A 56,753-nucleotide genomic window follows, 5' to 3' on the forward strand; every position below is an offset into this window, starting at 1 on the left:
AACTCGGCCTGGACGGCGACGATCAGGTCGGCCAGCACCTCGCGGGCGTCGCCGACGATCGGCACGTCGGCGGGGCGGTTCTTGCCGATCTCGGCGGGGTCGATGTCCGCGTGGACGACCTTGGCGTGCGGGGCGAAGCCGTCCAGTTTGCCGGTGACGCGGTCGTCGAAGCGGGCGCCGAGGGTGAACAGCAGGTCGGCCTTCTGGAGCGCGGTGACGGCCGGGACGGAGCCGTGCATGCCGGGCATGCCCAGGTGCTGCGGGTGGCTGTCGGGGAAGGCTCCGAGGGCCATCAGGGTGGTGACCACGGGGGCGCCGGTCAGTTCGGCGAGGATCCGCAGCTCGGTGGTGGCCTGTGCCTTGATCACGCCGCCGCCGACGTACAGCACCGGGCGCTTGGCGCCCACCAGCATCTTCGCGGCCTCGCGGATCTGCTTGGCGTGCGGCTTGGTGACCGGGCGGTAGCCGGGCAGCGAGGGCTCGACCTGCCGATGCCTTGTCAGGCCCTGGAGGGCGTCCTTGGTGATGTCGACGAGGACGGGGCCGGGGCGGCCGGTGGCGGCGATGTGGAAGGCCTCGGCGATCACCCGGGGGATCTCGTCGGGGTCGGTGACCAGGTAGTTGTGCTTGGTGATCGGCATGGTGATGCCGCAGATGTCCGCCTCCTGGAAGGCGTCCCTTCCGATCAGGGTCGAGGGGACCTGGCCGGTGATCGCGACGATCGGCACGGAGTCCATGTAGGCGTCGGCGATCGGGGTCACCAGGTTGGTCGCGCCCGGGCCGGAGGTGGCCATGCAGACCCCGACCCGGCCGGTGGCCTGGGCGTATCCGGTGGCGGCGTGGCCGGCGCCCTGCTCGTGCCGGACCAGGATGTGGCGCACCTTGGCCGAGTCCATCAGCGGGTCGTACGCGGGAAGGATGGCCCCGCCCGGGATGCCGAAGACGGTGTCCACTCCGACCTCTTCGAGTGCACGGATCAGTGCCTGGGCGCCGGTCGTCCCGGACTCCGCGGGCGTGGTCCGTGCGTCGGGGGTGAACGGCGCGGGGGTCGGTTCGGTGGTCTCGGCGCTGTGGGTGGTCACGGGGGACTCGCTCAACTGGGTCATCTGGCAATCTCTCGGTTTCGTCGACGTGGTGGTCCCGCGGGGAGTGCGGGGTGGTGTCCGTGGCCGGGGCCGCTGCGGTGCGCGGCGCCGTTGGGCGGCCAGGGACGTGTCGGGGAAACCGGGGCAGCAGGGTCTGTCTCCGCGCCGGTCGTCGGTCGTCGCGTGCTGAGGGGTGTTTCAGCGCTCGGTGCGACGCCGCACCGTCAGGAAGCGGTGGCCGGAAGGGAGTTGACCGGCCCGCAGGAGGTGTCTCGCGCCTCAGCCTTTGTTCGTGGGCGAGTGGCGGGTGAAGAGCAGGAAGATCAGGGCGATGGCGGCGATGGCCGCGCCAAGGCCGTACACGGTCGCGGCGCCGGCGCCGAGGGTGGAGCCGCCGATGATGGTGCCGAGGCCGATGCCGAGGTAGATGGAGGAGGAGTTGAGGGAGACCACCAGTGGGGCCTCCTGGGGGGCGACCTCGATCAGGCGGTGCTGCTGCGGGGGTGTCTGGCACCAACTGCTGGCGCCCCAGAGGAGGACCAGCAGGCCGACGACGGGCTTGAGGTCGGAGTCGGAGGCGGCGAGCCAGGCGAGGGCCCCGAGGGCGACGACCATGGCGGTGTAGCCGATGATCAGGACCTTGGTGGAGCCCCAGCGGTCGGTGGTGTAGCCCGCGGCGAGGTTGCCGATGACGGCGCCGAGGCCGTACAGGAAGAGCATCCACAGGATGGAACTCTCGGGCACCTTGACGGCTTCCAGCATGGGCACGCTGTAGGCGTACGCGGTGTAGCTGGCGCCCATGCCGAGGATGGTGAGCGGCAGGACGGCGAGGACGGCCGGTCGGCGCAGGACGGCGAGGCGGGTGCGTAGCGGCACCCGGACGTTGCCGGGGAGCCACGGCATGATCAGGCGCAGTATCACGGCGACGAGCAGGCAGAGTCCGGCGACGAGGCCGAGGGCGGTGCGCCAGCCCAGCCAGTGGCTGGCGGCGTTGCCGAGCGGCACGCCGAGTGCGGTGGCGATGGTGAGGCCGCCGATGACCACGGCGAGGGCTCGGGCCCGCAGTTCGGGGCGGACGAGGGAGGCGCTGACAGCTCCGGCGTTGGGGGTGTAGGCGGCGGCGCCGGCGGCGGCGATGATGCGGCTGATGATCAGCACGGCCATGTTGGGGGCCAGTGCCGAGCCGAGGTTGGCGATGCCGAGCGTGAACAGTGCGGTGATCAGCAGGGTTCGGCGGGGGAGCCGGGCGAGGAGGGTGGCCAGGATGGGGGAGAGGACGGCGTAGGCGGCGGCGAAGACGGTGATCGACTGGCCGGCCGTGGCCGAGGAGACGTGCAGGTCCTTGGCCATGGAGGGGAGGAAGCCGGCCACGACGAAGGCGTCCGTGCCGACGGCGAATGTGCCTAAGGCGAGGACGAGGGTGGAGGACAGGCCGCCCTGGGGTGGTGAGCCGGGTTCGGCCGGAGCTTTCCGGTCGGCCGGAATCGAGACACTGGACATCCAGATTCTCCTTGCGGGTCGGTGCGCGTGCTGTGGTGTCGCCGCGCGGTGAGGCGGCCGGACCGTCGGGCGTGCGGTCAGCCGGTCATGCGGGCGTAGTGGCGTCGGGTGCGGTCGGCGGCCCCGCCCGGCGCGGAGGCCATGAGGTCGGCCACCGTCTGCCCGGCGAGTTCGCGGCGCCAGGCCAGTTCGGCCTTGCGCATCGCGGTGGCGATCCCGCACGGCTGTCGGAACTCCCGTGCGATGGCGCCACCGCCGTCCGCACGCTGGCGGATCTCGGTGCAGCGGAACACGTCGTCGGGGCCCTCGATGGCGGCGACCACGTCCATCAGAGTGATCTTCTCCGGCCGTCGGCCCAGCCGGAAGCCGCCCTTGGAACCCGGCGTCGAGCTCAGGATGCCGGCCCGGACCAGCGCCTGTAGGCGCTTGGTCAGGTAGGCCGGCGGCAGGTCGAACCAGGCCGCCAGCCGTGCCGTCGGAACCGGTTGGTCACTGTCGAGCCATGCCAGGGTGAGGCAGCAGTGCAGGCCCCACTCGACTCCTTCACCCATTCGCATAACCAGGACAATACACGTCCAGGTTCTGTGTCGCAGGCCGGACGTGCCGGAGGCCCGGAATATGTCAAGTCGCAACCCGACGAGGGCGTTGCGGCCCTGCCGGACCTCCGGTACAACGGTTAGCGGACGTCCGGTCAGGCCTGCGAATCGGGCCTGAGGACCACCCTTCTGCCGTGCAGCTCGCCGCGTTCCATTCGGCCGTGGACCTCGGCGGCGGCGCTCAGCGGAAGGGTCTCGACCGCCAGGGGGCGCAGCCGTCCGGCCGCGAGCAGGCGGTTGATGGCGACGGCGGCCTCGGCCAGTTCGGTGCTGGTCGCATGCGAGATCACGAAGCCGGCGATCGAGCAGTCCTTCATGTAGAGCGGCCCGACCGGGAGGATCGGCCGCGAGCGGGCGCCGGCCAGCAGGACGATCCGTCCGCGCGGGGCGAGCAGGTCGACGGCGGTGGCCAGGTCGTTCTCCCCGGACGTGTCGAGGTGGAGGTCGACGCCGCCGGGGCAGGCCTGGGCGAGCCGTTCGGCGAGGTCCGGATCGCGGTAGTCCAGGGCCTCGGCCGCACCCAGGGCGAGGCACTGCTCCAGGTCGCGGGCGGAGGCGGTGGCGACGACCCGGGCCCCGGCGTCGACGGCGAGGGTGACCAGCGCGGAGCCGACGTTCCCGGCCGCGCCGGCCACCAGGACGGTCTCACCGGCCCGCAGGCGGCCGTGCGTGAACAGGCCGAGGTAGGCGGTCGCGGCCGGATGGACGACGGCGACGGCCTCCTCGGGGAGGACGCCCTCAGGGAGGTGGTAGAGGCGGTCGGCGGGGACGACGACCTGCTCGGAGGCGGCGCCCTGGCGCCCGCCGTGGCCGAGGCTGTTGGTCCACACCCGGTCGCCGACGGCGAAGCCGGGGGCGGCCGGCCCGGCCGCGGCCACGGTGCCGACCAGGTCGCGGCCGATCACGAACGGGAACTCGACCGGGGTGCGGAAGAGGCCGGAGCGGACGAAGGTGTCCACCGGGTTGACGGTGGTGGCCGTGACGTCGACCAGGATGTCGGTCGGCCCGGGACGGAGGGAGGGAAGTTCGCCGTAGCGGATGTTCTCGGGCGGCCCGAGGGCCTCGATGAAGGCTGCTCGCATGCTCGGAGAGTCTTCCACCGGTCGGCGCCGGGGTACCGCACGGAAGTCGTTTGTTCGTCAACTCGCGCGCGGTCGGCCCGCCCCTGATGGCCCCGGCACACCCCGCCGGGCGGCTCCGGGGGCGATCGCGCCTGCTCGCGCGCTCCGTCCGGTGGTCCGGCCATAGGCCGCGCGTGCAGCCGTGTGTCCGGTGCACCTGGGCCCGGCCCGAGCCCTCTGCATACCGTCGACTCATCTGAAGATGCGTCTGCCATGTAGAGGTTGGGGATCTCGATGAGCGACTTCGCCCTGCACATCAGGGACACGCGAACGCCCGGGCGCAAGCCGGGCGTCGGCAGTTCCCACGACATCGTCCTCTCGGAGCTGTGCCCGGCGCTGTTCGCGTCGCTGCCCCGGGCGGACCAGCGCCGCAAGGGCGTGGAGTACCTGCGCGGACTGCTGGGCGCGGAGGGTCGCAAGTCGGTGCGCAACATCGCGCGGCTGATCGGCGGGCAGGCCACGGAGCAGAACCTGCACCACTTCATCAGCAGCTCCACCTGGGAGTGGGACCCGGTGCGCGCCGCGCTGGCGCACTACGTGACGTCCGTCGTGCCGCCGCAGGCCTGGGTGGTGCAGCAGACGGTCATCCCGAAGGCCGGGGAGCATTCGGTGGGCGTGGATCGCCGGTTCATCTCCTCGCTCGGCCAGGTGCTCAACGCGCAGCAGGCGGTGGGCGTCTGGGCGGCGTCCGAGGAGGTGAGCATGCCGGTGAACTGGCGGCTGCACCTGTCCCGGGCGTGGCTGGACGACGTGCCGCGGCGCAGCCAGGCGTCCATCCCGGCGAGTGTGGACACCCGGACGCTGGGCGACTGCTCGGTCGAGGCGGTGCTGGAGCTGACCTCGGACTGGCGGCTGCCCACGCTGCCGGTGGTGATGGACGTCCGGGAGCTGGACGGGATGAAGGCGCTGCGGCGGCTGCGCGCGGCGGGGGTGCCGTTCCTCGTGCGGATCAACAGCACGCTGCCGCTCCGCCCGGCCGAGGGGGCCGGGCACGGCGTGGAGGCGATGCCGGCCCACCGGATCATCGGGGCGTGCCGGGACCGCAGGCGGATGGTGACCTGGACCGACCACGGCCAGGACGCCGGGCTGTGCACCGCGCTGGTCGGTGCCGTCCGGGTGCGGACGGTGACCGGGGCGGCCCGCCCCCTGGGAGTGAACCGCAGGCCGGACGGCCCGGACCGCGACCTGCTGCTGCTCGGCGCGGGCAGCTCCGGCCGGCGCTGGCCGCAGGAGCTGTGGCTGGCCGACATCCCGGACGCCACGCCGGCCCAGCTGTTCCGGCTGAGCCTGCGGATCGGCCGGGTCGAGCGGGACTTCGACGAGATCGCGGACCGCACCGGCATCCGCGACTACACCGGCCGTTCCTTCAACGGCTGGCACCGCCATGTCACCCTCGCCTCGGCCGCACACGCGGTCGTGGCCCTCTCCCACACCGGCGGCCGCTCGCTCCGCCGCGTGAGCTAGGGTCCGTCGTCGAACTCGCGCCCGCGCCCTAGGTTCCTTGGTCGACTCCTGCCGACGGGCCGTCCTTGATGAGGAGGTCGCGGACGCGCGAGAGCCGTAGGGCGAGCTGGACTTCGAGGGCTTGGCCGGGGTCCTGCCAGTCGGGGCCGAGCAGTTCCGCGATGCGTTCCAGGCGGCGGGCGACGGTGTTCGGGTGGACGTGCAGCTTCTGGGCGGCCCGGGTGGGGCTGGCTCCGGTCTCGAAGTAGGCGTCCAGGGTGCGGCCGAGGTCGGTGAACCGCTGCCGGTCGTACTCGAGCACCGGACCGATGACCGAGTCGACGAAGGAGCGGACGTCCCGGTTGTCGGCGAGCAGGACACCGAGGAAGCCCAGCTCGCGGGGGGAGGCCGAGCGGCCGGTGGTGTCGAGGGCGATCATCGCCTCCAGGCAGCGCAGCGCCTCCTGGTGGCAGTGGAAGACCGAGGCGGCGTCCGCGACCGGCCCGGCCGCCGCCACCGTGACCGGGTCGCTGAGCAGCGGGGCGAGTTCGTTCAGGACGGCCCGGGCCGTCGCGCCGGCGTCGGTGCCGGGCAGCAGCAGCACGGCGTTGCCGCCGTGTCCGACCCGCAGCCCGTTCAGTCGCTGGGCCAGGCCCGTGGCCAGGGCGCAGGCCCGGCCGACCGCTCGGGCCTCGGGGCGGACGACCACCACCACGTGCGGCGTGGCCAGGTTGATGCCGAGCCGGCGGGCGCGCTCCTCCAACTGCTGCGGCGGGCGCTGGGCGCTGGTGAGCAGGTCCTCCAACAGCTCGCCGTGGGCGCGGCCCTGCACGACGGCGGTGTCGCCGGTGCGCAGCAGCTGCACCGCCACCGCCTGGGCGGCCAGGTGCAGCAGTTCGTCGATGCCGGCCGCGGGGAGGTCCTCGGGGCGGAACACCAGGGTGCCGAGTATCTCGCCTCCGGCGGTGACCGGGGCCGCCCAGAGGCCGTCCGCGGTGTGGACCGGGCGTTTGGCGGCGTGCACCTCCGCGGCGGCGGGGCCGGTCTCGGGCATCCGGCCGGTGGTGGTCAGGACGGTGCCGTCCGCGGCGTGGATCCGCAGCGCGCCACCCAGGTTCCGGCTCACGGCTTCGGCGAGGCCGTGCAGTTCGCAGTCGGTCAGCGCCCGTTCGATCAGCTCGTGATGGATGCGCCGGTGCTCGCTGAGCTCCCGCAGCGACTCGGTGGTGCGTCCGTGCTCCTCGCGCAGGGTCTGCACGGTGGCCTTGGCGTCGTCGAGGACGAGGGTGCGCTGGACGGCCAGGCCGGCGAGCTCGCCGAGCAGGTTCGCGGTGGAGATCTCCTCCGGGGTGTAGTGCCGCACATTGCGGTCGGCGACGTAGAGCGCGCCGAAGGGGTGCGGGCCGTAGCTCAGCGGGACGGCCATGATCGCGCGCAGCCCCTCGGTCCGGACCACCTCGTCGATGTCGGTGCTGTGCTGGATCCGGTTGTCGTCGAGGTAGTCCGGGGTCCAGACCGGCGCGAGGTTGGCGACGGCGGCGTGGCCGAGTCCGGAGCCGCCGGTCAGCTGGAGGCCGACGTTGAGGGTGGAGGTGTGGCCGTCCGACGCCCGGATGTAGGACAGGCCGTCCTCCGGCCCGGGGAAGCTGACGTACGCCATGTCCGCGCCGAGGAGCAGACGCGAGCGCCGGGTGACGGCCTTGAGCACCTCGTCGAGGGTGTCGGGGACGAGGAGGTCCCGGGCGGTGTCGAGCAGCGCGGACAGGCCCGCTTCGCGTTGCTGGCGCCCGCGGCGCTGGGCGCAGATGTCCAGTCCGAGCCGGACGGCCCGCTCCAGTGCGGCCGTCTCGGCCTCGGGGGCGCCGCCGCAGGCGGCCTCGGCGAGCAGTGACTCGATGCGCGCCGGTGGTGCCTCCGCCACCAGCAAGGTCAGTACGGTCAGCGCGTCAGGCCGCTTCCGGACCCCCTGTTGGGCCATCTCTTATCCCCCACCCGTACATACCAGCCGTTTTGCCTGGCACATGCCAGGTGCTACAACGTGTTTATCATGTCACTTTGGGTGGGGCTCGGATGATTCCACGGTGTGGACGGTGGAGAGGGCACCGCCGAGTGGTCCCCGATGTGTTGCCGGGTCACCTTCCCGCCGCCCGTGCCGGTTGAGGAGGATGAAGTGGTGGCCACCAGGGAGGTGGTCCGGGCGACAACGCCCAGTTGGCGCGGTGGGGGCACAGGCGGACGGCATGAACGCGCTACAGGACTACCGCCATTCGCTGGAACGAAGCAGGGCCGCGCTGGAGCACGCGCACCGGCCCGCGACCTTCCGGCTCTGCGGCCGTGAATGGGACCTGCTGCCAGGGATTTTCGCCCCGGTCTACTCACCCACCACCGAGATCTCCATGCGCCTGCTCGGCCTGGACGACCCGCGGGTCGCCGGGCGCTCCGGCTCGCTGCTGGAGATCGGCTGCGGCACCGGCGTCATCGCGGTGGCCGCAGCACTGGCCGGGCATGCCCGGGTGGTGGCCGGCGACATCAACGAGGCCGCCGTCCGCAACACCGAGATGAATGCCCACCGGCACGGCGTCGCCGACCGCGTCCACAGCGTGCACAGCGACCTGTTCGCCGCGCTCGCGCCCGAGGAGCGCTTCGACACCGTCTTCTGGCACTCCAACTACGTGCTCGCGCCGGAGGACTACCGCTACCGGACGATGCACGAGCGCGGTTACGTCGACCCGGGCTACGCCGCCCACCGCCGCTTCCTCGTCGAGGCTCCGGGCCGGCTGGCTCCGGGCGGCTCGGTGCTGCTGCACTTCAGCGAGCGCGGCGACCTGACGGCGCTGCGCCGGATCGCCGAGGAATGCGGGCGCACCCTGCGGGTGGTGCGCGGCGGCGTCTTCCCGGAGGGCGAGCAGGAGGTCGAGCACATGCTGATCGAGGTGACCGTGGCGCGCGGCCGGTCCGGCCGCGAGACGGCACCCGGTACCGGCTTCTGACGTCCGGGTCCGGCGACCCGACCTGCCACGCCGGCTTCGGCCTGTGCCACGAGGCGCCGGCGCACGGTGGTCCGCCCACCCCCGGGGTAGGCCTGGGCCACCAGGGTCCGGCCGTGCCGTACGGCGTCCGGGCGGGTCGCGCGCGCGAGCCGTTCCATGGCCGGATCTCGCCGGTCCGCCACCTCGGGACGGACCTCTTCGAGGGTCTGCCGTCACCGTTCTTCGCCGTGCCCGGGCGAGATCTGACGGAGTGTGCCGCCACCTGATGGAGTATCCGCCACCTGACGAAGTGCGGGGGCGGGCGTTGGCGACACCTGGCGGCACGCCACAAGATCTGGAAGAGCCTCAGCCGTTCGGCGGCCGGCGGACCGCTGCCGGACCGGGACCCGGGCCGCGGGCCCGCCGGTCCTCCCCGACCCGTGCCATCCACAGCCTCGCCACGACGCCCTTCCGTGCGCGCCGCCGAGCCGGCGCACCTTCGCCCTGGGAGACACCCATGGTCACCGCCCTGTCCGCGCTCCTGTCCCGGCCCGCACTCCATCAGCCCGACTGGGCCGACCACGAGCACCTTCCCGACATCAAGGACCGGCTGGCCGGCCTGCCGCCGCTGGTCGGCCCGGCCGACGTCCGGCGGCTGCGCTCCGTGCTCGCCGAGGTCGCGGCCGGGCGGGCCCAGGTCGTACAGATCGGCGACTGCGCCGAGGACCCGGCGGAGTGCACCGCGGGCGACGTCGCCCGCAAGACCGGACTGCTGGACGTCCTGGCCGGCATCGTCACGATGGCCACCCACCGGCCGGTGGTCCGGGTCGGCCGGATGGCCGGCCAGTTCGCCAAGCCCCGCTCCAAGCCGACCGAGTTCGTCGGCGGCCTGGAGATCCCGGTCTTCCGAGGCCACCTGGTCAACAGCCCCGAACCCGACCCGGAGCTGCGCCGCCCCGACCCGCGGCGGCTGCTCGACTGCTACTGGGCGGCGGCCGAGGCGATGACCCACCTCGGCTGGCCGGATCCGGACCGCCGCTCGCCGCTCAGCCCGCCGGTGTGGACCAGCCACGAGGCGCTGCTGCTCGACTACGAAGTCCCGATGATCCGTCAGATCAGTTACACCGAAAGCCTCCTGACGTCCACGCACTGGCCGTGGATCGGCGAGCGGACCCGCGACGTGGCCGGCGCCCACGTCGCGATGCTCGCGTCCGTGGCCAACCCGGTCGCGTGCAAGGTGGGCCCCGGCATGGCGCCCGAGGAACTGCTGGAGCTGTGCGCGCGGCTCGACCCGCGCCGCGAGCCCGGACGGCTGACCCTGATCGCCCGGATGGGCGCCGAGGTCGTCGCCGACCGGCTGCCCGCGCTGGTCAGGGCCGTCCGGGAGGCCGGCCACCCGGTCATCTGGCTCACCGACCCGATGCACGGCAATACCGTCACCACGCCCGGTGGGCTGAAGACCCGCTTCGTGGAGACCGTCGTCCGGGAGATCCAGCACTTCCAGTACGCCGTCCGCTCCGAGGGCGGCGTGGCCGGCGGCCTGCACCTGGAGACCACGCCCGACGACGTCACCGAGTGCGCCCACGACGCCTCCGGGATGGCGCACGTCGGCGACAAGTACACCAGCTTCTGCGATCCCCGGCTCAACCCCGGCCAGGCCATCACCGTGGTCTCCGCCTGGGAGGGCTGACCCGCCGCGCCCGGAACGGCGCCACACACCGCCACACCGAGAGAGCAACCGAGAAAGCGACGGGCCGGCCACGCGTCGGCCCCGAGGGAGGTCCGGCAGTGACGAACACGATCGCCCTGGTCACCGGGGCAGCAGGCGGCATCGGCGCGGCCGTGGTCCGCGCCCTGGCCGAACAGGGCACCGCGGTGGCCGCGGCGGACCGCGACGAGGAGGGCCTGCGCAAGACCGTGGCCGCCCTCGCCGAGGAGGGCCTGCGGGTCGAGGCCTACCCGGTGGACGTCAGCGACCACCGCGCCGTCGACCTGCTCGTCGACCAGGTGGAGCGCGAACTCGGGCCGGTGGACCAACTGGTCAACGCCGCCGGGGTGCTGCGCCTCGGCGAGGTCCGGGACTTCTCCGTCGAGGACTGGGCGGCCACCTTCGCGGTCAACGTCAACGGCGTCTTCCACGTTTCCCGCGCGGTGGTCGACCGGATGATCCCGCGCGGGCGCGGCGCCATCGTCACCGTCGCCTCCAACGCCGCCCGCACCCCGCGCACCGAGATGGCCGCCTACGCCGCCTCCAAGGCCGCCGCGACGATGTTCACCAAGAGCCTCGGCCTGGAGGTCGCCAGGTACGGCATCCGCTGCAACCTCGTCGCCCCCGGATCCACCGACACCCCGATGCTCACCTCGATGTGGCACGACGAGTCCGGCCCGCAGGGCACCCTGCACGGTCGCGCGGACGCCTTCCGGGTCGGCATCCCGCTCAACAAGCTGGCCAGCCCCGCCGACATCGCCGCCGCCGTGCTCTTCCTGCTCTCCGACGCGGCCGGCCACATCACCCTGCACGACCTCACCGTCGACGGCGGCGCCGGCCTCGGCGCCTGACCGGCTCGCCCAACTCACCACTCCCCCAGGAGAGTCCACCGCATGGCAGGCATTCCGACCATCGAGCCCTATCCGATGCCGACCGCGGGCGAGCTGCCCGACAACACCGTGTCGTGGACCGTCCGCCCGGACCGCGCGGTGCTGCTCGTGCACGACATGCAGCGCTACTTCCTGCGCCCCTTCCCGGCGGACGAGGCACCCGGCCGGGAGCTGCTGCACAACGCCGCCCTGCTGCGCCGCCAGGCCGCCGAGCTCGGCGTGCCGGTCGCCTACACCGCCCAGCCGGGCGGCATGACCACCGAACAGCGCGGGCTGCTGCTGGACTTCTGGGGCCCCGGGATGCGGATGGACCCGGTCGACCGCGAGGTCGTCGAGTCGCTCGCCCCGGCCCCCGGCGACTGGCTGCTCACCAAGTGGCGCTACAGCGCCTTCTTCCGCTCCGACCTGCTCCAGCGGATGCGCGAGGAGGGCCGCGACCAGCTGATCCTGTGCGGCGTGTACGCCCACGTGGGCGTACTGATGACGGCCGTCGACGCCTTCACCAACGACATCCGGCCGTTCCTGGTCGCCGACGCCGTCGCGGACTTCTCCGCCGCCCACCACCGGCTCGCCCTGGAGTACGCCGCCGCGCGCTGCGCGATGCTGATCACCGCCAAGGAGACCTTCGCATGACCGACCGGACGACGGACCGGGCAAGCGAGCGGACGACGGACCGGACGAGCGACCGGACGACGGACCGGACGACCGAGGAACTGCTGCGCCGGGTGCTCGCGGAGCGGCCGCCCGCCTTCGCCCTCCTGCACCGGCCCGAGACCACCGGCCCGGGCACGCTGGACGTCCTGTTCGGCGAGGTCGCCACCGCGCACACGCTGGACGGTGTCCCGCTGGGCCCCGAGCCCGGCCGCCCGGGCCCGGAGGTCCTGGTCCTGGTCCCGTACCGGCAGATCGCCGAGCGCGGCTTCGAGGCCCAGGACGACGGCGCCCCGCTGCTCGCCATGACGGTGACCGAGCACGCCACCGTCGACCTCGACGAAGCGCTGGCGCTGATCCCGGACCGGCCCACCGAGCTGACCGGCGCCCGCTTCGACCTCGGCGACGAGGAGTACGCCGACATCGTCCGCCGGGTGGTCGCCGAGGAGATCGGGCAGGGCGTCGGCGCCAACTTCGTCGTCCGCCGCACCTTCCTGGCCGAGATCAGCGACTACACCCTGCACGCCGCGCTGGCCTTCTTCCGCCGGCTGACCGAGCGCGAGGCGGGCGCCTACTGGATCTTCGTCGTGCACACCGGGGAGCGGACCTTCGTCGGCGCCAGCCCCGAGCGGCACATCAGCCTGGCCGACGGCGTCGCCGTGATGAACCCGATCAGCGGCACCTACCGCTACCCGGCCTCCGGCCCCACCCTGGCCGGCGTGATGGACTTCCTCGCCGACCGCAAGGAGGCCGACGAGCTCTACATGGTGGTCGACGAGGAGCTCAAGATGATGGCCCGGATCTGCGAGGGCGGCGGCCGGGTGGTCGGCCCGTACCTCAAGGAGATGGCCCGGCTCGCGCACACCGAGTACCTCATCGAGGGCCGGACCGACCGCGACCCGCGCGAGATCCTTCGCGAGACGATGTTCGCCCCGACCGTCACCGGCAGCCCGCTGGAGAGCGCCGCCCGGGTCATCCGCCGTTACGAGCCCGCCGGGCGCGGCTACTACAGCGGCGTGGCCGCGCTGATCGGCCGGGACGAGCACGGCGGGCGCACGATGGACTCCGCGATCCTGATCCGCACCGCCGACATCGACACCGCCGGCCGGATCCGGATCGGAGTCGGCGCCACCCTGGTGCGCCACTCCGACCCGGCCTCCGAGGTCGCCGAGACCAGGGCCAAGGCGGCCGGGCTGCTGGCCGCGCTGGAAGCCGGAGGCCCGCGCACCTTCGCCGGCCACCCCCGGGTACGGGCCGCGCTGGAGCGGCGCAACACCGGCATCGCGGACTTCTGGCTGGCCGAGGACGCGGACCGCGGCCGGCGGCTCGCCGAATTCGCCGGGCGCCGGGTGCTCGTGATCGACGCCGAGGACACCTTCACCGCCATGATCGGACACCAACTCACGTCACTGGGGCTTGAGGTGACGATCCGTCGATTCGACGAGCAGTACGCCTTCGACGGCTTCGACCTGGTCGTGATGGGCCCGGGGCCGGGCGACCCGCGGCAGGCCGACGAGCCCAAGATCGCCTGTCTGCGCGCCGCGGTGGCCGAGTTGCTCGCCCGGCGGCGCCCGTTCGTCGCGGTCTGCCTCAGTCACCAGGTGCTGTCCACCCTGCTCGGCCTGCCGCTGCGCCGCCGGGACGTCCCCAACCAGGGCGTCCAGCGCGAGATCGACCTGTTCGGCGCTCGCGAGCGGGTGGGCTTCTACAACACCTTCGCCGCCGTCAGCCCGCACAACACGGTCGACGTGGACGGCGTCGGCACCGTCGAGGCCGCTCGCGACCGGGAGACCGGCGAGGTGCACGCCCTGCGCGGCCCGCACTTCGCGTCCATGCAGTTCCACGCCGAGTCGGTGCTCACCCAGGACGGCCCCCGGATCGTCGGTGGCCTGATCGCCGAGGTCCTCCGTGCCGGGGCGATCCTTGCCGGGTAGTCTCCGGGAGACCGCACGGGAGAGGGGCCGACAGGATGGGCGATGACCGCGCCACCGGCGAATGGGGAGCGGAACTGCTCGACGTCGGGGCCTACCTGGCCCGCACCGGCGTCCCCGGCCCGCTGCCCCCCGAACCCGGGACGCTGCGCCGGCTGCACCGCGCCCACCTGCTGGCCCTCCCGTTCGAGAACCTCGACATCCCGCTCGGCCGCGGCGTCCCGCTCGACCTGGACCGCGTCCAGGCCAAGCTGGTCGCCGGCGGCCGCGGCGGCTACTGCTTCGAACAGAACCTGCTCTTCGCCGCAGTGCTGGAACGCCTGGGCTTCCAGGTCACCAGGCTCGCCGCCCGAGCCCTGCTGAACGCCGGCCGACCGCTGCCACGCACCCACCTGGTGCTGCTGGTGACGGTCGGCCAGACGCGTTTCCTCGCCGACGTCGGCTTCGGCGACAAGGGGCCGCTGGAGCCGCTGCCGCTGACCGACGGCGCCCTGGCCGAGCCCGACGGCTGGACTCACCGGCTCCGTCGGGTCGGCTCGGAGCCGGACTGCTGGGTGCTCGAACTCCTTCGCCCCGACGGGTGGTTGCCGCTCTACCGGTTCGAGACGGGCCTGCCGCTGCACCAGGTCGACTGCGTGGTGATGAACCACTACACCTCCACCCACGAGCGCTCCCCGTTCACCGGCCGGGCCTATCTGTCCAGGATCACGGCGCAGCGCCGGCTCTCCCTCGACGGCCGGCGGCTGGTCGTCGGCCGCGCCGACGGCACGGCGGAGGCTGCGGACCTCACCGACGAGCGGTACGCCGCCGTCCTCGCGGAGGACTTCGGTGTCCGGCTCGGGCCCGGGGACCTGCGGTCCGTCCTGCGGAGCCTGCCGGCCGTCGACCCCTCCTGACACCGTCGGCCCCTCCTGACACACGTCGGCCCCGGCGGGTCTCACGACACCGCCGGGGCCGACGCTTTCCTCGGCTCAGGCCTCCTCGGCCGTGGCCAGCTCCCTGGCCAGCTCCAGCCGCTTCACCTTGGTCGTGGCGGTGTGCGGCAGCTCGTCCAGCCGGCGCTGCACCGGCGGGGCCAGTGTGGGCAGGCCGGCCACCGCGCGGTTCCAGCGGGCGAGGTCGAGCGGCTGGTCGTCCCGGGTGCAGACCACGGGCACCGGGGCCTTGTCCCCGCCGGGCACGATGATCACCTCCAGCAGCTCGGGCAGCCGGGTGAACAGCTTGTCCTCCAGGTCCAGGGTGCTGTTGATCCCCGGGATCTCGTCGACCTCGCGGTCCAGCAGGTGCAGGCAGCCCCACCGGGTGCGGTAGCCGAGGTCGCCCATCCGCCACCAGCCGTCCCGCGAGAACTGGCCCTTGAAGCGCTCCCGCTCGCCGAAGTAGGTGACGATCTGCCCGCCGCTGCGCACCTCGATCTGGCCGGGGGAGTCCTTGGTCACCGGCCGGCCGTCCCGGCTGACCACCCGGACCTCGGTCATCCCGGGGAAGGTCCGCCCGACGCAGCGGCCGTCGGCGCCGCTGCGGCGGTGCCGGGTGTAGGTGCGGGCGGCGATGGCGCCGGTCTCGCTCTGCCCGTACGTCTGGGCGAAGAACGGCAGGCTGCGCTCGGACGCGCCCAGCAGGGTGTCGACCGTGCGCGGGTGGATGGCGTCGAAGGTGTTGCTGAAGCAGCGGACCTTGGCCAGCGGCTTCGCCGGGTGGTCCGCCAGGACCTCCCAGCTCAGCAGGGTGTTGGGGTGGGACTCGATCACCCCCGGGGGGATCCGGGCGAACAGCTTCGCGACGTGCTCCGGCTCGTCGTCCCGCAGGATGATCATGGGGTGGCCGCGCAGCGCGAACAGCGCGGCCCCGCTGATCATCCGCGAGTGGGCGAAGGAGACGTGTACGGCGATCGGCTCGTGCCGCCCGACCGGGGCGAGCAGCACCGACTGCGGGCGGCAGCGGGCCTGGATCGTGATGCCGGTCTGGACGGCGAGCTTGGGCAGGCCGGTGGTGCCCGAGGTGTGGGTGATCAGGGCCGGCTGGTCCTGCGGCATGGTCACGGGTTTCACCCGCTCGACCCCGGCCAGCCCGGCCAGCGCGGTCGCGCCCGGGAACTCCCCGGTGGCCACCAGCACCCGCTCGGTCAGGTCGAACACCTCGGGCGGGAGTTCCTGCTCCAGTTTCGCCGCGTCGGTGAGCAGCGTCGGCCGGGACAGCCGCCCCAGCAGACGGGCGACGGTGGTGCCGTCCAGCTTCGGGGACAGCAGCACCGGGACCCCGCCGACCCGGGCGACGCTGTAGGCGAGCAGGGAGATGTCGAAGCTGTCCGACTTGTGGATCACCACGTGCGAGCCGGGGCGGACCTGGGAAGCCCACAGTCGGGCGGCGAAGTCGTCGACCAGATCGGCGAGTTCGGTCAGGGTGACCCGCCGGCCCAGCTCCGGGGCGATGTCGAGGTCGTGGTCGAGGTAGACCGGGCTCGCCGGGTGACGGGCGGCCGCGCGGTCGAAGACCGTGCCCAGTCGGATGCCTCGGTTGCCGACGCGTTGCAGGAACATGCTCCTCTTCCCCTTCGGTTGGTCGCAGATCGCTCGGGAGTCCGGCGCCGGGCCGGCCTCACGGCTCGCGCAGGGCCCGGTCGACGAGGGGGCCGGCCGCCCCGGTGTACGAGGTCGGATCGCACAGCCGAGAGAGCTCGGCCCTGCCGAACATGCCGTCGAGAGCAGGCAGTTCGGCGAGCACCTGCTCCAGTGGCCGACCGTCGCGGTCGGCCTCGCCGGAGGCCTCGGTGAGCAGCTGCTTGGCCGTCGCCTTGCCGAGCCGGGGCGCCAGGACGGCGACGATCCGTTCCGAGACGATCTGACTACCCGTCAGTTCCAGGTTGGTGCGCATCCGTTCGGGCCGGACCTCCAGCCCCTCGGCGAGCTCCACCGCAGTGTGCGCGGCGCCCCCGGTCAGCCGCAGCGCCTCGCGCAGCAGCTGCCACTCGGCGTGCCAGGCGCCCCCCGAGCGCTCGTCCTCGGCCAGCAGGCACTGGGTGAGCCCGGTGGCGATCACCGGCACCTGCAGCGCGGCGCTGCGGATCAGGGTGGCCAGCACCGGGTTGCGCTTGTGCGGCATCGCGGAGGAGCTGCCGCGCCCGGCCGCGGTGGGCTCGGCCACCTCGCCGACCTCCGTCCTGGTCAGCGACTGCACGTCGATCGCGATCTTGCCGAGGGCGCCGGCGGTGAAGGCCAGCGCGCCCGCGAGGTCGGCGATCGGGGTGCGCAGCGCGTGCCAGGGCAGCACCGGGCGGGCCAGCCCGGTCTCGGCGGCGAAGGCGGTGAGCAGCCGGTCCAGGTAGTCGCCCGGGTCCGGCGCCGCCCCGTTCGCGGCCGCGCCGTCGATCCGGGCGTATTCCAGGTACCCGGCGAGGGTGCCGGCGGCGCCGCCGAGCGAGACCGGCAGACCGTGCTCGGCGACGTGCCCGAGCCGCTGCTCGGCGTCCAGGACGAGCCGGCGCCAGCCGGCCGCCTTGAGGCCGAAGGTGGTCGGTACGGCTTGCAGGGCGAGCGTGCGGCCGGGGAGGACGGTGTCCCGGTGCCGTTCGGCGAGGACGGCCAGGGCCCGCGCGGTGCGGGCGAGGTCGGCGCGGATGATCCGCAGGGCCTGGGCGGCCACCAGCATCGCGCCGGTGTCCAGGACGTCCTGGCTGGTGGAGCCGCGGTGGACGTACTCGGCGGCGGCCCGGTCCTCGGCCGCCACCACCGCGGTCAGTGCCCGGACCAGCCCGACCACCGGGTTGGCGGTCTCCCGGGACTCGACCGCGAGGGACCGCAGGTCCAGCAGCTCGGCGCGGGCCAGGCGGGTGATGGTGTCGGCGGCGGTCTTCGGCAGGGTGCCCAGCCCGGCCTGGGCCCGGGCCAGCGCCGCCTCGGCGTCCAGCATGGCCTGCAGCCAGGCCCGGTCGCAGACGGCGGCCTCGACCGGCGTCCCGGCGCGGACCGGCGAGAGCAGCCCGGCGTCGGTCAGGATGCCGGCCGCGTCGTGCAGGTCGTGCGCGTCGTGCGGGCCGCCGGGTTCGTGCGGGGCGGCCGCCTCGTCGGGGTCGGTCATATCAGCACTCCGGTCAGGTCCGTGACGGCCGCGTCCGGCCGGACGCCGAAGGGCAGCTGGGTGGTGGGCGGCAGGGCGAGCAGCGAGCGGGCTATCGCGTCCGAGTCGCCGAGCGTCACCGAGTCCACGCCGGGCCGGATTCCGGCCGCCGTCACCCAGTGCACCGACTCGGTCGGCACCCCGTAGGCGTAGCGCCGCGGGTGCGCGCGGCCCCGGGTGTCCAGCAGCCGGTACGGCCGTTTGGTGACGGCCAGGCCGCCGGTCTCGTAGTCGGTGCCGCCCGTGCCCGGGATCCGGTACGCGGTGGCCTGCTCGGTGCTCAGCAGGTGCTGCAGCAGCGGGTCGGTGGTGCGGCGCAGGTCGGGTTCGGGCAGCCGGGCCTCGATCAGGACGGTGGCGCGCACCGGCGGCTGGGGCACCGCCCGGGAGGTGAGTACGTAGGCGGCCGCCTCGGTGTCGATCCGGATCTCGGTGCCTGGGCCGGTGAGTTCGACCACCCCGGCCTCGATCAGGGCGATCAGCTCCTCGATCCGGGAGACCGGCGGGCCGATCGACAGGAAGGCGTTGAGCGGGGTGTACCAGCCCTCCAGGTCGTCCCGGTGCGAGTTCCCCTCCAGCCCGCCGTGGTCCACCGCGAGGCGGATCTCGTTGCGCAGGTCGCGCAGGATGTCCAGGGCGGCCTTGAGCGGGCCGCTGAGGTTGCCGGCGCGGGCCGCCTCGACGTCCTCGGCCAGGTACCCGAGCAGCCAGTCGCGGAAGTCCTCCGGCCCGGTGAACTCCCGGTCCCCGTAAGGGCGGAAGAGTCGCTCCCAGTCCCAGCGCTCCGATTCGGGGATGCCGTGCTCGTCGAGCAGGGCCGCGAAGCCGCCGCCGTGGGCGACCGTCAGGTACCGCTGGACGAAGGGCTCCCGCTCGGCGCCGCGGCCCTTCGCGTCGAGCAGCGTGCCGTAGTAGACGCTCTCCACCTCGCGCGCGATCAGCGGCCACAGGTCGGTGCGGAACTGCACCGGCTCGCCGGCCGCGGACTGCTCGCGCAGCCCGGCGATGTACTCGGCGGTCAGCAACCGGGGGAAGTAACGGCCGTACGCGCCCTTCTCGTTCTCGCCGCGGGCGTGGTACGGGATGCCGCGGCGCGAAGTGGCGAACAGTTTCGGCTCCCGGCCCGACGGCCGGTACACCAGCCGTCCGTCCGCGCGGACGAAGGCGCCGCCCCGGCCGACCGTGAACAGGGCCATGTGGTCGAAGAAGTTCAGCCCGAGGCCGCGCAACAGGACGTGCTGGCCCGGCAGGATGCCGCTCAGGTCGAGGTCCGCCGGGTTGGCCGGGGTGATGTAGGTGAGGTGGTGGATCCGGGACAGGCTCGCCGTCCGCTCCTCGTGCGGGGTCGGCCGGGCCGCGACGTGGCCCTGGGCGAGCACGATGGCGTCCAGGTGGTTGAGCCGGCTGCCGTTCTCCAGGCGGATGCCCTGCGGGCCGCCGGGGACACCGTGGGTGTCCGCCATCGCCACCGCCCGCGAGCGGTGCACCTGGACGGTGACGTGCGCGGGCGCGCCGTCCACCACCCGGCGGAAGCTCGCGTTCAGGTAGCGTCCGTAGAACGCCCGGGTGGGGTAGCTGTCGGCTTGCAGGGTGCGGGCCTCGGCCGCGCACTCCTCGTCCTGCCCGGAGGCGGCGCCGGCCTTGGCGACCTCCACCGCCCACTCCCACAGGCTCGGACCGGGTTCGATCGGGCCGTCGATCCGGGAGCTGTCGTCGGTGTACACGGTGATCTGCGAGGCGACGGTGTTCATCAGCAGGTGCCGTGACTGGTCCTGGCGCCAGACGGCGCCGGCGCCGGGCGCGGCCGGGTCGACCATGTGCACCGTGATGGAGCCGTGCGAGGGCGCTGCGCGCTCGTTGGCGCAGAGCCGTTCCAGAACGGACAGGCCGCGCGGGCCGGCCCCGATGACGCAGACCTCCAGTGCCGCCTTGCTGCCCACTGTGCTCATGCGCCCGCCTCGCTTCGCTCGGCAGGGGCATGCGCCCACGCGCACCTCTCGATGACGAGCTCGGTTCGCTCACTCACGGCTTCACGTCCTCCACGTCTTCCACGTCCACCCGGGTGCCCTGCGGGGCTTCGGCGAGCAGCAGGCGGGCGAGCTCCAGGCGCTTGATCTTGGTGGTGGCGGTCCTCGGCAGCTCCTCCAGCCGCCGGTGGACCGGCTCGGCCATTGGCGGCAGCGACGCCGCGGCGCGCCGCCAGGCCGCCAGGTCCAGTGGTTCGTCGTCCTTGGTGCACACCACCGGCACGGCCCTGCCGTCCGGGCCGGGGATGATGATGACCTCGGCGAGGCCGGGCAGCTGGCCGAACAGGGTGTCCTCGGCCGCGAGGGTGCTGCCGAAGCCCTCGATCAGGTCGACCTCGCGGTCCAGCAGGTGCACGCAGCCCCACTTGGTGCGGTAGCCGACGTCGCCCATCCGCCACCAGCCGTCCGCCGACACCTGGGCGTCGTAGCGGTCCTGCTCGCCGAGATAGGTGACGATGCGCCCGTCGCTGCGCACCTCGATGAAGCCCGGGTTCCGCTCGGACGGCGGGTTGCCGTCCCGGCTGACGACCCGGACGTCGGTCATCCCGGGGAACGGCATGCCGACGCAGCGGCCGTCGTCGTCCAGGGTGCGGCGCCGGGTGAAGCCGCGGACGATGGCCGGGCCGACCTCGCTCTGCCCGTACAGCTGGCCGAAGAGCGGCGAGCGGCGCCGGGTGGCGCGCAGCAACCGGTGCACGGTCCGCGGGTGGATCGCGTCGAAGGTGCTGCTGAACAGCTTGACGTTGGACAGCGGGCCGCGCGGGTCCTGCGCCAACTCCTCCCACTCCATGAAGGAGTTGGGGTGCGCCTCCAGGATGCCCGGCTTCAGCCGCGCGAACAGGTCGCCGACGTGCTTCGGGTCCGACTCGCGCAGCACGACCAGCGGGAAGCCGCGGTAGAGCGAGATCGCCAGCGCGGTGATCAGCCGCGAGTGGACGAAGGAGACGTGGATGGCGATGGTCTCCCGGCCCGGGATCAGCGGGGCGATGACGGAGGCCTGCGGGCGGTAGCGGGACTGCAGGCTGAACCCGGTGTGCACGGCCAGCTTGGGCGTCCCGGTGGTGCCCGAGGTGTGGGTGATCAGCGTCGGGTGGTCGGCCGGCATGATGACGGGTTTGACCCTCTCCACCCCGGCCAGCGCCCGCAGTTCGACGGCGTCACGGTACGAGCCGGAGGTCAGCACCACCCGGTCGGCGAGGTCGAAGACCGTCTCGGGCAGCACGTTCTCCAGCTTCTCCTGGTCGGTCACCAGGAACGGCCGGTCGGTGCGGCGGACCAGCTCGGCGACCGTCGCGCCGTCCAGAGCCGGCGACAGCAGGACCGGGACCGCCCCGATCCGCGCCGCCGCGCACGCGAGCAGCGTGATGTCGAAGCCGTCGGCCTTGTACACCACCACCCGCCGGCTCGGCCGCACGCCCGCCGCCCAGAGCCGGGACGCCAGGTCGTCCACCAGGTCCGCCACCTCGGCGACAGTCGCCCTGCGGCCCAACTCCGGTGCCGCGTCGAGGTCGTGGTCGAGGATGAGGACGTTCGCGCCGTGTCTGGCCGCGGCGCGTTCGAAGAGCATCCCGAGCTGAATTCCCCGGTTTCCGATACGTTGAAGAAGCACCTGTACGCCTCCCGGGCCGCGGCTGTGCGCCGTCGGCGCCTGACGTGAATGGAATGGACACCACCCGCGGTGAAAGGGACACCGTCCGAGGTGAATTGGCGTGCCCGGGCGTCCGAATGGCCGCGTGCCCGGGTACGAGCCCGGGAATTCCGGGCGAATCGCGGAAAGGCCGGATACCGCCCGGCGTCACGCCTCTTCGATGACGGCCTTGATGCGCTGCAGGGAGGCGGCCAGATCGCCGGAGATCTTGTCGCCCCACTCCGCGAAGAAGCGCTGCTTCTCGGCCGCGTCCATCTCCGCGGTGATGCCCTTGATGCCCTGGGTGGCCGAGTCCATGCGGAAGTGGTGGGTCAGCAGGCTGCCGCCGCCCTCGGCGGCTTCGATGTCGAAGCCCCAGATGCTCTCCTGCTTCTGGCCGTCCGAGTTGTGTATCGCCCACCGGAAGGTCCGGCCCGGCTCCGCGGTGACCACCTCGGACTGGGTCGTCCACCGGCCGCGGACCACCGGCGCCCAGGCGACGATGTCGTCGCTGCGGAGGTTGTCGCCGCGGAACACGGACCCGACGGCGGCCGGCTCGCCGACCGTCCATTCACCGCCCAGGCATTCCGGGCTCCATTCGCCGCTGCGCGGCAGGTCGCTGATCACCGCGTAGACCTCGATCGGTGTCGCGGAAATGCGAATGTCGGCGTCGGCGGAGAATATCGGCTGCTTCTCGTTGATGGTTTCGCCCATGCCGGGGATCGTCCCAGCCCGGCCCCGGAGGGGGTCAAGGGCAGGCCGGCGGGTCCGTCAACTCCGTGATTCCGTGTCAACTCCGGCCCGGTGCCGCGGCGAACGGCCGCGAACCGGCCGGCACCGCGGGCCGCGAACCGGCCGTCCCCTCGAACCGTTACGAACCGCCCCGGATCTCGCGGGCGAAGTGCATGGCGACGATCGACATCCGGACCGTGTGATAAAAGCGGTGCGCGCCGTGGTTGGTCACCCCCGAGTCGAGCTCGATCCGGGCGCACCCCGCCCGCCGGGCCCGCTCCTCCAGCTCCGCCATCAGCCGCCCGCCGACCCCCGCCGACCGCACCGCGCGGTCGGTCACCAGGTCGTCGACGAACAGCAGCCGGCCGCGGCTGGTCGCCAGCACCCGGTGGGTCGCCACCCCGACGCACCGCCCGCGACCGTCGTACGCGGCGGTGAAGACCAGCCCCTGCGCGTGCGCCTCGGCGGCGAAGGCGGCGAACCCCTCGGCGGTCAGGGTCGACCGCAACTGCCGTATCAGCGGCCCGACATCGGTCGCCATGGCGGCGTTCCCCGGTATGACGTCAACCATCGTCAGTTCCATCCCCCGATCTTCGCAGGGAATCCCGGTCCTCGGTCCGGGCGGGACTGCGAGTCCTGGCCCGTGGTCAGCCCGCGCAGGTCGGGCAGAGGCCGCGGTAGGTGACGGCGGCGTCGGTGACGGTGAAGCCGAAGCGCTGGTCGGCGGGGAGGGCGGTGAGGGGGTCGTCGGTGGGGTGGACGTCGCGGATGGTGCCGCAGTGGGTGCAGACGAGGTGCTGGTGCGGGTGGTGGGCGTTGGGGTCGTAGCGCTTGGCCCGGCCGTCGGTGGAGACCTCGGTGACCTCGCCGAGGGTGACCAGTTCGCCGAGGGTGTTGTAGACGGTGGCCCGGGAGATCTCGGGCAGGCGTTCGGCGGCTCGGGCGTGGACCTCGTCGGCGGTGAGGTGAACGTGCTCGCCGTCCAGGACCTCCGCCACGACACGCCGCTGGGAGGTGAGGCGCCAGCCGCGTCCGCGCAGTCGCTCCAGCAGGTCACTCATATCGGTTCACCTATTCAGGTCAATGGGAGGTCAGGATTTTACCAAGTGATTTCGGCTTCGTTCCGGTTCCCGATCGGATATGCCTTTGGTGTCGTTCTTGACGTGGATCGTGTCCATCGTAGGATCGGCTCCGGCGATAGCCTGGGTAGCAGGAAGTAGCAGTCAAGACACCGTGATCCGCCTTGTAGGGAAGGATTTCCATGTCTGAGAACCACGATCCCATCGTTACCGAACCCGAGCCGCAGGCGGAGGGCACGGGGGGCTGCCCGGTGGCCCACGGGCGCGCGCCGCACCCCACCCAGGGCGGCGGAAACCGCCAGTGGTGGCCGGAGCGGCTCAATCTGAAGATCCTCGCGAAGAATCCGGCCGTGGCGAATCCGCTCGGCGCGGACTTCGACTACGCCGCGGCGTTCGGATCCCTCGACCTTCCGACCGTGAAGCGGGACATCGAGACGGCCCTCACCACCTCGCACGCGTGGTGGCCGGCCGACTACGGGCACTACGGCCCCTTCATCATCCGGATGGCGTGGCACAGCGCGGGCACCTACCGGATCAGCGACGGCCGCGGCGGCGCCGGCGCCGGGCAGCAGCGCTTCGCCCCGCTGAACAGCTGGCCCGACAATGCCAGCCTGGACAAGGCCCGCCGCCTGCTGTGGCCGGTGAAGAAGAAGTACGGCCGCAACCTCTCCTGGGCCGACCTGATGATCCTGGCCGGGAACGTCGCCCTGGAGTCGATGGGCTTCGAGACCTTCGGCTTCGGCGGCGGCCGCGTGGACGAGTGGGAGCCGGACGAGGACGTCTACTGGGGCCCGGAGACCACCTGGCTCGGCGACGAGCGCTACACCGGCGACCGCCAGCTGGAGCGCCCGCTCGCAGCCGTCCAGATGGGCCTGATCTACGTCAACCCCGAGGGCCCCAACGGCACCCCGGACCCGCTCGCCGCCGCCCGCGACATCCGCGAGACCTTCTACCGGATGGCGATGAACGACGAGGAGACCGTCGCGCTGATCGCCGGCGGCCACACCTTCGGCAAGACCCACGGCGCGGGCCCGGCGGACAACGTCGGCCCCGACCCCGAGGACGCCCCGATCGAGCAGCAGGGCCTCGGCTGGAAGAGCACCTTCCGCACCGGCAAGGGCGGGGACGCGATCACCAGCGGCCTGGAGGGCGCCTGGACGGCCACCCCGGTGACCTGGGACAACAGCTTCTTCGAGACGCTGTTCGGCTACGAGTGGGAGCTGGCCAAGAGCCCGGCCGGCGCCTTCCAGTGGAAGCCGAAGGGCGGCGCCGGAGCGGACACCGTCCCGGACGCCCACGACCCGTCCAAGCGGCACGCCCCGACGATGCTGACCACCGACCTGTCGCTGCGCCTGGACCCGGTCTACGAGCCGATCTCCCGGCGCTTCCTGGAGCACCCCGAGGAGCTCGCGGACGCCTTCGCCCGCGCCTGGTTCAAGCTGACCCACCGCGACATGGGCCCGCTCGCCCGCTACGTCGGCGCGGAGGTCCCGAGCGAGCAACTGGTGTGGCAGGACCCGCTGCCCGCGGTCGACTACCAGCAGATCGACGCCGCGGACGTCGCCGTCCTGCGGGAGCGGATCGCCGCCTCCGGACTGTCGGTGTCCGAGCTGGTGTCCACCGCGTGGGCGGCGGCCTCCTCGTTCCGCGGCAGCGACAAGCGCGGCGGCGCCAACGGCGGCCGGATCCGGCTCCAGCCGCAGATCGGCTGGGAGGTCAACGAGCCGGACCGGCTCGCCTCGGTGCTGCGCACCCTGGAGGGCGTGCAGCAGGAGTTCAACGCCCGGTCCGGCGCCAAGCAGGTCTCGCTGGCGGACGTGGTGGTGCTGGCCGGCGGCGTCGGCGTGGAGAAGGCCGCCCGGGCGGCCGGCCGCGACGTGGTGGTGCCGTTCACGCCCGGCCGGGCGGACGCGACGCAGGAGCTCACCGACGTCGACTCCTTCGCGGCGATGGAGCCGACCTCGGACGGCTTCCGCAACTACGTGGGCAAGGGCAGCCGGCTGGCCGCCGAGTACCTGCTGCTCGACAAGGCGAACCTGCTGACCCTGAGCGCGCCCGAACTGACCGTCCTGGTCGGCGGCCTGCGCGTGCTGGGCGCCAACTACCAGCAGTCCCCGCACGGCGTCCTCACCGGGACCCCCGAGGCCCTGACGAACGACTTCTTCGTCAACCTGCTCGACCTGGGTACGGAGTGGAAGGCCACCTCGGAGGACGGGCACACCTTCGAGGGCAGGGACGCGGCCACCGGCGCGCTCAAGTGGACCGGCACCCGGGCCGACCTGGTCTTCGGCTCCAACTCCGAACTGCGCGCCGTCGCCGAGGTCTACGCGAGCGACGACGCGAAGGAGAAGTTCGTGGCGGACTTCGTCGCGGCCTGGGTCAAGGTGATGAACCTGGACCGGTTCGACGTCGCCTGACCCCGCGCTCGCCTGAGCCCGCGACCGCCTGGTCCCGCGATCGTCCGGTCCCGGGTTCCCGGGCGGCCGACGGGGGTTGGCGTCAGCCCGCCATCGGCCCGGAGGTGCACGCCTCCGGGCCGATGGCGGACCGCTACCGGGGTTGCGCCGCAGTGCCGACGCTGACCAGCCCGGTCTCGTAGGCGGCGACCACCGCCTGGGCCCGGTCCCGCAGGTTCAGCTTGCCGAGGATCCGGGCCACGTGCGTCTTGACGGTCGCCTCGGAGAGCTGGAGCCGGGCGGCGAGTTCGGCGTTGCTGAGGCCGCGGGCGAGCAGGCCCATCACCTCCCGCTCGCGCGGGGTGAGCGCGGCCAGTTCGCGGTGCGGGGCGGCGGCGGGGGCGTCCGGGCGGGCGAAGCGTTCGACCAGGCGGCGGGTGATCGCCGGGGCCAGCAGCGCATCGCCGGTGCGGACCAGCCGGACGGCGGCGGCCAGGTGCTCCGGGGTGACGTCCTTGAGCAGGAAGCCGCTCGCCCCGGCCGCCATCGCGGCGTAGACGTACTGGTCGAGGTCGAAGGTGGTCAGCATGATCACCCGCGGCGGGTGGTCCGCCGGGCCGGTGTCGGCGAGGATCCGGCGGGTGGCCTCCAGCCCGTCCAGGCCGGGCATCCGGATGTCCATCAGGACGACGTCCGGGCGGGTGCGGCGGACGGCGGCGACGGCCTGCTCGCCGCCCTCGGCCTCGGCGACCACCTCGATCCCCTCCGATTCGAGGATCAGCCGGAACCCGGTGCGGACCAGGGCCTGGTCGTCGGCCACCACCACGCGCAGCGCCTGCTCGCTCATGAACTCTCCAGGGGGATCAGGGCCTTGACGCGGTAGCCGCCGCGCGGCCGGGGGCCGGTGTGCAGGGTGCCGCCGTAGACGGCGAGGCGTTCGCGCAGGCCGATCAGGCCGCGGCCGTTGCCGGTGGCGGCGGCGCCGGTGGTCCGGCCGCCGGTGTCGGTGACCTCCACCCGCAGGTGGCCGGGGGCGTACTCGACGGTCACCGCGGCATCCGCGCCGCCCGCGTGCTTGACGGTGTTGGTGAGCGCCTCCTGGACCACGCGGTAGGCGGCGAGTTCGACCCCGGGCGGGACGGCCCGGCGCTCCCCGGTGACGGTCAGCTCGACCGGCAGCCCGGCCCGCCGGACGCCGTCGACCAGCGCGTCCAGTCGGCCCAGGCCCGGCTGCGGGCTGAGGTCGGCGGTCGCGGCCGGGTCGTCGCCGGTCTCCGAGTCGATCGTCAACAGGCCCATGACCTGGCGCAGTTCGGTCATCGCGGCGCGTCCGCCGGCCTCCACCGCGGCCATCGCCTCGCGGGCCTTGTCCGGGGCGGTGTCCAGGATCTTGCGGGCGGCCCCGGCCTGGATCGTCATCATGCTCACGTTGTGCGTCACCACGTCGTGCAACTCCCGGGCGATCCGCGCCCGTTCGAGCTCCACGGCGTGCTCCGCCGCGTGCTCCAGCGCGGCCAGCCGCCCGCGCTCCAGGGCGGACAGCCGTTCGCGCTCCTCGTCCACCCGGCGGCGCCACATCCGCAGTTCGTAGGCGACCGCGAACACCGGCACCAGGACCAGCAGCGCGATCACCGCGTTGGGGAAGTGCGGCAGCTTGGCGTCGTCGAAGAGCACCACCAGCGTCGCGGCGGCCGCCGGCAGGCTCGGCAGCAGCGCCGCAGGGCGGCGCCCGTACGCGGCGGCGCTGTAGGCGGCGACGATGACGGCCACGCCGGCCGCGTACGCGATGTCCTCCGACTGGTGGCGCACCAGCAGCGCGGCCGGCAGCACCGCCCACAGCACCGTCAGCGGGAGGCGGCGGCGCAGCACCAGCGGCAGCGGCACGAGCGGCACCAGCAGCATCGGCCCGTACCAGCCGGTGCCGTGACCCCTGCTCGCGGTGGTGGCGTAGCGGGCGCAGGCGAAGGCGAGGAACAGGGCCAGGGCCAGGTCGAAGGCCTGGCCGCGCCGGGTCGGCCGGGGCGGCGGCGCGGCGCCCGGGGGTTCGGCCAGGCGGGCCGATGCGCGCAGCCGCGCCGCTGTCGGGAGGTTGATCACCGGGACATTGTGGGGGCCGGGGGCCGTCGGGGACAGCCCCTCGGGTGGCGGTGGCCGCTACACCCGGCGACTACCTCGCAAGGATGACGCCGTGCCGGGTCGCCCGGACGGGGTAGCGAAGTTGCCCCGGGCGACGGACGCGGGTGCGCGCCGCCCGTCCGTACCTTCGTGTCGTCCACCAGGCGGGAACGTACGAGGAGCGGGAAATGAGCAGCGATCCGGTGATCGAACTGAGCGGTGTGAGCCGCCACTACGAGGGCGCGCGGGCGGCGCTGGACGAGGTCACGCTGAGCGTGCGGGCGGGGGAGTCGGTGGCGGTGCTCGGCCCGTCCGGCAGCGGGAAGTCCACCCTGCTCAACCTGGTGGCCGGGCTGGACCGGCCGAGCGCCGGGACGGTCACCGTGGCCGGGGTCCGGGTCGACCGGCTGGGCGAGGCGGGCTCGGCCCGCTACCGGCGCGGCACGATCGGCATGGTGTTCCAGTTCTTCAACCTGCTGGACGACCTCACCGTGGCCGACAACGTGGTGCTCGCCGGCGAACTCGCGGGCGTCCCGCGTGCCGAGGCCCGGCGCCGGGCCTCGGCGCTGCTGGAGTCGCTCGGCATCGACCGGCACGCCCGCGCCCACCCGGCCCGGCTCTCCGGTGGTGAGCGCCAACGCGTCGCGGTGGCAAGGGCGTTGATGAACAGGCCGACGCTGCTGCTGGCCGACGAGCCGACCGGCGCGCTGGACTCGGCCTCCGGCGAGGACGTCAAGGAGCTGTTCCGGGAGCTGCACGAGGACGGCCAGACCATCCTGATCGTCACCCACGACCTGACCCTCGCCGAGGACTGCGCCACCCGCAGGGTCCGGATGCGGGACGGCCGGATCGCCTCGGACTCGGCGGTGGCGGCATGACCGCGCTGGGCAGGGTGGTGCGCGCGGGTGTCCGCCGGCGCCGCACGCAGTCCGTCGCGATCGGGCTGGCCGCCCTGGTGGCCACCACCTGCTCCGTCCTCGGCGGCTCGCTGCTGGTCGCCTCGCAGCAGCCCTTCGACCAGGCCTTCGGCGGCCAGCACGGCGCCCACCTCACCGCGCGCTTCGACGGCGCCCGGGCCACCGCCGCCCAACTCGCCGACACCGCGCACGCCCCCGGGGTGACGGCCGCCGCCGGGCCGTTCCGCACCGTCACCGTCGATCCCGAACCGGGCCCAGGCGCGACCGGCGCGGGCGGTGCGACCGGCATGACCGGCGTGGATGGCGCGACCGGCGCGGACGGGGAGCGGATGGAGCCGATGACCGTCGCGGGCCGCGTCGACGCCGCCAGCGGTGTGGACAACATCGAGCTACTGAAAGGAAGTTGGTCCAAGAAGCCGGGGGAGGTGGTGCTCGACGCGAGCTACGGCAGCCCCGTCCGGGAGGTCGGCGGCACACTGCGCCTGCCCGGCCTGCCGGGCGCGCCGACCCTCACCGTCGTCGGCTTCGGCCGGTCCGTCAGCCGCACCGCCGACGCCTGGGTGACGCCGGACGGCCTCGCCGCGCTCACCGCGCCCGGCAGCACCCCCGGCTACGAGATGCTCTACCGCTTCACGCAGGCGGCCACCGCCGAGGCGCTCGCCGCCGACCGGGCCGCCGTCGCCGCCGCCGCACCCGCCGGTGCGCTGACCGGCGCCCAGTCCTGGCTCACCGCCAAGCAGGGCTCCGACCGCAACACCGCGATGTTCCTGCCGTTCATGGTCGCCTTCGGCCTGCTCGGCATGGCGATGTCGGTCCTGGTGGCGGGGAACGTGGTGGCCGGAGCCGTCGGCACCGCCACCCGGCGGATCGGCGTGCTCAAGGCGCTCGGCTGCACGCCCGCCCAGGTGGTCCGCGCGTACGTCGCCCAGGCACTGATCCCGGCCACCGTCGGCACGCTGCTCGGGGTGGTCGCGGGCAACCTGCTGACCCTCCCGGTGCTCGCCACCACCGGGCGGATCTACGGCACCAGCACCTCCGGCATCGCCCCCTGGGTGGACGTCGCGGTGGCCGGCGGCACCCTGGCGGCCGTCGCCCTGGTCGCCTGGGCCGCCGCCGCCCGCGCCGGACGGCTGCGCACGGTGGACGCGCTCGCCGTCGGCCGTACGGCGGGCGGCACCCGGCGGGACCGGGCGGCGGCCCGCGCCGCCGAGCTGGCCGCCCGGCTGCCGCTGCCCCGGCCGCTGAGCCTCGGCCTCGCCCAGCCCTTCGCCCGCCCGGCCCGGGCCGCAGGGATGCTCGCGGCCGTGCTGTTCGGCACGGCCGCCGCGGTCTTCGCGGTGGGCATGGGCGGGACGATGACCTGGGTGCAGGCGGCGAAGGACCATGACACCGCGGACGTCGTCGTGCACCCGCAGCGGCCCGCCGGCCCGCCCGGGGCGACACCTCCCGCCAGGCCGGCCGCCGCCGACCCGGCCGCCGTCACCGCCGCCCTGGACGCCCAGCCGGGCACGGCCGCCTACTTCGGCGACGGCACCGAGGACGTGACGGTCCCCGGCGTCGCGGGGAGCACCAGGGTGACCGCGTTCGACGGCGACGCGACCGGGGCCGGCTACCGGATGGTCTCCGGGCGCTGGTTCCGGGGCCCAGGCGAGGCCGTCGCCCCGGCCACCTTCCTCACCGAGGCCTCGGTGGCGCTCGGCGACCAGGTCACCTTCACCTCCCACGGCAGGGCGGTCACCGTCCGGATCGTCGGCGAGGTCTTCGACCCGCACATGCAGACCAACGAACTGTTCACCGACGCCGCCGGCTACCCGCCCGGCGCCGCCCCGCACCCGGACTCCTGGTCCGTCGCGCTGAAGCCCGGCACCGACCGCGCCGCCTACGCCACCGCCCTCGGCGCCGCCCTCGCCCCGGTGCGGATGACGGCCGAGGCAGGCGGGTCGCACGGCTCCAGCGGCTCCATCGCCGCCCTGAACTCCCTCACCGCCACGCTCACCGCGCTGCTCGTCGTGGTCGCCGGGCTCGGGGTGTTCAACACCGTCGTCCTGGAGATCCGGGAGCGGAAGCGGGACACGGGCGTCGCCAAGGCGCTCGGCATGACCCCGGCGCAGACCGTGGGCGGGGCGCTCGCCCCGGTCGTCCTGGTCGGCGCGCTCGGCGGCGCGATCGGCCTCCCGGCCGGGCTGCTGCTGCACCGGCTGACGGTGCCCGCCATGGGGCACAGCGCCGGGCTCCGCTTCCCCGCCTCGGCCCTCGACGTGTTCGGCACGCCGGTGCTGGCGCTGCTCGGGCTCGGCGGCGTGCTGATCGCAGTGCTCGGGGCGCTGCTGCCCGCCGTCCGGGCGGCCCGGGCGCGGACGGTCGAGGCGCTGCGGGCCGAGTGAGGCCGAGTGAGGGACGGGCGGCGGGTCAGGCGCCCTTGTCGGGCCGGTGACCCTCCGCCTTGGGCTCCTCCGCCGTGTCCCGCTCGGCCGGATCCTGTTCTGCCGCGTTCTGCTCCGCCGCGTTCTGCTCCGCCGCGTTCTGCTCCGCCGCGTTCTGCGCCGCGGTGTCCTGCTCCGCCTTGTGCTCGGCGGCCCGGACCTGCTCGGCGAAGGCCTGCGCGTCGATCCGCTCGACCGTGGCCCCGTGCCGGGAGGCCAGGTCGTCGGCCCGGTCGGGAGAGGACTCCCGGAGCTCCAGGACGAGCAGCGCGCCGCCGTCCGGGACGCGGGGCGAGAGCATGATCAGCCCGGCGCCGCCCTCCGTCGCCCGGCCCTCCTCGGCGGCGTTGCCGAGCGCCGCACCCGCCGCGAAGCCGAGCAGGACGCCGATCGGCCCGCCGACCAGGCCCACCAGGCCGCCGAGGACGCCGGAGCTGACGGTGGTCACGCCCGCGCCCCGGGTGAAGGTGTCCTGGATCTCCAACAGGCCGTCGGCGCTGCGCTCCAGGGCCGCCAGCTGCCGTAGGCCCGGCAGGTGCTGTGCCTCGTCGAAGGCCGCCCGCCACGCGGTGGCGTCCGGGAAGGTCAGCAGGACGACGTTGTGCTGCTCGCTCATCGCGCTCCGATCGGGCCGGGGGCGGGGGTTGCCGGATTCCATCGTGACCTTCGGTGCCCGGCCCGGCCACAGGAGCGACGGGCGGCACGGACTGCCCGGCGCCCGGCCGTTCAAACGTGGGTCCTGGTTCGGGCCCCCGTCGTGGTCTGGATTCCGGACAGGTGTAGGGCGACGGGAGGTCCGACGGGCGAGCCGGGGCACGGGCGCGGCCTGCGGGAGCGGGATGGGCGGGGGAGGCCTCGTCCCTATTTCGACCATGGCCGAAATTGCGCCTGGTGCGCGGCACACCCCTGGTGCGGCGGGTGGGGCGGTGCCAGGATCCCGACCCGGCACGACCGTGCCAGACCCGAATGTCTGAAGGAGGCACCATGCAGCCCACGGCAGAGCAGGTCCGCGCGCTCAAGGACGAGGACTTCCGGCTCACCCTCGGCCAGGGCCACCAGGTCCACCCGGCCGGCGACCTGTCGGACGAGGTCTACGTGACCGCCGCGGTGCAGGCCAGCACCTGTGGTGGCTGGAGCAGCTGCGCCCACGTCTGCAGCTTCTGAGTCCGCCGTCCGCGATGCGGACCCCGGCCGCACCGCCGGAGCCCGCGTCGCGGACGCACGACCCGGCCGGGGCGCGTACGTCCGGTGCCGCAACCGTCGGGCACCGAGCACCGCAACCGTCGAGCACGAAGCACCGCAACCGTCGCGCACGAACCGAGCATGGAGAGACCGCCCGTGGCTGACGCGTCCGAAATCCGGCGGGCCGCCGCCCGAGCCGTCCCGCTCGCCGCCCGCGGTCCGCTGCCCGACCCGGACGCCCAACGCGCCGAACAGACTGAACGGGCCGACCGTGCCGGACGGATCCTCGACCGCTGGCGCGCCCAGCCGCCCTTCGACCGGGACGACTGGTTCGAGCGCCGCCTCGCCGCCGACCGCCTCGACCCGGACGGGCTGCGCGCCCTGCTCGCCGAACACCCGGCCGACCTCGCGGACCGCCTCGGCACCCCCGCCTGGGCCGAGCGCCTCGCCGCCGCCTTCGAGGCCGGGCACACCCTCGACCTCCCCGAGGACCACGCCTTCGCCCGGCTCGTCGCCCCACTGCTCGCCGACGCCCGCGACCGCCTGCGCACCGGCCTCGCCGAACTCGGCCCCGCCACCGCGGACGCTGCCACCCCCGGCCCCGCCACCCTCGGCACCCCCGACCAGCTCGCCGCCCTCGTGCTGCCCGCACTCACCGCGACCGCGCACACCACGGCCGTCCGCACCGTCATCACCGAACTCCACGTCGCCCGTCTCTCCGGCGAGTTGACCGGAGACACCCCCGAGCAGCGGTACCGGAACTTCCTCGACCGGCTCACCGAACCCGGCCGCGCCGTCCGACTCCTCGCCGAATACCCGGTGCTGGCGTACCGGCTGGCCACCGCCGCCGATCAGTGGACCGCCACCTGCCTCACCCTGTACCGCCGCCTCGCCGCCGACCTCCCCGCCCTCGCCCGCACCTTCGCCGACGGCCGCCCGCTCGGCCGCCTCACCGAACTCGCCACCGGCCTCGGCGACCCGCACCGGGGCGGCGCCACTGTCAGCGCCCTGCGCTTCGAGCACGGCACCCGGATCGTCTACAAGCCGCGCCCGCTCGGCGCCGAGACGCACTTCCAGCACCTCCTGCGCTGGCTCAACCCCCGACTCCGGCTGCCGCTGCACGACCTCGCCCACCTGGCCCGCGACGGCTACGGCTGGGTCGCCCACGTCACCGCCGAACCAGCCCGCGACGAAGCCGAGTTGAGCGACTTCTACCACCGCGCCGGCACCCTCGCCGCGCTGCTCCACACCCTCGACGCGGTCGACTGCCACGCCCAGAACCTGATCGCCGTCCGCGACCAGCCGGTCCTGATCGACCTGGAAGCGCTGTTCCACCCCGACCTGCCCGAACCCGCCAAGGACCTCTCCGAGTCCGAACGGCTCGCCCGACACGAGGCCCGGCACTCGGTGCTGCGCTCCGGCCTGCTGCCCGAGCGCATGTGGGACGAGGGCAACGGCGGCACCGACCTCTCCGCCCTCGGCTGGGATCCGGGCAGCCTCCCGCCGCGCCCCGCCCCCGTCCTGGTCGACCAGGGCACCGACCGGCTCCGCCTGGAGTACCACCGGATGCCCGTCGCGGCGCCCGGCAGCCGGCCCGTCCCGCCCGGGCGGCCGCTGCGCCTGGCCGACCACGTCGGCGAACTCGAAGCCGGCTTCACCGAGGCCTACCGGCTGCTCGCCGCCCGCAAGGGCGAACTCCGGGAGCTCATCCGGGCGTTCGCCGCCGACGAGACCAGGATGCTCCGCCGCGACACCTTCGAGTACCGCAGCCTGCTCGCCACCGCCTGCCACCCCGACCTGCTCCGCGACGGCCTCGACCAGGACCGCCACTTCGACCGGCTCTGGGCGCTCCCCGCCTGGGAGGAACACGCGCTCGCCTACGTCGACCACGAACGCGCCGACCTCTGGCGCGGGGACGTCCCGGTCTTCACCATCCGCCCCGACAGCGTCGACGCCCGCTCCTCCACCGGCGCCCTGATCCCCGGCGTCACCGACCGGCCCGCACTCGACCTCGCCCTCGCCAAGGCGGACGCCCTCGGCGAACCGGACCTGGCCCGCCAACTCCAGCTGCTGCGGCTGTCGGTGACCACCGCGGACGGTGCCCGCGAGCCGCGCCGACACCCGGTCACGTCCCCTCCCGCGCAACCCGGGAAGCCCGCCGAAGGCCTGGACCTGGCCTCCCGCGCCCTCGCCAAGGCCGTCGACGCCGGCGAACAGCTCCTCCGCGAGGCCTACCGGGGGAGCGCGGACCTCGCCTGGGCCGGCCCCAACTGGGCCCCGCCCGGCCGCTGGGCACCCGCCGAACTGGGCCCCGACCTCTACAGCGGGACGGCCGGCGTCGCCCTCTTCCTGCACCAGCTCGCCACCGTCACCGGCGATCGCGAGCACCGAAACACCGCCCGGGCCGCAGAACTGACGCTACGTCACCAAATTCGGCGACGCGCCGACCGCCTCGGCGGCGGCCTCTCCGGCGCCGGCGGTGTCCTCTACGCCCTCGCCCACCTTGCCGCCCACCACCCCGACGCCGAACTCCACGCCCTGGCCGCCCAGGTGGTGCGCCGCAGCGCCGCCACCGCCGCCGACGACGCCCAGCACGACCTCCTCGCCGGCAACGCGGGCACCATCGGCGGACTGCTCGCCTGGGCGGCCGTCCGCCCCGGCCCCGCCGTCACCGACGCCCTCGCCGCCTGCGCCGAACGCCTCGTCCGGGCCGCCACCCCGCACCCCGAAGGCGGCGCCGGCTGGCTGCCCGCCTCCCTCGCCGGCGCCGTCAAGCGCCCGCTGGCCGGCTTCGCGCACGGCGGCTCCGGCATCGCCTGGGCTCTCGCCCGCGCAGGCCGGCACCTCGGTGACCCCCGGCTGCCCCAACTCGCCCTCGCCGCCGTCGCGTACGAACACACCCTGTTCGACCCGGCCGCCGCCAACTGGCGCGACGTCCGCGAGGACGACGGCCCCGACGCGCCCTCCTACCCGTCCCTCTGGTGCCACGGTGCCTCGGGCATCGCGCTCGCCCGCACCGAACTCGCCGAACTCCTCCCCGAAGCCCGCGAGTTGCTCCTCGCCGAACGCGACACCGCCCTGACCACCGTCCTCCGCGAGGGCTTCGGCCACAACTTCTCGCTCTGCCACGGCGACTTCGGCAACCTCGAACCCCTCCTCCTCGCCGGCGACCGCTGGCGCACCGCCGCCCTGCGGCAGGCCCACGCCACCCTCGACGACCTCGACACCCGCGGCTGGATCTGCGGCCTCCCGCACGGTGTCCACAGCCCCTCCCTGATGGTCGGCCTCGCCGGCATCGGCCACGGCCTGCTCCGCCTCGCCGCCCCCACCACCCCCTCCCTCCTCGCGCTCCACCCGCCGACCCGCTGAGACGGTCGGCGAGGTCGGGCCGCGCGGGCTCGACCGGAACGTTCATGTGATCGTCGGACCGCACGTCCGGAGTGCACCGCAACCGACCCCTGAATCGAACATCGCGGACCCTCCCGGTGATCGATTGCCACCAACTCGCCGCCGCCGACACGGAATCGCCCGGATCGAGTGAGGCCGGCCGGGACACGCCGGACGGCCCGGCGGACCGCTGCCAGGATCGGGGTCCGCACCGCAGCCAGCCCCTCGCAGAGTGCCCTCCGGCACCGCTGCCGACCCCACACGCCCACTCGGCGGTGAGGGCTGCCCGCGCGCGGATCCGCTGCGGCCACCGGCCGCCGTACCAGGGAGCAGGGAGCACTGTGTCCGAGCAGATCGTGAAACCCGAGAAGCCCCACACCCCGCCCGACCACACCCCGCCCGACCGCACCCCGCCCGACCACGACCAGGACCAGCACGACCAGGATCAGGATCGGCACGACGAGGAACTGCGCCTGCGCTTCCCCGGCGACCGCCGCGCCGAGGCCGGCGCGTCGATGTCGGCGAACGCGATGCTGCGCCGCCTCCCGCACCTGGTGCGCCGCGCGCTGGCGCTGGCGTGGGCGGCGGACCGGACGTCCACCGTGCTGCTGCTGGTGTGCCAGGCGCTGGCGGGCGTGTTTGGGGCGTTGGCGCTGTACGCGACGACCGGCGCCCTGGGCGCGCTGCTGGTGGCGGGCCCGGTGGGGGAGCACCTGCGGACCGCCGCGCCGTCGCTGCTCCTGCTGACCGTCTCGGCCGCGCTGCGCGCGGTGCTGGGGATCGCGGTGGTGGGGCTGTCCGGCCGGGTGTCGCCGAGGGTCACCCGGGAGGCGGAGCTGGCGCTGATCGCCGCCGGGTGCGCGGCCGAGCTGCGGGCGTACGACGAGCCCGCGTACAACGAGCAGTGGGAGGCGGCCGATCGGGGTGCCTCGACCACGCCGGACCTGCTCTCCAACGCCCAGGACGTGATCGCCTCGACGGTCTCGCTGGCGGCTGCGGCGGGTGTCCTGGCGACGCTCCACCCGTGGCTGGTGCCGCTGCTGCTGCTGGGTTCGGTCCCGACCGGGGTGGCGGCCGTCCGGACGGCCCGGATCCACTACCTGGCGGCGGTGGCCACCAACGAGGACCGTGGCGCGCTGCGCGTCTACCGCTGGTTCCTGATCGACAAGACCCGCGCGGACCAGGTCCGTTCGGACCAGGTCACGCCGTTCCTGATGGCCAAGTACCGCCGCGCCGAGGAGAAGATCGTCGAGGCGACGGACCGGGCGACCAGGGAGGCGGCGAAGGTCTCCCTGCTGGCCTCGCTGGGCACGGGGGCGGGCAGCGCGCTGGTCTGGGGCACGCTGCTGTACCTGGTGGCGAGCGGCCGGATCGACCTGGCGGCGGCGGGTACGGCGACGTTCGCGCTGCGGACGGCCTCGTCCGGGTTGCAGGGCCTGGTCGGCAACGGCGCCCGGCTGTACCGGATGGGCCTGTACCTGGACGACTACTTCACCTTCCTGGACGAGGCCGGCGGCCACCGGATCCGGCGCGGCGGGATCGTGCCGGACGCGCCGCAACTGGTGGAGGTCGCGGACCTCGGGCACGCCTACCCCGGCGAGCAGCAGGAGCCGGCGCTGTGCGGGGTCAGCATGACGCTGCGGGCCGGGGAGGTGGTGGCGGTGATCGGGCAGAACGGCAGCGGCAAGTCGACGCTGCTGAAGCTGCTGTCCGGCCTCTACCTGCCGCAGTCCGGCCGGATCTGCTGGGACGGCGTGCCGGTGGAGGAACTGGACGCGGACGGTATGTGGTCGCGGGTGGCCCGGGTGCCGCAGGAGTTCGCGCGCTGGCCGCTGGGGGCGGCCGAGAACGTCCACCTGGGGCACCTCACCGAGCAGGTGATGGCGGACGTGGAGCGGGCGGCCGCGCGGACGGGCTTCGACGAGATCGTGGCCCGGCTGCGGTCGGGCTGGCGCACGCTGCTGGCCCAGGGCTGGTGGGGCGGCGCCGAGTTGTCGGGCGGCGGCTGGCAGCGGGCGGCGGTGGCCCGGGCGCTGTACCGGACGGTGCGCAGCCCGGGGCTGCTGATCCTGGACGAGCCGACCTCGGACCTGGACCCGCGCGCCGAGCACCGCATCCTGCACGCGCTGCGCGCCCTCGCCCCGGGGCGGATCACGCTGCTGGTGACGCACAACATCGCCAACGCGGCGGTGGCGGACCGGGTGATCGTGATGGACCGGGGCCGGATCGTGCAGACCGGCACCTGGGCGGAGCTGGCGGCGCGCCCGGACGGGCTGTTCCGTGAGCTGCTGGACCTCCAGCGTGACCGGACGGTCCCGGCGCAGCGGGTCTGACGTCTTCGGCCGTCGAGGGCCGGTGCTGACCGTCCTCCGTACCGTCGTCGTCACGGCGGTACGGAGGACGGGCGGCGCCCGCCGGACGCGGTGTGTGTCTTTGACGGCCCTGCGCCGGTGGGCCAGCGCGTCGGTGCGTCAGTGCGCGGTGCGTGCCGCGTCGCGCAGCCTGCGCCAGGTGCGGCTGACGGACGCCAGCCCGGCCCGCCCGGCGGCGGTCCCGCCGCCTTCCCAGGTCCGGGCCGCCTCGGCGAACGTCTCCGCGCGCTCCGCGTTCTCCGCCGCCGTCTCCGCCCGTGCCGCCCGTGCCTGCGCGGCCCGGGCGGCGAGCCGCAGGTCCTCCGGTTCGATCGTGTCGAGCCTCGTCCGGACGTGGTCGAGCAGCGCGGCGCAGGAGTCGTCGATCGCGGCCTCGCCCAGCGGGCGCGCCGGGAGGTCCAGCCCGTCCGTCAACCGCTGCTCCAGGGCGGCCCGCAGGTCCGGCACGGAGACGTCGCGGATCGTCAGGGAGAGGTGGGCGGAGAGGCCGGCGGCGCCGACCGCGCGGTGCGCGAAGCCGCGCGGGACGTAGAGCACGCTGCCGGGTTCGAGGACGCTGTGCAGGAGCCGCGGGGAGTGCTCGTCGTCGGGGAGTTCTCCCGGCGTCCAATCCGCCGCGGTCGGCGCGTCGTGGACGTACCAGGTCTTGTGTCCGGCTGCCTGGAGGACAAACACGTCGGCGTCGTCACGGTGCACCGCGAGACCCTGGCCGCCGGCGGGCGTGACGAAGAAGAACGCCTCCACGCGCCGGTCGAGCTCTTCGGACAGTCGCGCCACGAGCTCGCCCGTCGGGCGGTGCCACTGGTCGACGCAGCGCAGCAGCAGCGTCGCCCCGACGCCCAGGAGCGCGAGGACCTTCGCGCGGTCGGCGAAGCCGTGGTACGTGATGCCGTTGACCGTGCGTGACGTGGTGTAGGCCTCGGGCGGGACGGTCACCTTGGTGGAGCGGACCATCTCCAGGTAGGGGGTGCGCAGCAGCCCGGTGTCGAAGGCGGCGTCCAACGCGTCCAGGTCGAACGGCGAGGCGAGTTTCTCCGGCGTGAAGACGGCGGGCTTGCGTTGCCACTGGTGGCCGGTGAAGCTGCGGACGTCGCCGACCCAGTCGGCCAGCGTGGGCGATTCCATGGTGTGTCCCGTGGTGTCAGGGTGTCCGGGGCTCGCGGGTCAGACCCTGGCCGCGGCGTCGAACCGTACGGAGAGCAGGGAACGCAGGGGGACGTGCGTCTCCTGCTGCGGGCCGCGAATGGCGAGCCGGTGGTCGAAGGCGACGTTCAGCAGGCGTTCGGCCAGGGGTACGACCAGGTGCTTGGCCCAGCAGCGGGCCCCGTCGAAGCCGAACGGCATGAACCCGGGCGTCTTCTCCGGGTCCGCCACCCCGGCCCACCGTTCGGGCCGGAACTCCAGCGGGTCGGGCCAGTGCTCCGGGTGGCGGTGCATCAGGAGCGGGAAGAGCGCGACGCGGTCCTCGGGGCGGATCTCGGGGTGCAGTCCGGTGTAGGCGTGGCCGTCGTTGCGGAACAGCATCCACGCGGGCGGGAGCAGCCGCAGGGTCTCCCACAGGACCTCGGTGAGATCGGCGCGGGCGTCCTCCCGCTCCCGGTCCGGCCCCATCAGCCACAGGGCGTTGCCGGCCAGTGCGGCCACCCCGTCGCAGAGGGTGGCCGTCGACCGCCGGTACAGCGCGATGGCCTGCCTCCGCTCCCGGGTGTCGGAGGAGTCGCGGATCTGCCCGGCCAGCGCGGTGCTCCTACCCTCGGCGGCGGATCCCGGCCAGACGGTGACGGCGCGGTCGACGATCCGGGAGAGCCGGTCGGAGCGGGTGACGCCGCGTTTGGACAGGAGGGAGACCGGCAGCGGGTCGGACGCGAAGAGCCATCGGCGCAGGTAGGAGGTGGCCGCGTAGGGCCAGGCGCCGGACAGCCCGCGTGCCGGGGGCGGCGGGGCCTTGATGCCCGCCATGACGTCCTGACCCAGTGCGCGGATCGTCCGGGTCGCGTTGTCGTGGTGGATGTCCGCTCCCGCGGCGGGCTTGTAGACCGAGCGCTCCGCCGACCGCACGGGGCGCGCCGCGACGATTTCGGCCATCAGCTCGCTGTCGGAGACGCCGACCGTGCGGGCGTCGATCCGGAATACCTTTTCTTCCCTGGTCAGCAGGTCCTGGATCTTCGGGGCGTAAACAATGGAATGGCTGCGCCCGGCTGTCGGCGCCATTTCTTCCATGAGAATCCCGCCTCCAATGAAATGGCGATGGAATGGATTCCCCCGGCGGGCGGAGAACTCCGGGCAGGCGGGAGAACTCCGGGCAGGTGAAAGGGTGGGGCGCTCTGCAGCGCCGGCGGGGGCCGCGGCCCGGCCGTGGCTCGGCCACGGCCCCCGTTGGTGACAATACGTCAGATGACGTGCGCGATCCACGAGTGGTCGGCGAGGTCCTCGTCACGCTTGAACTTCTTCACGATAGCCTTGATCATCTTCATGGGTACTCTCCATTCCCGGGATGGCAGGCACGGTGGAGCAAGGATGCCCGCGGATTGGCGGAAATTCGGTATTCCGATCGGAACCCCGAACCGACTTTCATCTAACTCCGGACCTTAACCGAAAGCTAGGGCTCCTGACACTCTTTTGACAAAGGATGACCTCCTCGCCGGTCCGGATTGTGCGGCGCATTAGATGGCCGATCGTTATAACTTCCCGAGGCGTGCGGTGGGGGACCATATCGGTATGGAGCTGAGGATTGAGGCCACCGACCTGCCGGGGCGTGAGTGTGCCGCCGCGCCGGGTTTCCCGGGCTACCGGGACCTGTACGTCGCCGTCCAACGCCGGGGCCGCCCGGCCGAGTTGCTCGGCCCGGTCCCGGGTGACGCGCCGCGCGCCCGCTGGTCGCTGGAGTGCGAGGCGAGGCCGGCACCCGGAGGTGCGGACCTCACCGGCGGAGTGGACCTCACCGGCCGGTACGTGCAGGGCGGTCCCGGCGCCCGGTTCGTCTACCTGAACTGGGTGACCAGGAACGGTGACGGCTGGGCGCTGTTCCGCCGGGCCAAGCTGCTGCTGGCGGCGGTCGACCGGGAGGTCGTCGAGGCGGCGGTGGAGCGCGGCGTCCTGGTGGCCCGGCTGCGCCTGACGGATGCCAAGGGCCGTCCGCTGTGCGCCGCCGTCCGCCCGCCCGTGGTGAGCTGGTCGGCGGAGGGCTGAGTGCGAGGGGCCCGAACGCGCGAGGAGGGCCCCGCCGCACGCGGGGCCCTCCTCGATGTTCGGTATGCGCAGGTCAGTTGTACGTCGTGGTGACGCTCACGCCGCCGAAGCCCTGCTGGGCGTAGAGGCTGAAGTACACCCAGCCGGACGGCGGGTTGGTGATGGTGAGGGTCTCGCCGTTGCCGGCGTTGGTGGACTTGGCCAGGTTCGACCCGGTGGTGGCCCACGCACCCCCGTTGTAGTAGAGGTCGGCGTTGCCGGTGCCGCCGCTGGTGGTGATGGTCAGCTGCTTCACGCCGGCGGGCAGGTTGAGGAAGTTGTAGCTGTAGTTGCCGGTGGTGGCGGCGACGCCGTCGCGGCGGCAGTTCTTGTCGTACTGCCGGGTGTCGCCGGCGGCGCAGAGCGGGGCCTGGCTGGTGGGCAGGCTGCCGCAGTTGTCGGCGCCGCAGGCCTTGAGCCAGGTGGCGAAGTCGGCGTCGTAGCGGGTGCCGATGGTGGTCTTGAGCAGGGTGCGGGCGCCGTTCCAGTCGCCGACGCGGTACTTGGCGAGGAGCGCGTCGACGTCCTGCGGGTGCGACTGGAGCATGTAGCGCACGGCCAGGTAGCCCCAGTTGTAGACCTTGGTGGAGTCGGAGTTGTCGTAGGTGTTGTCGAAGAGGGTGCTCAGCGCGTAGGTGCCCTTGCCGGCCTGGGCGACGGCGGCGTCGTAGTGGACGCCCCGGTAGCTGTACGAGATGTACTCGGCGAGGCCCTCGACCCACCAGACGGTCGGGGTGGTCATGCCGGCGTTGAAGTCGCCGTAGAAGTCGTAGCGGCCGTCGAGGTAGTGGGTGTACTCGTGGTTGAGGTTCCAGATCTGGAAGGCGGGGCGCAGCCAGTCGGCCTCGTGCGCGATGAAGCGGGCCTGGTTGCCGGCCTTGGCCGGGTCGCCCTCCTCGTACATGCCGCCGTTGTCGACGGCGATGTCGTACATCTTCCAGGCGTAGAGGCTGTAGTCGTAGTAGTCGTCGAAGACGACGACCTCAAGGCTGGTGTTGTTGTCGTTGGCGACCGGGCCGTTGTCCTTGACCACCTGGTGGAAGAACTGGTCCTCGTTGATCAGGCTGGTGCAGGTGTCGGCGAGCTGCTGCGCGGTCATGTCCTGGGCGCGGATGCGCAGGTTGGCGTTGCAGGTGTGGTCGACGGTGAGCACGAGCGGGACGAGCCGGGCGGCCAGGTCGCAGGTGCCGTAGTAGGCGCAGTTGCCGGTGTCCTTCTTCTCCGCGAACCAGACCAGGTTCATGGTGAGCGGGGCGGTGGCGCCGACCAGCGGGTAGCGGTTGACCAGGTCCTTGACGATCGGCCGGCCCTGGGCCCTGGTGGCGTCGTTGGCGACCAGGTTGCCGATCTGGATGCCGATCGAGGTGACCACGTCGGAGCCGTTCAGCTGGGAGCTGTTGCGGGTGACGAAGGACGCCATGGTGGTGGCGAAGGAGGGGTCGGCCTGGAGGGCCACGGTGAAGGCGGGGAGGTCGAAGCCGCGCTCGATGACGGTCTTGGTGTTGGCGACGGCGGTGGCCATCGAGCCGGTCCAGGCGCCGGTGTAGTCGGCGAGCAGGCGCTTGACGACGCCGGTGTAGCGGGCGTTCTCCTGGGCGCTGTCGATCAGGGTGACGGCCTCGGCGAGGGTCGCGCCGTTGGCCTCGGTGACGTCCTTGCTGTGTGGGGCGGCGAAGAGGCCGTCGAGGGCGCCGCGGATGGCGGTCTGCAGGGTGGCGCCGTACGGGCCGACCACGTCCGGGTTGTACCACTGCACGTAGTAGCCGGCGCGCAGGAACAGGACGAGCTGGCCGGCGGAGGTGGAGTCGTCGCCGGGGTAGGTGGCGGAGGCGTCCCGCAGGGCGTTGGCGACGGTGGCCATCTGGGCCTCGTTGAACGCGGCCTTGGCGTCGTTGCCGGTCAGGGTGAACAGCGTGTTGACGCAGTCGAGGCCGGCGGCCTTGACCCGCTGGACGAGCGCGGCCCCGGTGTTGCCGGTGAAGGCGGAGACGTCGCAGGCGGGGGCGGCCGCGAGCTGCTTGGTGGCCTTGTCGGCCTTGGCGTCGACGCCGGCCCCGGTGGTGCTGGCCGCCGTCGGGGCGGTCGCCTTGGCCTGCTCGTCGGCGGCCAGCGGGCGGGCGTCCTTCGGGGTGTCGGGGGACTTGGGCACGGGCACGGAGTGCGGTGCGGCCGCCTTGCCGGTGGGGGTGGTCGAGGCGTGGGCCGCAGGGGCGTCGGCGGCGTGGGCCTGGGGTGCGAAGAGACCGAGTGCGAGGAAGAAGGCGACGCCGAGCGCAGGGACTCTGCGCGCGCCGGCCTTCGCTATCCGGGAGGGACGCATCTGTGGGGGCCTCCGGGGCCGTTGAGGGTTGCCGTGTGATTGGGGGCACACGGTTCCTGATGTGTGACATGTAAAATGTCACACCTGTTGCGGCCGGGGGAAGGCTTGGGAACGGATTCGCGTCGGGCGAGATCGAACCGTTGTCAGGTCGGCGCGCCGCGTCGGGCCGGCGCACCCCGTCAGGTCGGCCCGACGGCGGATCAACCCGCCGTCAGGCCACGGCAGTCCGTGCCAACGGCGTCAACGCCGCGAACTCCAGCGGCGCCGACGGATCCACCGACAGCTCCGCCGGAGCCGGCTCGGCGCCGGAGCGGACCAGCAGATCGCCGATCGCCGCCACCATCGCCCCGTTGTCCGTACAGAGCCTCAGCGGCGGCACCCGCAGCGCGATCCCGGCCGCCGCGCAGCGCTCCTCGGCCAGCGACCGCACCCGGGAGTTCGCCGCGACCCCGCCGACCACCACCAGGGTGCCGATCCCGTGATCGGTGCAGGCCCGCACCGCCTTGCGGGTCAGCACGTCGGCGATCGCCTCCTGCAACCCGGCCGCCGCGTCCGGGACGTACGGGTCCGAGCCGCCCGAGCGCTGCGCCTCCACCCAGCGGGCGGCGGCCGTCTTGAGCCCGGAGAACGAGAACGCGTACGGGTCGTCCCGCGGTCCGGTCAGCGGCCGCGGCAGGCGGACGGCCGTCGGGTCGCCGTCCCGGGCCGCCCGGTCGATCGCCGGCCCGCCGGGGTAGGGGAGGCCGAGGATCCGGGCGACCTTGTCGAAGCACTCGCCGGCCGCGTCGTCCAGGGTGTCGCCGAGGTGGACGATCGGATCGCGGGCGAGGTCGCGCACCAGCAGCAGCGAGGTGTGCCCGCCCGAGACGATCAGCACCACGCAGGGGTTCGGCAGCGGCCCGCCGTCCAGCGTCGCGGCGGCGACGTGCCCGGCCAGGTGGTGCACCCCGTACAGCGGGACGCCGAGCGAGAACGCGTAGCCCTTGGCCGCGGCGACCCCGACCTGGAGCGCCCCGGCCAGCCCCGGACCGGTCGTCACCGCGACGGCGCCGATGTCAGCGAGCGTCAGCCCGGCCCGCGCCAGCGCCTCGCCGACCACCGGCGCCATCGCGTGGACGTGCGCCCGGGCGGCGATCTCCGGCACCACCCCGCCGAAGCGGGCGTGCTCGTCCATCGACGACGCCACCGCCTGCCCGAGCAGTACGCCGTCCCGGACCAGACCCGCGCCGGTCTCGTCGCAGGAGGACTCGATCCCCAGCACCACCGGTGACCCTGTCACAGTCACTCACCCTCATCACTCATTACATGCACTCGCGACCATTGTGCCCGACGAGACGTGAGGAATAAGCAGGAGCCCATGCTTCGTTCCTGCAACTCATACGCAATAGTGTTGTCCCGGCACGATCATCACTGTTCATCGAAAGGGGCTGTGTCCCAGCATGGGCACCTACTCGCTTCCCGACCTGCCGTACGACTACTCCGCGCTTGAGCGGGCGATGTCCCCCGAGATCCTCGAACTGCACCACTCCAAGCACCACGCCGCCTACGTCAAGGGTGCGAACGACACCCTGGACCAGCTGGCCGAGGCGCGCGACAAGGAGCAGTTCGGCGGCCTGGTCGGCCTGCAGAAGACCTTCGCCTTCCACCTGTCCGGCCACGTGCTGCACTCGCTGTTCTGGGAGAACCTCTCCCCGGAGGGCGGCGACCGCCCCGAGGGCGAGCTGGCCGACGCCATCACCGAGCACTTCGGCAGCTTCGAGGCCTTCCGCAAGCAGCTCACCACCGCCACCACCGGCGTGCAGGGCTCCGGCTGGGGCATCCTCTCCTGGGAGCCCCTCGGCAAGCGCCTGATCGTCGAGCAGGTCTACGACCACCACGGCAACGTCGGCCAGGGCACCACCCCGCTGCTCGCCTTCGACGCCTGGGAGCACGCGTACTACCTGCAGTACCGCAACGTCCGCCCCGACTACGTCGAGAAGCTCTGGGACGTCGTCAACTGGCAGGACGTCTCGTCCCGCTTCGCGGCCGCCAAGACCGTCTGACGCGCTAGGTGAACGGCCCCGGACCGGTCGGGCGGTCCGGGGCCTTCCTTGTGTCAGGAGAGCTGCAACAACGCCTTCCGGTGCCGCCAGGCGAGCCGCAGGAGCGCCGCGCCGGCGGGCTGCATCGGCTCCGCACCGGTGAGGCGATCGACCTGCTCGGCCGTGAACGGGATGCCCGCCGAGCGTCCGGTGGCGTCCTCCAGCCCGACGCGATGGCCCTCGTCGTTGGTCGAGACGATGCGTCGGAACGTCTCGTCGAACAGGTCGGCGTCGAACACGGCCACGGTCAGCATGTCGGTGACGAAGGTCAGCGGATCCATCCCGAGGCCCAGCCAGAACACCCGCAGGCGGCCGTCCGCGCGCGCCGCGGTGAGCGACTGGTCGAGCGGCCAGGCGGCGTAGTCGATCGGCGCCCTGTCGCTCCCGTAGTCCTCGGTGCCGCCGAGCAACTCCTCGCTCAGCTCCCGCAGGATCGCCCGCCAGAGGTCGAAGTCGTTCCCCTCGTTCCACGGCGCGTCGTGCGAGGCCTGGAACATCCCGACCGGCATCACCTGGAAGAGACCCCCGCCGCTGGCGACCTTCTCGGGATCACGCCAGTGCAGCACGAACTCCGCTTCGCCGGTCCTGCGATCGTGCCGGACGGTCAGCGTGCTGATGGCCGCCATGACCGGCCGGCGTGTGAGATCGGTCGGATCGCCGATGGCAGCGCGGAAGGGCGTGGCGGCCGAGCCCGCCAGGACCGCCGCCGCGTACTCGTGCGCGACGGCCTCACAGATGTTGATCACGTCGAAGTACCGGCCACGGCCGAAGGTCAGCGCCGGATCGCCCGCAGACGTCTCGACATCAAGCAGGCGATAGCAACTTCGGTCCTCGAACAGCTTGGGCTTGGCGAGATCCCGCACCGCGTCGGCGTAGCGACGGTAGGTCGTTCCGTCCTGTTGGCACGGGCGGATGCGGTCGAGCTCCGGCTCACCGCCGTCCAACTCGGCCTCCGGCGCGTCCGGCACCCACCGCAGCCGGACGCGCTCCAGCGGCACCGGCTGCTCCGGAATCCAGTGCCGTCGAGCCAGCAACGGAGCCCCCGGGACCAGCCGTTCGGGATCGCTCCCGGCAAGGAGCCGATTGGTCAACTCGAAGCGGTGGTCGTTGAGGAAGCTCCGCACCCATCGCCAGTGCTCCCGACTGTCGGACGGGCCCGGTTGGTCGTCTGCCACGGTTCACCCTAACGTCGCAGCTCGTTCGTCGAGCGGACGGCGAGATGGCGGGCATGGCCGCCACCGAGCTCAGCGGCCGCGTCGCCCAGCGACTTCGTCATCTGGCGGATCGCTGCGACCTCGCCCCGGCCGACCTTCACCTTCGCATCAGTCTTCAGCCGTGTCCGCCGCAGGATGGCGTCTGGATCAGGCAGGCCCAACGCCGCAAGCGCGTACGCGCTGGAGGCGGCCACGAATCCCCGGCGATCCACCACGTCCCTCCGGCTCAGCTCGACAGCTGATCCACGGTAACGCCAATTCCACTCTCTACATGCCCAGTTGTCCGGTTGTTGACCACCTGGAACATCTGATCGGATTCAGGCAAGCAGCCCCGGACCGGCGATCCGGGGCCGTGCCGAATGCGACGGGCGATCCATTCCCCTACGGCAGGGGCCACGCATTCGTCGGGTCGTCCAGCCAGGCCTGATGGCCGCCGGGGCCGATGGTGAGACCGAGGCGGCTCGGACCGGGGCGGTCGTTGTCCAGCCACCAGCGGTGGGCGGTCTCGACTTCGTCCCACAGACGGCGCGGGCCGTGCTGCCACACCGTGTACCGCTCGGTGTTCTCGGTGCCGTCCCAGTCGACGGCGGCCCAGGAGCCGCCGTCGGTCGTGGCCACCCAGAGACGGGTCTCGACGTCGTCGAGAGCGGGGTCGTGGTGCCAGGCGTACCAGAGGTCTCCGAGGCGGTGCCCGAGGGCGAACTGGGTCTCGAACTCCGAGTCGGCGACGGCCCAGGGGTCGAGCGTGGTCGTGGACTCGTCCGGAACGTGCTCGTCCATGACGACGTCCCGGAAGAGGCGGAGATCGCGGCGCTGGTTGCGCATCAGCATGAAGGCGCTGTCGGCGGTGTAGCGGCCGGTGGCAGTTCCGTCGTCGCCCACGGTGAGGCGGAGCAGGCCGCCGTGGCTCCAGTCGTCGCACCAGGGGGTGAGGATGACGCCGCCGGGATTGGTCTGTTCGATCCAGGCGTACGGAACCCGTCTCACCGAACAGGTGGCCACCACGCGGTCGAACGGCGCTTCGCCGCTCCAGCCGAGGCTTCCGTCGCCACAGACGACGGCGGGTGCGTAGCCGTTGGCCTTGAGGTTGGACCGGGCGAGTTCGGCCACGGTGGGGTCGATGTCGATCGTGGTCACGTTGGTGTCGCCCAGCCGGTGGGAGAGGAGTGCGGCGTTGAACCCGGTGCCCGCGCCGATCTCCAGGACCCGCATTCCCGTTGCGAGGCCGAGGAGTTCGAGCATCTGGAAGACGATCGACGGAGCGGAGGCCGAGGACGATGGCGAGGCGTCGGTCAGATCGTCCGGCTCCTGCCCGTCGTTGATCTGCGTCACCACAGGTTCGTCCGCGTACGCGGCGGCGAACCAGCGATCGGGCTCGTGCCCGCGATCGCAGGGCACGAGAACATCGTCGGCGCCGCTCAGCCAGACGCGGTCGGGGAGGAAACGGTGGCGCGGCGTCGCTTCGGCGGCCTCGCGCCAGTCGGGGGCCAGATCGCGGCCGAGGTGCCGGGAGACGGCTTGGAGCAGGCCGCGCACGCCGGCCCGCTCCAAGTCCTGCTGGTGAGTTGTCACTTGCTCTTGTCGCCGTCCTTGCCGTGCTTGCCGCCAGCCTTTCGCGACTGGTGATCCTGATTCTGCGGGGCCGTGTTGAAGTCCTTGTCGCCCGCGTGCTTGCCCTGCCCGCCGTCGTTGCCCCCGCTGCCGCCCCCGGAGCTTCCGTCCTTGCCGGTTCCCCATCCCATGGGTGCCTCCTACCCGTCCTGTTCGCGATGATTATCGTGTGGAGCGCTTGCCCAGGTGCACGGACGTGACAGCGACCAACTGACGTGCCCCGGGCCGATAGGCTCCTTGATGAGAGCGGGACCGCCGTCGCAGGGAGCGAGACCCGCCGACGGGTCTCCGACCGCTCTCGGTCGGGGACGCCTACGACGTTAGGGTCCCGGAGTCGGAACCTGAAGTGACCACGAGTACAGGTACGTTGGCACGAACTCCCGAAGTGGGGGGCTCTCATGCAGTCAAGCCCGCATCAGTCCCTGACTGTCAGTCAGGGAAGGCCTCGGCGCCCACGCGTGGGCATCATCTCCGGGTACGTCTTTCGGGTGATACGAGAACAGTGCGGGGCCACCCAGGACGATTTCGCCGAGCGGTTGGCCGTGTCGACCGACACGATCGCCGGATGGGAGAGTGGTCGGCGCCCGCTCACGGCCGTACCCGTCGGGCAGATGCTCACCTACCGCCATCGGCTGATGCAGATGGGCACAGCGCCCGCACTCCTCCAAACACTGGAGCGATGCTTCGAGGCGGACATCCTGCTCGCCGGCATCGTTGAGGAGAAGTCGCCGGCTGTCGGGAGCCCCTCGGGGCGATGGTGATACGGCGCGACCTCGTGGAGATTCTCATGTGGCCGCTCAGCGGTGCAGCGCCGAAGGCCGTTCGCGACCTCCCGGCGCCGCCGCGTCCACGAAAGGGCCCAGCGCCGGCCGGACCGGAACTCCTCGCCCCCGACCGCACCCGGTTCTACACGCACCTGCGGCGCGCGGCCGAGGAAGCGCGTGGAACGGACCAGTTCCTCGCCCGCCGCCAAGCGCTGTACCTGGCCGGATACGACGAACAGGGTGACACGCGGGAGTGGCTCGCCCACCAGCAGCGATCCGAGCGGCCGAACGACTGGCTGAGCCACTGGCTCAACTCCCGTTCCGTCGCCATGGTCTCCGCCCGCCACGGTGACCGGGATCGGATGAGCCACTTCATCGAAACGGCCCTCGCCGATGAGGCGGGCGCGATGGCGAACCTCAACTACTGGGCGTATTGGGTCGGCGAGGCCCCGTACCTCGAACTCTCCGACGACTTCATCGCTGCCCGGTCGCCGGGCCCGTGGCCCGGCGACAAGCTCCTCGCGCACCTCGTTCAGGGTCTCGGCCCGCAGTGCGGGTACGCCGAGTTGAACATCCACAGTGTGTGGTCACTGCTCCAGGTCCGGCCGGATCTGCTGCGCTCCGGAACTGCGGCCCGCGCCCTGCGAGAACGGCTCCCGGTGCTGTTGGATGGTCGGGAGCTGTCGCGGCGCGGGCGACGCGAACTCGACAGCATCCGCTACGCGATCCGCCTTGTCGAGGCGTGAGAGGAGCCAGACAGTGACAGACGACCTGACGCCGGTGGCCAGGTTCCTGTTCGAAGCCGGGACGCTCAAGCAGACCAAGCGCACGGGCTGGTGGATGGCCGGCGTCCGCGATCCCGAGTCGGTCGCCGAACACTCCTGGCGAACCGCGTTGATCGCTTCGATCATTGCCAAGCTCGAAGGCGCGGACCCGGCGCAGGCCGCCTTCCTCGCGGTCTGGCACGACTCCCAGGAGACGCGCACCGGGGACGTCAACCATCTGGGGAAGAAGTACGCGCCCGGCGCCGACCCGGCGGCGGTGACGGCCGACCAGGTCGGCGGCATGCCGGAGATTCTCGCCTCGACCATCCGGGATCTCGTCGCGGAGTACGAAGCGAAGGACTCTCCGGAGGCGGTCTGTGCGCGGGATGCCGACAAGCTGGAGTGCCTGATCCAGGGCGTCGAGTACAAGGCGCAGGGCTATGCGAACGTTCAGCGCTGGATCGACAACAGCCGCGGCCGTCTCACCACGACGACCGCCAACGCACTCGCCGACGCCGTCCTGGCAACCGACTCCCTCGACTGGCTCCGTGCTGCCCTCGGGGAACTCGGGGAGAAGCCGAGCTGACGCGGGTCGTGGATCGTGCCTTCAAGGCGGGACCTCGATGTGATGGTGGACGGCGCCGAGCGCGTGATCTGACGGAGGGGCGAGGATGGCGATCGAAGCGGAGCTCAAGGCGGTCGTGCGTGACCCGGAAGGCGTGCGCGAGCAACTGGAGGCCCGGCACGGTGCCGGCCGCGCCGAGGTCTACCGCGACACGTACTACGACGCGCCGGACGGCAGCCTGATGGGCGCCGATCGCGAGTTGCGGATCCGCACCGTGCACGGCCCGGACGACATGCGCACGGTGCTCACGTACAAGGGGGCCCGGGTGGACGAGGCGTCCGGGTCGAAGCCGGAGTCCGAGACGAAGGTCGAGGACGCCGATGCCGCGCACGAGATCATCCGGGGCCGTCCGGCCCGTCCGCGATGCAGGACACGATCGTGAGCCCATTCGGGTCCTCGCCCGCGAGAGCGTTTTCGAGCAGCCGTCGAACCTGCTCCTCCACCCCGGCCGCCAGCCCCCGGTGCCCCGTGATTCCGATTCGCAGACCGCTCCGGTCGGCCTTCACGGCGTAGTGCCCTTGCCGGAGGTCTCATCCAGGAACGTCACCTCGAACGATTCGAGGTGCTGCGCGCGTTCGGCCAGGAATCGGCGGACGTGAGGTTGCCGTTCGTGTTCCTCGAAGGCCGCACGGTCCGCGTACAACTCATAGAAGACCCGGACGTGTGGCTCGCCCGGCACGGTGTGAATGACGTAGAGGAGTGTGCCGGGTTCCTTGGCGCGGATCTCTTCGAGGGCCGCAGCTGCCAGCTGGTCGAAGGCGCGGGCTGCTGTGGCGTCGTGGGTGATGAAGCGGACGACCAGACCGAATCCCACGGGTCACGCGGCCTTCTGGCCGGCGACCTCGCGGGTGCGCTGGTGGAGCTGGCGGACCGTACGGTTGGTGGCTCGTGCCGGGAGGCCCTTGCCCAGAGCCTGGAAGTGCTCGTCGCCACGGACGGAGCTGATCGTGACGTAGTCGTCCAGGAACGCGTTCCAGGTGGCGCAGGCGGCCTCGACGTGCCCGATTTCCATCTGGCGGCGGGCCAGCAGGCCGTTGCCGTGTACGCGGCCCTGTTTCTCGTTGGCGGGGCGGGTTCGGTTGGAGAGTTGAAGTTCCTTGATCGCCCCTGGGAGGTCGCCGAGTTCGTACAGCACGTGCGAGACGTGGAAGTGGTAGGCGGCCTGGTCGTAGCCGCCGACGGAGTCGTTGCGGCCCTCGGCCTGGGTCAGCGCGGTTTCGGTCTCGGCGAGGCGCGCGAATGCCTGCCGCTGGTCCTTCACCATGGCGGCGCCGTGCGCCTGTTGGCCGGCGAGGAAGGCCCGCAGTCGCGGGCCGGAGGCCGGAGCCGCTTCGGCGGCCGAGTCGGCGAGTTCCAGCGCCTTCGGGCCATATCCGAGATTGGACGCCTGGAGCGCCATGCCCCGTAGGGTGCGGCAGTACGTCACGTGGTCCTGGGCCTCGCGTGCGAGCTTGAGGGCCTGGACGTAGTACTTCTGGCCGAGACCGTGGGCGGTCTCGTACATCGCCATCCACCCGGTGAGGTAGGTGAGATCGGCGGCGGCCGACAGCAGGCCGGCCTTCACTTCCGTGGTGCCGGATGCCTGGAGCCAGGGGCCGACCGAGTTGACCAGGAAGGCCGCCGCCATCGGGCGGGCGTGGGCGGCGCCGAGCTCGTCGAGGATATCGGCGATCCGGTCCGTCATCCTCCGAACGGTCTCGACCTCGCCCTGGCCGACCCGCACGGTACGGCCCGCCGCGGCATGGTTCATCCGGTCAGCGGTGTCGTCGAAGACCGGCAGCGTCAGGGCGAGCGAGTAGAGCCCGGAGGCGAGTACACCACGGCGTGAGGGATCCATGTCGGCTTTGCCGATCGACATCAGATCGGACAGGACCCCCTGGCTGCCCGCCTGCTCGGCGCCGCGCCCGAAGCCCGTCTCCTCGGGTGTCACCGGTCGTCCGAGCCGACGTGAGAACGTCTCGCGGACAATCTCCTGTACGTCTGCCCGGGGCTGAGTGCCCGAGAGCCAGTGCGAGATCGCCGACTTGTCATAGGTCAGCTGGTGCCCCGCCTCGCCTCCGACGCGATTCACGGCTCGGGCGAGCTGGCCGTTGCCCCACCCCGCCTGCTGCATGAGCGTCGCGAGCGCGGTGTTGGGTGTGCGCGGTCGGTGGGTCATCGCGATCCCGTCCTCTGTTCAACCGGTTCAACGCCTGGACCAGCTTCGCCTGTTCTCCCTTCTTGTGTACCCGCGTTGACTTGACGTCAGCCATTTGGACGGTGGGTGTGGACCCGAACGATCCGGCATGGCTGCCGAGTTGTCGATATGTGACCGAATGGATTCCCAGTGATCGTCAGTCCGCTCACCACCGCTCGATTCCCGGTTCCGCTGGAGTGGGGCGTGCCGCCCGGGGTCGACGCGGTGCCGGCGGCGCGGCGGTTGGTGGGGGCGATCGTGCGGGAGTGGGGTGTGCCGCTGTCGGCGGACGGGCTTCAGGAGGTGGAGCTGTGTGCCAGTGAGGTGATCGCCAATGCGCTCGTGCACACCAAGGAGCGCTGTGCCGTGACCGTCCGGTGGTGTGCCGGGCGGCTGCGGGTGGAAGTCGCCGATCGGTGCCCGGAACTCCCGAAGCGCGAGCGTGACGCCGGATCGACCAGCGGGCGTGGCCTCCTGCTCGTCGAAGCGCTGGCGCACACGTGGGGCTGGCGCCCGGCGGGGGTGGGCAAGGTGGTCTGGTTCGAGTACCTGGAAGTCGCCGAAGTGCCGTGCCCCACGCATGGATTGGGCACGGCGCAGGACCTGCACGCTCTGCGAGAGGTGGCGTAGTGGCGACCGTCGGGCGCCTCGTGACTGTGACGGATTGTTGACTGATGGTAAGGAATTGGCTTGTGCGTCGGTGTCTCGGCTGCTGCCGAGACTGAGCCAGGACACGTTGGCTGGAACTTGGTCACGGTTGTTGGAACCGGAGTGCCCCAGCGCCGGAATCGCTCTTGGGGCTACTACTCCAGCTGTAGTTCGTGAGGCGTGTGTGACTGAAGGCATGAAATGGGTTGATCATTCCCAGCCGTGCTCGGCGTAGGTCCGGTTGTCCCACTCCGGGTGCTCTGTGGTGTAGGTGCCCCAGCCCATGCGCTGGTAGTACAGCGTCATCGCGTCGAAGTAGCTCGCGGCCTCAACGGTCCACACGAGCCGGGCACCTTCGGACAAGAGCGCACGAGCCCCGTCTCCGCGCGGTCCGGCCAGGCAGAACATCTTTCCCTCCTCGCCTTCGTCCCACAGCTCGTGAAGCATTGGCTCAGGATAGGTCCCAAGCGGCGCGGTGTGACTACAACGGCTGAACCGCTGTCGTCCCCGCCGCTCCAGTTGTCCTGCGTACGCGCTCGCTCGGTTCCAAGCCCTCAGCGGAGCGGCCGCGGACGCCGCGAGCCCGGGTAGTTCGGAACTGGTTCCAACATGAATGGCAATCCACCGCAGGTTGCAAGAAGGATGGCCAGATGGTTCCAACAAACGTGTCCCACCGGGTCAAAACGGCCAGGTCACCACACCGCGTCAGTTCCACCTATCGTGTCCCGGCTCAGAGACACCGACGTCAGGCCCTGTGCTGGCAGTTGTGCCCGACTGGCTCAGAGGGTGTCGGTGGTGGTCAGGCCACTGAGTAATGCGTCGGGGTGGGGTGAGCCGCCCGAGCATCCTCGGCAAGTGATTTTGATCGGTTGTCAGGTGATGCCGGTGGATCGAGTGGCGGTCCCGGGGGTCGTGCCCGTGTGGGTGCGTCAAATGTGGTGGCGGCCCGGTGCCGGGGGTGGTCATTCTGGGCGGATGGGTGATCGTGCGAATTTTGTCGTTGTCCGCGAGAGCGGTGAGTTCGAGCTGTACCTGTCGCGGTTCGGGGCGATAGGAATCGACCTCGACCTCCTGGCCGGGCCGGCGGAGGCTCTCTCGATGGTCCGGCGCCTGAAGGCGGTCGACTGGTGGCTGGACGATGTGCACTGCCAGGGTGCGGCACTGATCGACCTCGGCCGGAGGGTGCTGATGCTGTTCGCCTGGGAAGGGCCGAGTGCCGAGATGCGCCACAGGGCGGCCACTCTGGAGCTGTTGCAGGAGGCGTGGGTGGGGTGGGACGTCCGGTGGATGTACGACGGCCCTGCCGAGCTGCGGACGTACCTGGGGCTGGACCCCGAACACGTCCGCGCTCGTGGGCGCGGGCATGCGGTGGGGCCGCTGCTCGAACCGGGCGACGAGGAGCTGGCTGACCCCGAGCCGATGGTTGCGGTGGTGACGGTCGGGGCGGAGCACTGCTACGTGCTGGCGAACGTCAACGACCATCCGGTCCGGGAGGGGGCTGCGCTGCTCGACCGGCTGGCGGGCGGCCCCGAGCACGGGGTCTGCGAGGCGTCGGCCGATGCCGGCATCCACGTCGATCCGCTGCGTCGGCGGGTGGGCTGGTGGGTGCTCGGGGCGTCGGCAGAGGCGTACGAGATGCCGCAGCGATGGCCCGGTTGGACGGTGGAGTTCTGGCAGGACCGCTGGGAGGAGCACGTACTGGCGGCGCCCGGACGCTTCTCGCCCCCGCCGGTCGACCGCGCGAGGGCGCTGGCGGACGTACGGGCAGCGGCCGAACGCTGTCGAGAGGCATGAACCCGCCCGGCGCCCGCCGGGTCGGTCGGGCCGGCCCCACCCCTCTTACCGTGCCGTCAGGCACCGACGTGCATACTTGCCGGACGATCAGCAGGACGTAGAGGTGATGACGCGGTGAAACTGGCTGAAGCGCTCGCGCAGCGCGCGGCTGCGGTGCGGCAGGTGGAGCAGTTGCGGGCGCGCGTCGTCGGCAGTGCCCGCTACCAGGAGGGCGAGGAGCCGGCTGAGAGCGCGGCGGAGGTCCTGGCCCAGGCCGGAGAGGTGCTGGACGAGTTGGAGCGGCTGATCCGTCAGATCAACCGGACCAACTCCACCGCGCTCATCGAGGGCGGCGGCACGCTGACCGACGCCCTCGCCCGCCGGGACGTCCTGCGGCTGCGCCACTCGGTGATCACCGCGGCCGCCGATGCCGCCTCCGGGCGCGACCAGCGCGGAGCCGTACGGCAGTTGCGGTCCGAACTCAGGATCCTCGCCGCTCTGCCGGTCGCCGAGCTCCGCGCCGAGGCGGACGCCCTGGCGAAGGAGATCCGCGAGGTGGACACCCTGATCCAGCGCACCAACTGGGAGATCGACCTGATCGAGGACTGACCCCACCAGCTGGGTGTGGGAAGCAGGTAGTCGCCACGGAGGCGTGCACACACCGCGGGCCGGCGGTTTATCCGGCCCTTGGCGCGTGAAGAGCAGCGCAGGGGGTTCGATTCCTCATCAAACAATGCAGCTCAGCATCGCGTACAGGTGACAGAGCACACCGCACAGCTCACCACCACGTGCAGATCCGGGCGACGAGGGCGGGAACGGGGCGCCCCACACCCGGTGCGAGGGCCGTGCACACCAGCACGGCCCTCGCACCTGTTCCACCCCGGGGCCGCTCAAGAAGCGCCTCCCGTCAGGGCGCACCGAAGAAGGCGTCCAGGATCTGCTGCGCGGCCAGCCCCGCCGGCGTGGTGCCGGCGCGCACCTGGGCCTCCAACTCGACGGAAAGCCGCCGCACTTCGGGGTGTTCGTGCAGCCGCGCGTAGAGCTGGTCGTGGACCATCGTCCAGGTCCATTCGACCTGCTGTTCCCGCCGCTTCGCGGCCAGTGCGCCGGTGGCGTCGAGGACCTTGCGGTGTTGCTGCAGCCGCTCCCACAGCACGTCGAGTCCGGCGCCGTCGCGGCCGCTGCAGGTCAGTACCGGCGGCGTCCACGCCGCGTCGGGGGCCTGCAACAGCCTTAGGGCGCCGGCGAGTTCGCGGGCGGCGGCGCGGGCGTCGGGTTCGTG

At 72.6% G+C, this 56,753-nt stretch carries 49 protein-coding genes (1 of these 49 running past the window's edge); 22 read left to right on the forward strand and 27 right to left on the reverse strand.

The window, feature by feature from the left end; genetic code table 11:
• The 4 genes from AB0R04_RS30735 to AB0R04_RS30750 form a co-directional block, all read right to left on the reverse strand.
• The coding region (locus AB0R04_RS30735; RefSeq protein ID WP_363376877.1) for a thiamine pyrophosphate-binding protein at positions 1-1,106 on the reverse strand (1,106 nt) is incomplete at its 3' end.
• Positions 1,107-1,364: 258 nt separating this feature from the next.
• The gene (locus AB0R04_RS30740; protein WP_063346545.1) at positions 1,365-2,585 is read right to left on the reverse strand and encodes an MFS transporter; all 1,221 of its coding nucleotides are present in this window, start codon (positions 2,583-2,585) and stop codon (positions 1,365-1,367) included.
• Between the two features lie 77 nt (positions 2,586-2,662).
• A complete protein-coding gene (locus AB0R04_RS30745) occupies positions 2,663-3,142 on the reverse strand; it encodes an Rrf2 family transcriptional regulator (protein ID WP_363376880.1) in 480 nt (159 codons plus the stop codon).
• Between the two features lie 134 nt (positions 3,143-3,276).
• A complete protein-coding gene (locus tag AB0R04_RS30750) occupies positions 3,277-4,263 on the reverse strand; it encodes an NADPH:quinone reductase (protein WP_363376882.1) in 987 nt (328 codons plus the stop codon).
• Positions 4,264-4,536: 273 nt separating this feature from the next.
• Here AB0R04_RS30750 and AB0R04_RS30755 point away from each other — a divergent pair, with 273 nt between their 5' ends.
• Complete coding sequence (locus AB0R04_RS30755) at positions 4,537-5,766, forward strand: transposase (protein ID WP_363376884.1); 1,230 nt, start codon at positions 4,537-4,539, stop codon at positions 5,764-5,766.
• Positions 5,767-5,794: 28 nt separating this feature from the next.
• Here AB0R04_RS30755 and AB0R04_RS30760 read toward each other — a convergent pair whose 3' ends face one another.
• A complete protein-coding gene (locus AB0R04_RS30760) occupies positions 5,795-7,723 on the reverse strand; it encodes a helix-turn-helix domain-containing protein (RefSeq protein WP_363376885.1) in 1,929 nt (642 codons plus the stop codon).
• Between the two features lie 262 nt (positions 7,724-7,985).
• Here AB0R04_RS30760 and AB0R04_RS30765 point away from each other — a divergent pair, with 262 nt between their 5' ends.
• The 6 genes from AB0R04_RS30765 to AB0R04_RS30790 all read left to right on the forward strand — a co-directional run bounded on the left by AB0R04_RS30765 (position 7,986) and on the right by AB0R04_RS30790 (position 14,790).
• Entirely contained in the window at positions 7,986-8,735 is a 750-nt protein-coding gene (locus AB0R04_RS30765) for a 50S ribosomal protein L11 methyltransferase (protein WP_363376887.1), read from the forward strand.
• A 496-nt stretch (positions 8,736-9,231) separates the two neighbouring features.
• Positions 9,232-10,404: a 3-deoxy-7-phosphoheptulonate synthase gene (locus AB0R04_RS30770; protein ID WP_363376889.1), complete on the forward strand. Its 1,173-nt coding sequence runs from the start codon at positions 9,232-9,234 to the stop codon at positions 10,402-10,404.
• A 98-nt stretch (positions 10,405-10,502) separates the two neighbouring features.
• On the forward strand, positions 10,503-11,273 hold the full coding sequence (locus tag AB0R04_RS30775; RefSeq protein WP_363376891.1) for a 2,3-dihydro-2,3-dihydroxybenzoate dehydrogenase: 771 nt from the start codon (positions 10,503-10,505) through the stop codon (positions 11,271-11,273).
• A gap of 42 nt (positions 11,274-11,315) precedes the next feature.
• A complete protein-coding gene (locus AB0R04_RS30780) occupies positions 11,316-11,945 on the forward strand; it encodes an isochorismatase family protein (RefSeq protein ID WP_063346539.1) in 630 nt (209 codons plus the stop codon).
• Positions 11,942-13,897: an anthranilate synthase family protein gene (locus AB0R04_RS30785; RefSeq protein ID WP_363376893.1), complete on the forward strand. Its 1,956-nt coding sequence runs from the start codon at positions 11,942-11,944 to the stop codon at positions 13,895-13,897. The genes AB0R04_RS30780 and AB0R04_RS30785 overlap by 4 nt, the downstream gene beginning before the upstream one ends.
• Before the next feature lie 35 nt (positions 13,898-13,932).
• The gene (locus AB0R04_RS30790; protein ID WP_363376895.1) at positions 13,933-14,790 is read left to right on the forward strand and encodes an arylamine N-acetyltransferase; all 858 of its coding nucleotides are present in this window, start codon (positions 13,933-13,935) and stop codon (positions 14,788-14,790) included.
• Positions 14,791-14,865: 75 nt separating this feature from the next.
• Here the strand turns inward: AB0R04_RS30790 and AB0R04_RS30795 are convergent, their stop codons facing one another.
• The 7 genes from AB0R04_RS30795 to AB0R04_RS30825 all read right to left on the reverse strand — a co-directional run bounded on the left by AB0R04_RS30795 (position 14,866) and on the right by AB0R04_RS30825 (position 23,457).
• A complete protein-coding gene (locus AB0R04_RS30795) occupies positions 14,866-16,434 on the reverse strand; it encodes a class I adenylate-forming enzyme family protein (protein WP_363376897.1) in 1,569 nt (522 codons plus the stop codon).
• A 58-nt stretch (positions 16,435-16,492) separates the two neighbouring features.
• Positions 16,493-17,971, reverse strand: a complete 1,479-nt coding sequence (locus tag AB0R04_RS30800) for an adenylosuccinate lyase family protein (protein ID WP_363376899.1) — start codon at positions 17,969-17,971, stop codon at positions 16,493-16,495.
• Positions 17,968-19,959: an FAD/NAD(P)-binding protein gene (locus AB0R04_RS30805; RefSeq protein ID WP_363376901.1), complete on the reverse strand. Its 1,992-nt coding sequence runs from the start codon at positions 19,957-19,959 to the stop codon at positions 17,968-17,970. Before AB0R04_RS30805 ends, AB0R04_RS30800 begins: the two co-directional genes overlap by 4 nt.
• Positions 19,960-20,032: 73 nt before the next feature.
• A complete protein-coding gene (locus AB0R04_RS30810; RefSeq protein ID WP_363376903.1) occupies positions 20,033-21,604 on the reverse strand; it encodes a class I adenylate-forming enzyme family protein in 1,572 nt (523 codons plus the stop codon).
• A 228-nt stretch (positions 21,605-21,832) separates the two neighbouring features.
• A complete protein-coding gene (locus AB0R04_RS30815; protein ID WP_363376905.1) occupies positions 21,833-22,378 on the reverse strand; it encodes an SRPBCC family protein in 546 nt (181 codons plus the stop codon).
• Positions 22,379-22,535: 157 nt separating this feature from the next.
• Complete coding sequence (locus tag AB0R04_RS30820; protein WP_363376907.1) at positions 22,536-22,937, reverse strand: GNAT family N-acetyltransferase; 402 nt, start codon at positions 22,935-22,937, stop codon at positions 22,536-22,538.
• Positions 22,938-23,043: 106 nt separating this feature from the next.
• Positions 23,044-23,457, reverse strand: coding sequence for a Fur family transcriptional regulator (locus AB0R04_RS30825; protein WP_363376909.1), 414 nt, complete (start codon positions 23,455-23,457; stop codon positions 23,044-23,046).
• A gap of 200 nt (positions 23,458-23,657) precedes the next feature.
• Between AB0R04_RS30825 and katG the strand changes: the two genes are divergently transcribed.
• Complete coding sequence (katG, locus tag AB0R04_RS30830) at positions 23,658-25,892, forward strand: catalase/peroxidase HPI (protein WP_363376911.1); 2,235 nt, start codon at positions 23,658-23,660, stop codon at positions 25,890-25,892.
• 133 nt (positions 25,893-26,025) lie between these two features.
• Here the strand turns inward: katG and AB0R04_RS30835 are convergent, their stop codons facing one another.
• Both AB0R04_RS30835 and AB0R04_RS30840 read right to left on the reverse strand, forming a co-directional pair.
• Positions 26,026-26,718, reverse strand: a complete 693-nt coding sequence (locus AB0R04_RS30835) for a response regulator transcription factor (protein WP_363376913.1) — start codon at positions 26,716-26,718, stop codon at positions 26,026-26,028.
• On the reverse strand, positions 26,715-27,968 hold the full coding sequence (locus AB0R04_RS30840) for a histidine kinase (RefSeq protein ID WP_363376915.1): 1,254 nt from the start codon (positions 27,966-27,968) through the stop codon (positions 26,715-26,717). The genes AB0R04_RS30835 and AB0R04_RS30840 overlap by 4 nt, the downstream gene beginning before the upstream one ends.
• Before the next feature lie 206 nt (positions 27,969-28,174).
• On the opposite strand from AB0R04_RS30840, the gene AB0R04_RS30845 reads away from it, so the two are divergent.
• The gene (locus tag AB0R04_RS30845; RefSeq protein ID WP_363376917.1) at positions 28,175-28,864 is read left to right on the forward strand and encodes an ABC transporter ATP-binding protein; all 690 of its coding nucleotides are present in this window, start codon (positions 28,175-28,177) and stop codon (positions 28,862-28,864) included.
• Entirely contained in the window at positions 28,861-31,287 is a 2,427-nt protein-coding gene (locus tag AB0R04_RS30850; RefSeq protein ID WP_363376919.1) for an FtsX-like permease family protein, read from the forward strand. The genes AB0R04_RS30845 and AB0R04_RS30850 overlap by 4 nt, the downstream gene beginning before the upstream one ends.
• A gap of 25 nt (positions 31,288-31,312) precedes the next feature.
• Here the strand turns inward: AB0R04_RS30850 and AB0R04_RS30855 are convergent, their stop codons facing one another.
• Positions 31,313-31,942: a hypothetical protein gene (locus AB0R04_RS30855; RefSeq protein ID WP_363376923.1), complete on the reverse strand. Its 630-nt coding sequence runs from the start codon at positions 31,940-31,942 to the stop codon at positions 31,313-31,315.
• 368 nt (positions 31,943-32,310) lie between these two features.
• Here AB0R04_RS30855 and AB0R04_RS30860 point away from each other — a divergent pair, with 368 nt between their 5' ends.
• The 3 genes from AB0R04_RS30860 to AB0R04_RS30870 all read left to right on the forward strand — a co-directional run bounded on the left by AB0R04_RS30860 (position 32,311) and on the right by AB0R04_RS30870 (position 38,228).
• Entirely contained in the window at positions 32,311-32,490 is a 180-nt protein-coding gene (locus AB0R04_RS30860; protein WP_063346527.1) for a hypothetical protein, read from the forward strand.
• Positions 32,491-32,664: 174 nt separating this feature from the next.
• Entirely contained in the window at positions 32,665-35,877 is a 3,213-nt protein-coding gene (locus AB0R04_RS30865; protein WP_363376924.1) for a type 2 lanthipeptide synthetase LanM family protein, read from the forward strand.
• 359 nt (positions 35,878-36,236) lie between these two features.
• On the forward strand, positions 36,237-38,228 hold the full coding sequence (locus AB0R04_RS30870; RefSeq protein WP_363376925.1) for an ABC transporter ATP-binding protein: 1,992 nt from the start codon (positions 36,237-36,239) through the stop codon (positions 38,226-38,228).
• A gap of 138 nt (positions 38,229-38,366) precedes the next feature.
• On the opposite strand, the gene AB0R04_RS30875 is transcribed toward AB0R04_RS30870, so the two are convergent.
• On the reverse strand, positions 38,367-39,392 hold the full coding sequence (locus tag AB0R04_RS30875; RefSeq protein ID WP_363376926.1) for a cupin domain-containing protein: 1,026 nt from the start codon (positions 39,390-39,392) through the stop codon (positions 38,367-38,369).
• Positions 39,393-39,431: 39 nt separating this feature from the next.
• Positions 39,432-40,478: a cytochrome P450 gene (locus AB0R04_RS30880; RefSeq protein ID WP_363376928.1), complete on the reverse strand. Its 1,047-nt coding sequence runs from the start codon at positions 40,476-40,478 to the stop codon at positions 39,432-39,434.
• A gap of 507 nt (positions 40,479-40,985) precedes the next feature.
• Between AB0R04_RS30880 and AB0R04_RS30885 the strand changes: the two genes are divergently transcribed.
• Entirely contained in the window at positions 40,986-41,456 is a 471-nt protein-coding gene (locus AB0R04_RS30885) for a DUF5990 family protein (protein WP_363376930.1), read from the forward strand.
• 73 nt (positions 41,457-41,529) lie between these two features.
• Here the strand turns inward: AB0R04_RS30885 and AB0R04_RS30890 are convergent, their stop codons facing one another.
• On the reverse strand, positions 41,530-43,815 hold the full coding sequence (locus AB0R04_RS30890) for a M9 family metallopeptidase (protein ID WP_363376931.1): 2,286 nt from the start codon (positions 43,813-43,815) through the stop codon (positions 41,530-41,532).
• 211 nt (positions 43,816-44,026) lie between these two features.
• Complete coding sequence (tsaD, locus tag AB0R04_RS30895; RefSeq protein WP_363376967.1) at positions 44,027-45,079, reverse strand: tRNA (adenosine(37)-N6)-threonylcarbamoyltransferase complex transferase subunit TsaD; 1,053 nt, start codon at positions 45,077-45,079, stop codon at positions 44,027-44,029.
• Positions 45,080-45,254: 175 nt separating this feature from the next.
• Between tsaD and AB0R04_RS30900 the strand changes: the two genes are divergently transcribed.
• Positions 45,255-45,857: a superoxide dismutase gene (locus tag AB0R04_RS30900; protein ID WP_063346520.1), complete on the forward strand. Its 603-nt coding sequence runs from the start codon at positions 45,255-45,257 to the stop codon at positions 45,855-45,857.
• Between the two features lie 53 nt (positions 45,858-45,910).
• Here AB0R04_RS30900 and AB0R04_RS30905 read toward each other — a convergent pair whose 3' ends face one another.
• The 4 genes from AB0R04_RS30905 to AB0R04_RS30920 form a co-directional block, all read right to left on the reverse strand.
• On the reverse strand, positions 45,911-47,071 hold the full coding sequence (locus tag AB0R04_RS30905) for an XRE family transcriptional regulator (RefSeq protein WP_363376934.1): 1,161 nt from the start codon (positions 47,069-47,071) through the stop codon (positions 45,911-45,913).
• An 8-nt stretch (positions 47,072-47,079) separates the two neighbouring features.
• Positions 47,080-47,304 (reverse strand): hypothetical protein, encoded by a 225-nt coding sequence (locus AB0R04_RS30910; RefSeq protein WP_363376935.1) that lies wholly within the window; start codon positions 47,302-47,304, stop codon positions 47,080-47,082.
• 187 nt (positions 47,305-47,491) lie between these two features.
• The gene (locus AB0R04_RS30915) at positions 47,492-48,682 is read right to left on the reverse strand and encodes a methyltransferase domain-containing protein (protein WP_363376937.1); all 1,191 of its coding nucleotides are present in this window, start codon (positions 48,680-48,682) and stop codon (positions 47,492-47,494) included.
• The gene (locus AB0R04_RS30920) at positions 48,679-48,852 is read right to left on the reverse strand and encodes a hypothetical protein (protein ID WP_363376938.1); all 174 of its coding nucleotides are present in this window, start codon (positions 48,850-48,852) and stop codon (positions 48,679-48,681) included. Before AB0R04_RS30920 ends, AB0R04_RS30915 begins: the two co-directional genes overlap by 4 nt.
• 327 nt (positions 48,853-49,179) lie before the next feature.
• Here AB0R04_RS30920 and AB0R04_RS30925 point away from each other — a divergent pair, with 327 nt between their 5' ends.
• From AB0R04_RS30925 to AB0R04_RS30940, 4 genes are all read left to right on the forward strand, one after another.
• Positions 49,180-49,482 carry a helix-turn-helix domain-containing protein gene (locus tag AB0R04_RS30925; protein WP_363376940.1) on the forward strand — a complete coding sequence of 101 codons (303 nt, stop codon included), beginning with the start codon at positions 49,180-49,182 and terminating at the stop codon, positions 49,480-49,482.
• A gap of 14 nt (positions 49,483-49,496) precedes the next feature.
• On the forward strand, positions 49,497-50,231 hold the full coding sequence (locus AB0R04_RS30930) for a transcriptional regulator (RefSeq protein WP_363376942.1): 735 nt from the start codon (positions 49,497-49,499) through the stop codon (positions 50,229-50,231).
• 13 nt (positions 50,232-50,244) lie between these two features.
• The gene (locus AB0R04_RS30935; protein WP_363376944.1) at positions 50,245-50,835 is read left to right on the forward strand and encodes an HD domain-containing protein; all 591 of its coding nucleotides are present in this window, start codon (positions 50,245-50,247) and stop codon (positions 50,833-50,835) included.
• 85 nt (positions 50,836-50,920) lie between these two features.
• Positions 50,921-51,256, forward strand: a complete 336-nt coding sequence (locus tag AB0R04_RS30940) for a class IV adenylate cyclase (protein WP_363376946.1) — start codon at positions 50,921-50,923, stop codon at positions 51,254-51,256.
• 120 nt (positions 51,257-51,376) lie between these two features.
• Here the strand turns inward: AB0R04_RS30940 and AB0R04_RS30945 are convergent, their stop codons facing one another.
• Together AB0R04_RS30945 and AB0R04_RS30950 are read right to left on the reverse strand one after the other, a co-directional pair.
• Positions 51,377-51,688 (reverse strand): antibiotic biosynthesis monooxygenase, encoded by a 312-nt coding sequence (locus tag AB0R04_RS30945; RefSeq protein ID WP_363376947.1) that lies wholly within the window; start codon positions 51,686-51,688, stop codon positions 51,377-51,379.
• Between the two features lie 3 nt (positions 51,689-51,691).
• Complete coding sequence (locus AB0R04_RS30950; RefSeq protein WP_363376949.1) at positions 51,692-53,032, reverse strand: hypothetical protein; 1,341 nt, start codon at positions 53,030-53,032, stop codon at positions 51,692-51,694.
• A gap of 168 nt (positions 53,033-53,200) precedes the next feature.
• Here AB0R04_RS30950 and AB0R04_RS30955 point away from each other — a divergent pair, with 168 nt between their 5' ends.
• Positions 53,201-53,680 carry an ATP-binding protein gene (locus tag AB0R04_RS30955; protein WP_363376951.1) on the forward strand — a complete coding sequence of 160 codons (480 nt, stop codon included), beginning with the start codon at positions 53,201-53,203 and terminating at the stop codon, positions 53,678-53,680.
• Between the two features lie 228 nt (positions 53,681-53,908).
• Here AB0R04_RS30955 and AB0R04_RS30960 read toward each other — a convergent pair whose 3' ends face one another.
• Positions 53,909-54,040 carry a hypothetical protein gene (locus AB0R04_RS30960; RefSeq protein WP_363376953.1) on the reverse strand — a complete coding sequence of 44 codons (132 nt, stop codon included), beginning with the start codon at positions 54,038-54,040 and terminating at the stop codon, positions 53,909-53,911.
• A 633-nt stretch (positions 54,041-54,673) separates the two neighbouring features.
• On the opposite strand from AB0R04_RS30960, the gene AB0R04_RS30965 reads away from it, so the two are divergent.
• Together AB0R04_RS30965 and AB0R04_RS30970 are read left to right on the forward strand one after the other, a co-directional pair.
• Positions 54,674-55,492 carry a hypothetical protein gene (locus AB0R04_RS30965; protein ID WP_363376955.1) on the forward strand — a complete coding sequence of 273 codons (819 nt, stop codon included), beginning with the start codon at positions 54,674-54,676 and terminating at the stop codon, positions 55,490-55,492.
• Positions 55,493-55,606: 114 nt separating this feature from the next.
• A complete protein-coding gene (locus AB0R04_RS30970) occupies positions 55,607-56,080 on the forward strand; it encodes a DIP1984 family protein (RefSeq protein ID WP_363376956.1) in 474 nt (157 codons plus the stop codon).
• Positions 56,081-56,378: 298 nt separating this feature from the next.
• Here AB0R04_RS30970 and meaB read toward each other — a convergent pair whose 3' ends face one another.
• Positions 56,379-56,753, reverse strand: the final stretch of a protein-coding gene (gene meaB, locus AB0R04_RS30975) for a methylmalonyl Co-A mutase-associated GTPase MeaB (RefSeq protein WP_363376957.1). It continues 618 nt past the right edge of the window; only the last 375 of its 993 coding nucleotides appear in the window; its start codon lies off the right edge, out of view; it ends in the stop codon at positions 56,379-56,381.

Origin of the sequence: Kitasatospora sp. NPDC056731, assembly GCF_040687675.1 — a bacterium.
In the GTDB taxonomy this organism is placed as follows: Bacteria; Actinomycetota; Actinomycetes; order Streptomycetales; family Streptomycetaceae; genus Kitasatospora.

Bases quoted from the DNA above. Each gene is read 5' to 3' on its own strand.
- AB0R04_RS30740 (WP_063346545.1), bottom strand. From the start codon at position 2,585: ATGTCCAGTGTCTCGATTCCGGCCGACCGGAAAGCTCCGGCCGAACCC.
- AB0R04_RS30745 (WP_363376880.1), bottom strand. From the start codon at position 3,142: ATGCGAATGGGTGAAGGAGTCGAGTGGGGCCTGCACTGCTGCCTCACC.
- AB0R04_RS30750 (WP_363376882.1), bottom strand. From the start codon at position 4,263: ATGCGAGCAGCCTTCATCGAGGCCCTCGGGCCGCCCGAGAACATCCGC.
- AB0R04_RS30755 (WP_363376884.1), top strand. From the start codon at position 4,537: ATGAGCGACTTCGCCCTGCACATCAGGGACACGCGAACGCCCGGGCGC.
- AB0R04_RS30760 (WP_363376885.1), bottom strand. From the start codon at position 7,723: ATGGCCCAACAGGGGGTCCGGAAGCGGCCTGACGCGCTGACCGTACTG.
- AB0R04_RS30765 (WP_363376887.1), top strand. From the start codon at position 7,986: ATGAACGCGCTACAGGACTACCGCCATTCGCTGGAACGAAGCAGGGCC.
- AB0R04_RS30770 (WP_363376889.1), top strand. From the start codon at position 9,232: ATGGTCACCGCCCTGTCCGCGCTCCTGTCCCGGCCCGCACTCCATCAG.
- AB0R04_RS30780 (WP_063346539.1), top strand. From the start codon at position 11,316: ATGGCAGGCATTCCGACCATCGAGCCCTATCCGATGCCGACCGCGGGC.
- AB0R04_RS30785 (WP_363376893.1), top strand. From the start codon at position 11,942: ATGACCGACCGGACGACGGACCGGGCAAGCGAGCGGACGACGGACCGG.
- AB0R04_RS30790 (WP_363376895.1), top strand. From the start codon at position 13,933: ATGGGCGATGACCGCGCCACCGGCGAATGGGGAGCGGAACTGCTCGAC.
- AB0R04_RS30795 (WP_363376897.1), bottom strand. From the start codon at position 16,434: ATGTTCCTGCAACGCGTCGGCAACCGAGGCATCCGACTGGGCACGGTC.
- AB0R04_RS30800 (WP_363376899.1), bottom strand. From the start codon at position 17,971: ATGACCGACCCCGACGAGGCGGCCGCCCCGCACGAACCCGGCGGCCCG.
- AB0R04_RS30805 (WP_363376901.1), bottom strand. From the start codon at position 19,959: ATGAGCACAGTGGGCAGCAAGGCGGCACTGGAGGTCTGCGTCATCGGG.
- AB0R04_RS30810 (WP_363376903.1), bottom strand. From the start codon at position 21,604: ATGCTCTTCGAACGCGCCGCGGCCAGACACGGCGCGAACGTCCTCATC.
- AB0R04_RS30815 (WP_363376905.1), bottom strand. From the start codon at position 22,378: ATGGGCGAAACCATCAACGAGAAGCAGCCGATATTCTCCGCCGACGCC.
- AB0R04_RS30820 (WP_363376907.1), bottom strand. From the start codon at position 22,937: ATGGCGACCGATGTCGGGCCGCTGATACGGCAGTTGCGGTCGACCCTG.
- AB0R04_RS30825 (WP_363376909.1), bottom strand. From the start codon at position 23,457: ATGAGTGACCTGCTGGAGCGACTGCGCGGACGCGGCTGGCGCCTCACC.
- katG (WP_363376911.1), top strand. From the start codon at position 23,658: ATGTCTGAGAACCACGATCCCATCGTTACCGAACCCGAGCCGCAGGCG.
- AB0R04_RS30835 (WP_363376913.1), bottom strand. From the start codon at position 26,718: ATGAGCGAGCAGGCGCTGCGCGTGGTGGTGGCCGACGACCAGGCCCTG.
- AB0R04_RS30845 (WP_363376917.1), top strand. From the start codon at position 28,175: ATGAGCAGCGATCCGGTGATCGAACTGAGCGGTGTGAGCCGCCACTAC.
- AB0R04_RS30850 (WP_363376919.1), top strand. From the start codon at position 28,861: ATGACCGCGCTGGGCAGGGTGGTGCGCGCGGGTGTCCGCCGGCGCCGC.
- AB0R04_RS30855 (WP_363376923.1), bottom strand. From the start codon at position 31,942: ATGAGCGAGCAGCACAACGTCGTCCTGCTGACCTTCCCGGACGCCACC.
- AB0R04_RS30860 (WP_063346527.1), top strand. From the start codon at position 32,311: ATGCAGCCCACGGCAGAGCAGGTCCGCGCGCTCAAGGACGAGGACTTC.
- AB0R04_RS30875 (WP_363376926.1), bottom strand. From the start codon at position 39,392: ATGGAATCGCCCACGCTGGCCGACTGGGTCGGCGACGTCCGCAGCTTC.
- AB0R04_RS30880 (WP_363376928.1), bottom strand. From the start codon at position 40,478: ATGGCGCCGACAGCCGGGCGCAGCCATTCCATTGTTTACGCCCCGAAG.
- AB0R04_RS30885 (WP_363376930.1), top strand. From the start codon at position 40,986: ATGGAGCTGAGGATTGAGGCCACCGACCTGCCGGGGCGTGAGTGTGCC.
- AB0R04_RS30890 (WP_363376931.1), bottom strand. From the start codon at position 43,815: ATGCGTCCCTCCCGGATAGCGAAGGCCGGCGCGCGCAGAGTCCCTGCG.
- AB0R04_RS30900 (WP_063346520.1), top strand. From the start codon at position 45,255: ATGGGCACCTACTCGCTTCCCGACCTGCCGTACGACTACTCCGCGCTT.
- AB0R04_RS30920 (WP_363376938.1), bottom strand. From the start codon at position 48,852: ATGGGATGGGGAACCGGCAAGGACGGAAGCTCCGGGGGCGGCAGCGGG.
- AB0R04_RS30940 (WP_363376946.1), top strand. From the start codon at position 50,921: ATGGCGATCGAAGCGGAGCTCAAGGCGGTCGTGCGTGACCCGGAAGGC.
- AB0R04_RS30950 (WP_363376949.1), bottom strand. From the start codon at position 53,032: ATGACCCACCGACCGCGCACACCCAACACCGCGCTCGCGACGCTCATG.
- AB0R04_RS30965 (WP_363376955.1), top strand. From the start codon at position 54,674: ATGGGTGATCGTGCGAATTTTGTCGTTGTCCGCGAGAGCGGTGAGTTC.